This window comes from Allomuricauda sp. M10 (assembly GCF_020782875.1).
Lineage (GTDB): Bacteria > Bacteroidota > Bacteroidia > Flavobacteriales > Flavobacteriaceae > Flagellimonas.
In genome coordinates, this window is record NZ_JAJGBN010000002.1 from 230,687 (window position 1) to 288,357 (window position 57,671).

Below are 57,671 nucleotides of genomic sequence, written 5' to 3' on the forward strand. Positions count from 1 at the left end.
TAGGATAATACCGTGATTTTCACATTGCCGAATTCTTTGGGCAGATATAATTTGGGACAAACTTAAATTATGGACAGAAAGAAATTCATCAAGACTTCGGGGGCTGGCTTGGGTCTGGCCCTAATTCCGGGATTGGTTCAGGGACAAATGAAAACTGCAAAACCAAGCTCGGTGGAACCCATGGAGCCTAAAATCATCAAAGGAGAGGATGGTATCGTCCTGAATGTTTTGGGTGATATTCAAACTCACAAACTCATCGGGGCTGAAACCGGTAGTCAAATCGTTGAATGGGTAAGCAACGTGGAACCCGGTGTTGGTATTCCACCTCATATACACACCAAGGAGGATGAAATTTTTAGGGTGATAGAAGGAGAAGTGGAAATTATGGTCGGGGGAAAAACAACTCTTTTAAAAGCGGGGGATATTGCCTTTGCCCCAAGGGATGTTCCACACGCCTGGACAGTTGTGGGAACGGAAAAGGCCAAAATGATCGCTTCGGCTTTTCCTGCGGGTATTGAGATCATGTTCGAAGAATTGGCCACCTTACCAGCTGGTCCACCGGATTTTGCCAAGGTGGCCGAAATTTGCGCAAAACAGGGTATCAGTTTCGTTTAATATAACAACAAAATATAGTAGAATGGTTCGGGTGAAAGCTCGGACCATTTTTTATTAAAGCAAATCCATATTTTTTGAGTTGGAGAAATTATTTATTATACAATACTATTTTTTTATTGTTTTTCAATAATTTATTTATCTTTGAAGCATCAAAATAATAATGATAATGAAAAAGATGTCCATTGTATTTCTTCAGGGAATAGTTGTGCTCATTGGAGTTTTGGCCCTATTCCTTTTGGTCCGATTTCCGATGTTGGAAGGAAGGGCCCAGAATCTGGATTTGCTTAGCATTTACACCGACCCTTTCATTTTGTACGGATATGCCTCCTCCATCGCTTTTTTTATAGCTCTATACAAAGCATTCAAACTGCTTGGGTATATCGCCCAGGAAAAACTGTTCTCCACCAACTCCATCAAAACGTTGAGAAGCATTCGCTATTGCGCCATTGCTTCAGGCATCCTAATTGTATTGGCTGGAATTTACATCATGATTTTTCATCATAAAGATGACGACCCTGCTGGTTTTTTGGGCATGTGCATCCTCACCACTTTTATCTGTATCGCAGTAGCAACGGCCATAGTCGTATTGGAAAGAATTTTGCAAAATGCCGTGGACATGAAATCTGAAAACGACCTAACCATTTAAGCTATGCCGATTGTTGTTAACGTGGATGTGATGATGGCAAAGCGAAAAATGTCATTGAACGAACTTTCAGAAATTGTGGGCCTCACCTTATCTAACCTTTCCATTTTAAAAACAGGAAAGGCCAAGGCCATACGCTTTAGTACCTTGGAAGCCATTTGCAAGGCCCTGGACTGCCAGCCTGGGGATATTTTGGAATATGTTAGTGACATTGAACAATAATGGATCACCTTAAATTAATGCTTTCCTCTAACGTCAAATGACGCAATTGATCTTTAGGCAAATACTTTATTGTCAACCCATTTTGGGTATTAGGGAATTGTCTGTGAAATTGTAATCTGAAATAGACTATCTTCAAGTATCGGTCTATATCAGAGAAACGAATCATATCTTTAATTATGACAAAACTTTATCTAGCACTTTTCATTGCAATGATTTTTTGTTCTTGCAAGCAAAAACCCCCTAGCAAAGAATACGTAAATCCAGTAGGAATTCAAAAAGATTCCATTTTGGAATTTTGTCTGTTTAATGCAACGGATTTTGATTTAAACAACATCACAATCGGATTACCCGATACCGTTTTGACATATAAGAAGGTGGAAAAATATTCTCGAACGGAATGGATAAAAGTCGGCACGGCTTATAATTATGGATTTGTAAGGTTCTTTGATATAAAAAACCGAAAGTATTACCACCAACCCATAGATTATGTTGGAGAAACTTTGTGGAAAAAAGGAAAAATGAAATTCATAGTCAAATCTGTGGACTCCATAAATGGATATTTTGATATGGTATCCATATATGATTCAATCAATTATAACTAAAGCTCACACTGGATATAGTCTATTATTAGTTCAATGTTAAGCCACTAAAAGCAATCCCAAAAATCTTCCTGCAGAATTACTTAATATTCTTCAAATTGATTACCTCTTGCTCGGTCAAATGGCGCCAGTGTCCCCTTGGTAGATCCTTTTTGGTAAGTCCAGCAAAGATCACACGGTCCAGTTTGGTCACTTCGTAACCCAAATGTTCAAAGATGCGACGTACAATACGGTTACGACCACTATGGATTTCAATACCCAATTCCCTTTTGGGAGCCCCTTGTACAAAACTGATGCTGTCCACCTCGATTGGACCATCTTCCAACTCCAGACCGGCTTCAATTTTATGAAGATCGGCAACGCTCAAGCTTTTGTCCAAATGCACATGGTAGATCTTGCGCACGCCATGTTTGGGATGGGTAAGCTTTTTGGTCAAGTCGCCATCATTGGTGAAGAGCAACAAGCCCATAGTATTCCGGTCTAAACGTCCAACGGGCAACAAACGGGCGTTACTGGCACTGGAAATCAATTCCATTACAGTGCGTCTACCCTTTTCATCGCTGGTGGTGGTGATAAAGTTTTTGGGTTTGTTCAGCAGGATGTATTCCTTCTTCTCCAAACTGAGCCTTTTGCCATCAAAACGCACATCATCGGAACGTTTTACTTTGTAACCCATTTCGGTGACAGGCTTTCCATTTACTGTCACATTTCCGGCAGCAATATAGGTATCCGCTTCCCTACGCGAACAAATACCTGCATTGGCAATGTATCGGTTCAAACGGACTTCATCTGGATTGGATTTTTTTGGCGGAGCAGCCTTTTTGGGTTGTGGGGCAAATTTTTTGCCCTGTGGCTTTTGGGAATTACCTCCTTCACGGCTGTTTCTGGCCGGTTTACCTTTTCGGTTATTGTCTGATTTCATCATCAGTCATCAATTTTTTGCAAATGTAGTCTTTTTCAGGTCCAAAAAACCTCGGGGACAAATAATTAGAGAATCCGGTTCAGCACCACATCCACATTGATCAATAGAATACTGACCACCCCTGCCACAATGATGAATTTTAGAATATTGTGAAGCCAAACGTAGTGCTTTTTGCCTTCGGCCTTCCAGAGCAAAACCAGAAAAATGATCAGCAAGATAATGCTGGCCGCAAAGTAGAGATACATGTACCCAACATCAAAAGTCTTGATCAACAGGAATGCGGGCACAAGGGTCAAAAGTATCAATAGAGTAATGAACATTTTTGATGTCCTCGGGCCATAAATAATGGGAATGGTCCGGTAGTTCTGGGCCATATCGCCGGCCATACTCTCCATATCCTTGATCATTTCCCGGGCCAATATCAAAAGGAAAAGAAAAAGGGCATGCACAAAAATGACCGTTTTAAAATTGTGGTAATACACGAACACCACAAAAAAGGGTGCAATGGCCAAAGTGGCCGAAACGAGGTTGCCCAAAAAGGGTATCCGTTTAAGTCGATGCGAATAATACCAAATTCCAAAAATATAGGCCGAAAAGAACAGCACGGCCCTAAACGAAATGTAACTGGCCGCGAATACCGCCAAAAAATTCAGTATAAAATAGGTGGTCAATTTAAAGTTCTGGCTCACCAAGCGGTCCAACATACTTTTGGTGGGTTTGTTGATCAGATCTTTCTCGGCATCGTAAAAATTGTTGATGATATAGCCACTTGCAATAACGAGGGCCGAAGCGGTAACGATCAAAAAAAGATTGAGGTCGAAAATTACCTTCCGTAAGGGTATTTCCGGCGCCAAAATGTAGATGGATGCCAAATATTGGGCCAGGGTGATGACCAAAATGTTGTACCCGCGAACCACGGAAAACAGACTCAATAGCTTAAAAAGCAGGAGTTTGTTTTTTCTACTAAGCATGGGATTGCTTTTAGAAGTTGTACACCACCTCTAGGTTATAATCTTTCAGTGCTTTTTTGGCCTTGTCCAAATCCTCGGTGAAGCCCAAAATATAACCTCCGCCTCCTGAACCGCAAAGTTTTAGGTAGTAATCATTGGTTTCGATTCCCTGTTGCCAAAGTTGATGGAACTTGGCAGGAATCATCGGTTTGAAGTGATCCAAGACCACGTGGGAAAGTTGTTTCAGGTTCCCGAAAAGGGATTTGATGTTCCCGTTCAAGAAATCCTCCACGCAGGCATCGGTATGTTTGATGAACTGGTTCTTGACCATGTTACGGAAACCTTCCTGCTTCATTTTTTCCATGAAAATCTGAACCATGGGGGCTGTTTCACCGGTGATTCCGCTATCCAACAAAAACACGGCACCCTTGCCATTGGTATTTTGGGAAGGAATACTGGTAGATTCGATATTATCTTGGGAATTGATCAGAATGGGCAAGCTCAAATAGCTGTTCAAAGGATCCAATCCGGAAGATTTTCCGTGGAAAAACGATTCCATTTTACCGAAAATCCTTTTTAGCTGCAGCAATTTGTCGCGGGTCAAATTTTCAAGAACGGTGATTTTGTCCTTGGCGTAACGGTCGTAGATTGCAGCCACCAAAGCACCGCTACTCCCAATTCCGTATCCTTGTGGAATGGAACTGTCAAAGTACATGCCATTGGCGATGTCGGCTTCCATAGCTTCCATATCAAAGGAAACCAATGCCTCATCATCCTTTTCCAAATTTTTCAAATATCCGGCGAAAGCTTTCAAGCTTGCATTGGATTTTTGGGCCATTTCCGAGGGATTGTTATCCCATTTCAAGGCTCCTTTGAAAAAATTATAGGGAATGGAAAGTCCTTTGGAATCTTTGATGATACCGTACTCCCCGAAAAGCAAAATTTTAGAATAGAACAGTGGACCTTTCATACGCTTACACTAAGATACAAACTATTTTGTTTAATTTTTTAAAAAATACGATAAACAAAACAATTTGCTCTTTCAAATGGAACTCTTTGACAAAAAGCAACGCAAAGAACGTAAAAAAAGTGCTTACCGTCTCAGTTTTAGCTATTTATTTTTTGGGCACCAAGGCCTACACGGTCGTGGATGTAATGGCCATTTTCACAGTGCTTGGCCAATTGGTCATCAATAAATTGATGGACCCTTTCCTTCACATGATCGGGGTAAAGCAAATGCACATTGGCACCTGCATCCAAAGTGAAACAAACAGGCACCTTTGTAGCCTCCCTATATTTCCAAATTTTATGGATAATTTCTAGGGTTGCTGGTTTCATCAACATAAAATAGGGCATGCTGGTCATCATCATGGCGTGTAAAATCAGTGCCTCGCTCTCCACTAATTTGATGAACCCTTCCAAATCCCCATGGGCAAAAATGGGTTTCAGGGCATCCATATTTTGCAATGCCTGTTCAAATCGGTTCCTGGCATAAGGGTGTCCATGCATCAATTGGTGGCCCACGGTACTGCTTACCTGTTTTTCCCCTTTGTGCACCAACAATATGGTGTCTTGGAAGGTTGTGAATACCTCATCCACTACAAATGGATAGGGAACCCCGAACAGATCGGAACTTCCAGGGATATGGTCATGTACCCCAAACTCGATCAACGGACCTTCAACACTCCTACAAGCACTTCCTGATCCCAATCGGGCTAAAAATGAGGCTTTTGTATTAAAAAATGTCTGATCCATTTCGGGCACCATCATTTTTTCGATGTCCATCAAACACAGGGAAAGGGCCGCCATACCACTGGCAGAACTGGCAATACCGCTACTGTGGGGAAACGAATTTGAGGTTTCTATGGTAAAATGATAGTCCTTCAGAAAGGGCAAATAGGCCTCCACCCGCTCAAAAAAAGTAACAATCTTCGGTTTAAAATCTTCTTTGGGTTTCCCTTCAAAAAGCAGCTCAAAAGAAAAATCCCCTGTGTTTTTCTTCTTATCAAAAGTGATGGTTGTGGTGGTAGCACAGGTATCCAACGTAAAGCTGATGGAGGGATTGGCAGGGATCTGTATCGGTCTTTTACCCCAATATTTCACCAAGGCGATGTTACTAGGTGCTTTCCAGGTGGATGTGCCCTTTTGGGGCAAATTCTCATAGTTTTTGGGCAGAAAATCTTTTTCCGTCATGAAACCAAGTTTGGGCAAATATAAGGTGTGACGTCCGTACTGGATATCGGATTCAAATAAATTCTTATTTTAGATGCACATGTACCAACCATGAAAAAAAGAATCGTTTACATAACCATAAGCGTTGCCGTTTGTCTTTTGATCGGTTTTTTGTCGAGCATTGCTACACAGAGTTCGGTGAACGATTGGTACTTGACCTTGAACAAACCTGGATTTACGCCACCCAATTCCCTATTTGCTCCCGTTTGGACCATACTTTACATTTTGATGGGGGTTTCCGCCGGAATTGTTTGGTCCAAGGGGTATCATCACATTTGGGTTAAAACGGCGCTGTACCATTTTGTGTTCCAATTGTTGTTCAATGCGTTGTGGAGCATTGTGTTTTTTGGCCTTAAAAACCCTTTGTTGGGATTGATTGTCATTTTGATATTACTGTCCCTTATCATGCTCACCATCAAATGGTTCCGTATCATTAGCAAACCAGCTGCCCTGCTTTTGGTGCCCTACTTGCTTTGGGTTGCCTTTGCCTCGGCGCTCAACTACAAAATTTGGGAGCTCAATCCTTAGCGGTCATTTCCAAAAGCTTTTGCATCGTTTTTAAATTCCGGGTGGTTGCCTCTACTTTGAGCTTACGTTCTATCAAGTTATTGTTGAGTTTGGCATTTCCATATCCCTTTTTGCAGACCAGATAAACGCATTGATCCGTGATGTGAAAATCCTCGTTGTCGAACTTCTGCTCCTTGAACTGGTCCACTAAACTTTTTTCAGGAGGATTTTTCAAGAGCACAAAATACAGTCTGTTCTCTTCCTCATCCGCAAACGGATTGTTTTTTAAAATGGATTCAACCGCTTCCCGAGTAATTGCCAAGGTCGGCACATCAAATCCGAAATCCTTCAAAATAACGGCGTGCACAACATCCTGAATTTTCTCCTTTCCATTAATATCAGTATCGAAAATGACATTCCCGCTTTGGATGTAAGTCTGTACATTTTGCAACCCAACATGCTCCAAAGAAGCTCGGAGTTCGGTCATTTTTATCTTATGGTGACTTCCCAAATTGATGCCCCTTAACAATGCGATATAGGTATTCATGTTATTTTGGATTCGTTTCTAGAAGTAATTTTAGTAAATTCAAGCGCACTTAAATTAACAAAATGAGCAAATATATCCTTGCTTTGGACCAAGGTACCACAAGTTCCCGTGCCGTGGTCTTCGACCAAAAGGGTACCATCATATCCGTAGCACAAAAAGAATTCACCCAAATATTCCCAAAACCCGGTTGGGTTGAGCACGATCCCAATGAAATTTGGGCCACTCAAGCCGGTATGGCAGCAGAAGCGGTCAGCAAAAAAGGGTTAAAGGCCGAACAAATGGCCGCCATCGGCATCACCAACCAACGGGAAACCGTTGTAGTTTGGGACAGAAAGACCAGTGAGCCTATTTACAACGCCATCGTTTGGCAAGATAAGCGGACTGCTTCCTATTGTGATGAGTTGAAACGACAGGGGAAATCGGATATGATCCGGGAAAAAACAGGCTTGGTCATCGATTCCTATTTTTCAGGGACCAAGGTGAAATGGATTTTGGACAATGTGGAAGGTGCCAGAGAAAAAGCGGATGCAGGAGAACTTGCCATGGGGACCATCGACTCATGGCTTATTTGGAAAATGACAGATGGTAATCTTCATATTACCGATGTGACCAATGCATCCCGAACTTTGTTGTTCAATATCAATACGATGGATTGGGACGAAACGCTTTTGGAACTGTTGACTGTTCCGAGGAACATGCTCCCTGAAGTGAAACAATCCAGTGAGGTCTACGGACATACCTGCCCCAATTTCTTTGCCTCCAAAATTCCCATTGCGGGAATTGCAGGGGACCAGCAGGCAGCCCTTTTCGGTCAAATGTGCACCAAAAAAGGGATGGTCAAGAATACGTATGGCACCGGTTGTTTTATGTTGATGAACATTGGCGAACAGCCCATCGTTTCCAAAAATAATTTATTGACCACCGTGGCCTGGAAAATCAATGGGAAGACCCACTATGCATTGGAGGGAAGTATTTTCATTGCAGGAGCTGTTGTGCAATGGCTGCGCGATAGTTTAAAAATCATCAAAAACTCTTCTGAAGTAGAAAAATTGGCGAGTTCGGTGGACAGTTCCGAAGGTGTGTATTTTGTTCCCGCCTTTGCCGGGCTCGGTGCCCCCCACTGGAACCAACATGCACAAGGCACCCTATTTGGACTTACCCGCGGCAGTACGGATGCCCATATTGCAAGGGCCGCCTTGGAATCCATCGCCTACCAGACCATGGACATTCTAAAAGCCATGGAGGCAGATTCCGGGATTTCCATAAAAGAATTACGGGTTGATGGAGGCGCCACGGTAAATGATATGCTGATGCAATTTCAAGCCGATGTATTGAATACGGTTACGGTACGACCAAAGATCGTGGAGACCACGGTCATGGGGGCGGCCTATTTGGCAGGATTAGCGGTCGGATTTTGGGAAAGTCCAGAAGAAATTCAGGATATCTGGCAAACCGATGCACATTTTAATCCGTCAGAACAACGTGAAGAGATCGACAAAGGTATCCAAGGATGGTATCGCGCCATCAAAGCTTTGGAATATTGGACCGAACATCCTTAAATCAATTCAAAAACAAACTAACATATGACTCCATTTGTTGCAGAGATCGTGGGCACTTTTTTGCTCATTTTATTGGGATGTGGTGTAAACGCCAACGTCTCCCTACAAAAAACATACGGAAATGGTTCCGGTTGGATGGTGATCACCACTGGATGGGCCTTTGCGGTTTTCACGGGCGTTGTGGTTGCTGGGCCATTTAGTGGTGCCCACCTCAATCCAGCTGTAACTATTGGATTGGCTGTTGCTGGAGAATTTCCCATAGATGCGGTACCTAGCTACATTTTGGCACAGTTCATAGGGGCCATGCTCGGGGCGTTTTCCGTTTGGCTCATGAACAAGGAACATTTTGATGCCACTGAAAACGGTGATGCCAAAAGGGGCGTTTTTTGTAATGCTCCCGCCATTCCGAATACTTTCCTGAATCTGCTGACCGAGATTCTCGGAACCTTTGTACTGGTTTTTGCCGTGCTCTATTTTACGGATGCCATGCTTGCTTCGGACAACACCATTATTGGATTAGGTTCTTTGGGGGCATTACCAGTTGCCCTGATTGTTTGGGGAATCGGTCTTTCATTGGGAGGCACCACGGGTTACGCCATCAATCCAGCTCGGGATATGGGCCCACGGATCATTCATGCTTTAGTGCCCATTAAAAACAAGGGAAGTAATGGTTGGGGCTATTCTTGGATTCCAGTGGTTGGACCTATTTTGGGTGCGATTTTGGCCGCTGGCATAGCTATGGTTTTGCAATAAGATTATTCAGAGGATGCAATGGCCTGGGCCGCCAAATAGGCCCCTGTCCAGGCATTTTGAAAGTTGAAGCCACCTGTTATGGCATCCACATTGATGATTTCCCCTGCAAAATAAAGGGTCGGGTGGATTCTGCTTTCAAAAGTCTTAAAATTGATTTCCTTGAGGTCTACCCCCCCGGCGGTTACAAATTCTTCCTTGAAAGTACTTTTTCCATCCACTTTAAAAGTGCTTGCAGTGAGTTGTTCTGACAATTTTTGAAGTTTTTCCTTGGTTAGGTCCGCCCATCTATCCTCCTGTCCAATATTTGCTGCCTGCACCAACTTGGCCCATAACCGTTTGGGGATATCCACGGCATGTGTTCGGAGTACTGTTTTTTTGGCATCAACGCCCTTTATTTCGCGTAAATAGGCCTCCATGGATTCCGTGGTGTATTCGGGGGTCCAATTCACTCTTATTCTAAAAGAATAGTGGTAGTCGTTCAGGATGTTTGCCCCCCATGCACTTAACTTCAAAATGGCTGGGCCACTCAGGCCCCAATGGGTAACGAGTACCGGGCCTTCGGACAAAAGAACCGGCTCTTCTTTGGACAAGCTTTTCAACCCGAGCTCTTCCCTGTCAGAAGTGAACATTCTTTTCGGCATTACTTCCAGAGCCGCATGGGTACTCACCCCTTGTATGCCGTTCAATCTTTCATCATTGATGTTAAAAGTGAACAAGGAAGGAGTTGGAGGTACAATCTGATGCCCCATAGCCTGCAATTGTTCCCAAATTTTCGGATTGCTGCCCGTAGTCAACAATAGCCTTTTGGCATAATAGTGCTTGTTCATGGTGGTCACTTGCCAACCTTCATCCACCTTTTGAAACGCCTTTACCGAACTATTTTTCAGCACTTGCACCCCTAATTTACTCGATTCTCCCATCAAGCAATCGATTATGGTCTGGGAGGAGTCGCTTACCGGAAATACACGGCCATCCTCTTCAATTTTTAAGGAAACCCCTCGTTCCTCAAAAAAGGCCATGACATCAATTGGGGCATATTTATGGAATGGACCCAGAAGTTCCTTTTCCCCGCGAGGATAATTTAGGGTCAGTTCCTTGGGGGAAAATTCACCATGGGTGACATTGCAGCGCCCTCCGCCAGAAACCTTTACCTTGGCTAGTACGCTTTTTCCGCGTTCAAATATGGCAATTTTGAGATGTGGAGCCTTTTCAGCAATGTGAATAGCCGCATAAAATCCTGCTGCACCGCCCCCAACGATTATGACATCGAACATTACTTCACGCGTTCAGGATAGTTGGTGATAATACCATCCACCCCGAAAGATTCCACGAGCTGGATGTCTTCGGGTTCGTTGACCGTCCAGGTGTACACCTTAAGGCCTTCATCTTGTATCTTGGCCGTATTCTCCTTCGTCAATGACTTAAAATGGGGGTTTATGGCCACAGCTTTCAATTCTTTGGCTATATCCAGTGCCCGCAAAGGATCTTGGTCGGTAAGAATGGCAATTTGAATATCCTTGTTATATTCTCGCATGACCTTGAGTTCATCCCACTTAAAACTGGAAATCAGAATATTCTCCGGCAACCATCCCTTATCCTCTATGTAATGAGTAACAATTTTGTTAACCCTATCCGCTGTTCCCGCACCCTTCAATTCAATGTTCAAGGCCACTTTATTGTCTATAGTTTTCAGAACATCCTTCAGCTCTGGAATCTTATGATTACCCTCCAAGGTGAGCTGTCTCACCTCTACAATATTGTAGTCCTCAATTTTTCCGCCCCCATTGCTTAGTCTTGATACGTCCTCATCATGGAACACCACAATTTCTCCACTTTTAATTTTGAAGACATCTATTTCAATCATGTCAACACCAAAATCCATTGCTTTTTGAATGGACGCCAAAGTGTTTTCGGTCTCGTGTCCCATGGCTCCCCTGTGTCCAATGACCAATGGTTTTGAATTTTTCATTTGACAACTGCTGAAAATTAAAATGGCAAAAAAAGCCACAATTACATTTCTGTTCATTGTTTGGTTCGTTTTGTTTTTAAAAATACAACTTGAAACCGAATTGAAAGTTGGTTTTAACTTTATAAAATCGCAAAAAAAATAGAGCAAAATGATTATTGCTCAATTATTTGGACCATATTTTAACGATACGTGAATTTTAATTTGATACATTTAACACATCAATAACCAATTAAAACAACTATTATGTTTTCAAAATCCAATTTACTGGCCACTTTGGTGGGAACTATTGTCATGTTTTTCTTGGGGTACCTGATTTGGGGTATCGCCACTGTAGACTTTTTTGGAGAGCATACGCTTGTAAATGTCATGAAAGAGGTTCCCGATCTGGGAATAATAGCGCTTGCCAACCTCATTGCCGTTTTTGCCCTAAGTACTCTCTATGGAAAATGGGCCCGTGGGCACCACTCCATGGGTGAAGGTTTTCAATTTGGTGCTTGGATCGGAGTTTTCGTAGGGATAGGTATGGGCCTTTTGAACTATGGAACAACCGAATGGATGGATTTGACCGGATACATGGCAGAGGCCATACTTGATATTGTCTTTTATGGTATCCTCGGAGCGGTAATTGGGTTTGTCTATCAAAAAACCGCTGCAAAGGCATAAAAATTAATAACCATCTTTATTAAGGGCGGATTAATCGTAATCCGCCTTTTTTATTCAGCCAACCTAAAAATATAAGACTGCAACGGCGCCAATTGAACGGTTATACTGCCTTGTCCATTTTCAATTTTAAGCTTGGGTTCCACTACATGATACAAGACTTCCTGCAATGGATATTCCCTATTCTCCAATTGCCATTTGGCTATTACATCTCCTGGAACCTTTAGGTCAAGAGTGTAGCTTTTTGTCGTATCAAAATTGGATATAATGATGAGCTTTTCGCTATCGGACCAACGCACATAGGAAAGCACCCGATGGTCATAAGTTGCTGTGTGTTCCTTATTATAAAAATGGATTTCCTGGTATTCCCCCATTAAAGCATCACTTTGAATGGTGAAGTTCAACAGCCGTTTATAAAAATCGCGGAGGCCCTTTTCTTCCGAAGAGAGTTGACCGCCATCAAACTTTTTATCGTTCACCCATCTTTGGTGATGTGGCACCCCAATATAATCGAATATGGAAGTTCTAGAAGGTTTCCCAAACCCTGCATCTTCCGCACCGGGCTCTCCCACTTCCTGCCCGAAATAGATCATGGTAGGGGAAGTACTGATCGTGGCTGAAACAACCATGGCGGGTTTGGCAATCTCCGCTTTACCTACAAACTCTGGACTGGCAATCCTTTGTTCATCATGGTTTTCCAAAAAATGGAGCATGTGGTGTTCAATATCGCCCATGCCTTTTTGAACGACGGGAATGTGGTCCGTCCAACCATATCCTTTCATGATATGCTTGATGCTGTCATAAAGCTCTACCTTGTCGTACAGGTAGTCCATCTTGCCTTTAAAAATATAATCTCGGTATAAACTTGGATTGTAAACTTCGGCTAACAAAAAAGCATCGGGATTCTTCATTTTGATATTGGAATTGAGGTAGCTCCAAAATTCCACAGGGACCATTTCGGCCATATCAAAACGGAACCCATCCACTCCAAAATCGAGCCAATACAAGGCTATATCCTTGAACTTGTGCCATGAATCGGGCAGGGTCTTGTCTTTCCAAAATTCATAATGGGCCTGGTAATCCTTACCGCCGAAATCACTTGGCAGTTCCACAAAATCTTTTGTGCCATCTGGCCTGACCCCATAATTGACCTTTACCGTTTCATACCAATCATAAAAATCGGGTTGGGCCAATCGAGATCCATTGCCGGTCCATTTTGCAGGATTTTCTTCAAACTTGGAATCGGCCATTTTATTAGCCTCACCGCCTAAAGGCAAATACCCCTCTTTCCACTCGGGAACTTTGAAAGCTTGACCTGGGATATAATAAAAGTTATTGTTGACGTCGTATTCTTTATTGGCGTCATCTGCCGCACCAAAATCTTCTACGCCATCAGGATTGGTCTTTCCTTCGTAATTGCGAGCCACATGATTGGGAACAATATCGATGATGACCTTCATTCCCGCCTTGTGCGTCCGATCAATGAGCTCCTTGAATTCTTCCAATCGATTTGCAGGGTCCGTGGCCAAATCTGGGTTTACATTGTAGTAATCCTTTACCGCATAGGGAGATCCAGCACGACCCTTCACCACATCCGGGTCATCATTGGAAATGCCAACAGAAGTGTAATCATTGATCAAAGCATGATGGGGCACACCGGTATACCAAATATGGGTAATCCCAAGATCTTTAATTTCCTTAAGGGCTTTCTCGTCGAAATCGGCAAATTTACCCACTCCATTTTCTTCAATGGTTCCCCAAGGTTTGTTGTTGGTATTGGTATTACCGAACAAACGGGTGAACACTTGATAGACAACAGCTTTCTTTTTCATCGGCATCTCAACTTGTTTCTGGTCGGTTTCCTGTTTGCATGAAGATGCGACCCCAAGCACTACCAGAAAAGTGATGAAGCGATTGATTTTCATGCGGTAATTCTTTTTCCCGGAACCAATTCCACAAACTTTCCATTGACCAATATGGCCAACTTTTGGTCACCTGTCACTTCAAAGAAGGTGCCTTTTTTAGAGGCTATAATGGTAACGATCTGGTTCCTGAAATTGACCTTGAACGAAAAGGATTCCCATTGCTCCGGAATCTGGGGCTCAAATGATAAGGTGTCATCCACAATTCTCATGCCTCCAAATCCTTCCACGATGCTCATCCAAGTTCCGGCCATGGAAGTTATATGAAGTCCTTCTTCCACTTCCTTATTGTAATCGTCAAGATCCAAACGAGATGTTCTTAAATAGAAGGTATACGCCTGCTCCATCCTGCCCAATTTGGCCGCTTGAATGCTATGCACGCAAGGAGACAAAGAGGATTCATGGACCGTAAATGGCTCGTAAAAATCGAAATGTCGCTCAAGATTTTCCTTGCTGAAATGATCTTCAAAAAAGTAAAATCCTTGAAGCACATCGGCTTGTTTGATATAAGGTGATCGCAAGATGCGGTCCCAGCTCCATTTTTGGTTGATGGGGCGTTGGGCCTTGCTCAAATCCTGCACTTTGATCATTTCCTTATCCAAAAACCCATCTTGTTGCAAGAACACCTGATGTTTTTCAGAATAGGGAAAATACATATTGGCAGCAACCTTGGCCCAATCCTTGATCTCGGTCTCGGTCAACTTGGTCTTGGCCATGATCCGTTCATGATCATCAGCGTAATCCTCGGCCACTACCCCAATTTGTTCAATGGCATACTCCATACACCATTTGGCCAAGTAATTGGTATACCAGTTATTATTGACGTTGTTCTCATATTCATTGGGACCAGTGACGCCCAACATAACGTATTTCTGTTTCTCTTCCGAAAAATTGACGCGTTGGTGCCAGAATCTAGCAATCCCGATCAACACTTCCAATCCCATTTTAGGGATATAACTGTAATCGCCTGTGAATCGATAGTAATTATAAACGGCAAAAGCAATGGCTCCGTTCCTATGGATTTCCTCGAAAGTGATCTCCCATTCGTTGTGACATTCTTCCCCATTCATGGTTACCATGGGGTATAGGGCGGCCCCGTTGGAAAATCCTAATTTTTCAGCATTCTCAATGGCCTTGGGTAAATGGTTGTACCTGTATTGAAGCAGGTTCCAAGCCACTTGCTGGTTTTTGGTTGCCATGTAGAACGGCAGACAATAAGCTTCGGTATCCCAATAGGTGCTTCCTCCGTATTTTTCACCGGTAAAGCCTTTGGGACCTATGTTCAAACGGGAATCCTTGCCCAAATAGGTTTGGTTCAGTTGAAAGATATTGAAACGGATGCCCTGCTGGGCCTTTACATCTCCTTCAATAGTAATGTCGCTCATCTCCCAAATTTGGCCCCAATCTTCTTTTTGTTTTTGAAGAAGGGCATCAAAACCCAATTCAGTAGCTTTGTTCAAAACCGTGTTGGCAGCATCTGTCAGTTTATCCTTGGGATGGTTTCTATCCACTGCATACCCTCCAAATTTTATTAGGGTGATGGTTTCATTCTTCCCAGCTTGAACCGTATAGGTGTGTCCTACCAAGGTTTCGGATTGTTCAACCTTTGGAGCTTCTTCAATTTTCTCCCCATCTACAAACACTTCGGCCTGCATAAAAGTGCATACCGAAAAATTGGTCTTCATGGTATGGGAATTCACAAAGGCCCTATTTCCTTCGGAAGTAATGTTGGTAATGTTCCAAAATTTATCGGCCCAGTTACTGTCCATGTTTTTGATGCCTCCATCCACATAGGGTGTCAAGGACACTTCCGCATCGCCATTCAACACTTGAAGATTGTACTGAATGGCCCCGGTTTCATCCAAAGAAAGGCTAAGGAAGCGGATCACCTCCACAGCCACTTCGAGTCCATTGGGCATGGTAGCCACAAAGCTGCGTTTGTACCAACCTTCCTTCATATTGAGCTCGCGACGGAAATTTTCCACCTTTTTACAAGTGTTCAGATCCAAAGGCTCTTGGTTGATAGCGATGTTGATCCCGATCCAATTGGGCGCATTGAGCACTTTGGCAAAATATTCGGGGTAGCCATTTTTCCACCATCCCACTCTGGTCTTGTCCGGATAATAGACCCCTGCAATATAACTTCCTTGGAAAGTTTCCCCGGTATAGTATTCTTCAAAATTGGCACGTTGTCCCATGGCCCCATTGCCTATACTGAATAGGCTTTCAGAGGATTTGACCCTTTCATGGTCAAAACCCTCTTCAATAATGGACCAAGAATCGGCTTTTATATAATCCTGATTCATTGATGTTTAAAATCTTGATGAGCTAATGTAAGCATCCTAAAACATATAGGATGGGGCAAACTTAATGAAATATGGAATCCCTAATGACAAGGGTAGGCTCTAAAATTTTGGTCTGGTAGGTTTCTTCCTCTTCTTCGCTTTCCACTTTGTCAATTAGCAACATGGCGGAAACCTCCCCCATTTTTTCGCCATGTTGGGAAACTACGGTAAGGCTAGGATTGGCATATTTGGATAGCAGCCCATCAGTAAAACCAATGAATGCAATATCCTCTGGAATTTTAAGCCCCTTTTGCTGGGCAAGCCTCATACTGTACACGGCGAAGATCTCGTTGACACAAAGTACGGCATCCACCTTGTGGGTGTCAAAAAAGTCCTTTATTCCTTTTTCATCCATTTCCATGGACGGCATTCTTAGAATTTTGGATTCGTCCACTCCCAGTTTACTCTCTTTTAATGCTTTTAGGTATCCCTGGGTACGGGCCTTACTAACACTCAAGTAATCATCGGTGGTAATGAGGGCTATATTCTTTTTACCCTGTTCAATGAATTTTTTGGTTGCCATGTAAGCACCTAGTTCATCATCGATGATGACCTTGTCACAATCTATTTCATTGGTGATCCTATCAAAAAGCACAACCGGAATACCTTGATCGGTCACTTCCTTCAAGTGATTAAAATCCCCTTTTTGTTGTGTTTCGGAGGACAGGGACATGATGAAACCGTCAATACTTCCGTTGGCCAACATTTCCATATTGATGACCTCTTTATCAAAAGATTCTTCGGAAAGACAGACGATCACGTTATACCCTTTGGCATTGGCATATTTTTCTATACCACGTATCACTGTGGTAAAAAAGTGGTGCACAATGTCCGGAATAACCACACCAATGTTCTTGGTACGTTTGTTCTTTAGGCTAATGGCAATGTTATTCGGCTTATAGTTATAGAGCTTGGCAAATGCCTGCACTTTTTCCTTGGTATCCCTACTGATTTCCTCACTGTTCTTAAGTGCTTTGGATACGGTTGAAATAGACACCTCTAACTCCCTGGCAATATCCTTTAAGGTAATCTTTGGTTTCAATGTGGTATAAATTTAGTCCAGATAGAATCAGTGCAGAAAATTACTCAATATTGGAACAAGGGAGTGGAAGAATTTGTCTTTTTAACAAAAATGATGAACTGAACCAAATAAACTTCGCCCCAAATGTTAACACAATCAAAAAATAAAAATCATATATTAGTGCCTATATTAAGGATTTCTCTAAATCGATTCGTTTATTTTGAGATATAGACAAACTAGCTTGAAAAGATTTAGTAACCCTTCATAAATCCAAAGTTATTAACACGAAACCGTTTTCGTAATACATTGCAATATGCTTAAATTTTGATTAACATTATTTTTATATATGTTTAACACTTGAATTAAAATTAACTAAACTTAAAATTAATTATTTATGAAGATTACGCTACTAAAAAGCTTTTTGGTGCTTGGGGCATTTTTATGCTTTGGCATGATAAAGGCTCAGACAGTATCAGGTACCGTTTCTGACTCAAACGGACCTTTGCCAGGGGCAAGCGTATTGGTAAAAGGCACTACCAATGGTACGCAGACCGATTTTGACGGTAATTACACCCTAAACGGCATAGATGGTACAGCTACTTTAGTTTTTAGTTACATCGGTTACAAGACGCAAGAAGTTGCGGCAAACGGCCGATCAACTATTAATGTAACCTTGGAAGAAGACGCACAAGCTTTGGACGAGGTGGTAATCATTGGTTACGGCCAAACAACGATTAAGGATGCGACCGGTGCAGTTGCCGCGGTAACCTCCGAGGAATTTAACGGTGGTGTTATCGCTTCCCCTGAACAATTGATCCAAGGTAAGACCGCGGGTGTTCAGATCACTCAAACAAGTGGTGAGCCCGGTGCAGGAATGAACTTGAGGATTAGGGGTTCCAATTCCATCCGATCTAACAACAACCCTTTGTTCGTTGTGGATGGTATTCCATTGTCCGGTGAATCCACTACTCCTTCCGGCGGGGACGTAATCAATGGTGGTAACGCTACAAGAAACCCATTGAACTTTATCAACCCGAACGACATCGAAAGCATGTCGATCCTTAAAGATGCCTCCGCTACGGCCATCTATGGATCCAGGGGTGCCAATGGTGTTGTGATCATTACCACTAAAAGTGGTAAAGCGGGCAAGAGCGGTGTTTGGGAGTTCAACTCAAACCTAAGCATCTCATCCCCAGCCAACAAGTATGATTTGTTCAACGCAGATGAATTCTTGTCCAACACAGCATCCATTAGAAGTCAAGCCATTGCCGATGGTAGTGATTATGGATATGATACTGATTGGCAAGATTACATAACAAGAACAGTTGCCTCTCAAAATCAAAACCTTTCTTACTCCAGAAATTATGGAAGTGGCAATATTAGGGCAACGTTCTCTTATGGAAAGCAATTTGGTATCATTGAAAAATCAGAACAAGAGCGTATTACAGGAAGGATCAACGCAGGACATAGGTTTTTTGATGATAAATTGAGGTTGAACCTTCAGGCCTCCATCTCAAGGGTTAATGACGCTGCTCCTCCAATTAGTGGTAACTCAGGTGCCAGTGGTAACCTTATTGGTGCGGCCTATTCTGCCAATCCAACATGGCCTGCCAGTCCAGATTTCTTCTTGGAAGGGAACCAATTGAACCCAGCCAACTATTTGGCCAATTATCAAGCAGAGACCCATACCAACCGTGCACTGGTTAATTTTTCTGCGGAATACGATTTCATTCCTGAACTAACTGGTAAAATCAATGTGGGTTATGATGATTCTGAAGCTACAGCATTGACCGCCGTTTCTTCAAACATCAACAACTTTAACCGGGTAACCGGAAATGGGCAGGCGGCATACAACCAATTGAATGCCACCAGTAAACTTTTGGAAGCCACTCTTAACTATAAAAAGGATTTTGACAATTCTTCTTTAGATGTTATTGTGGGTTACTCTTTCCAAGATTTCCAAAGAAAAGGGTTTAACTCCCAAGGATGGCAAGCTTCTTCCACGGAACTAAATCAAATGATGGATGATCTTGTGGAAAATGTGGATAACGTTAGAAACAGTATTAGTGGCGCATACCAACAAGCTGGTTATGCACCCAATGGAAGCTTTATCAACCGTATCATTCCTTTTAGTGATACCGAAAGTCTTCCTGCTGCAGGAGGTGCATATACATCGGTTTGGGTTGATACTTATGACAACACCGATGAATTGCAATCTTTCTTTGCAAGAGCAAACTTTTCCTTGAACGATAAATTCTTGTTCACTGCAACGGTAAGAGCTGACGGTTCTTCAAGATTTGGGGGTGACAACCAATACGGTTACTTCCCTTCTGGAGCCTTTGCCTGGAAACTTAGCGAAGAAGATTTCGTAGGAGATAACATATCAACCTTAAAATTAAGGATTGGTGCCGGTATCACTGGTAACCAAGAAGGTTTGGGTTACGCCAACTATTTAAGAAGGGTACGTTTCTCAGGTCCTGGGATAACTGATGATGGAAACATCAACAGACCAGGTACAGAGACCGTTGCCGTGCAAAACCCTGCCCTTAAATGGGAGTCTACTTTGGACTTGAACATGGGTCTTGATTTTGGTTTCAACAATGACCGTTTCAATGGATCTATCGATGTGTATCGCAAAGAGACCAAAGACCTTTTGTTCAGACAATCTGCTGCAGCACCTGCATTTGACCCATTCGTTTTCAAAAACCTTGAAAATGGAACTGTGATCAACCAAGGTGTGGAATTGGCATTGAACTACGACTTTATCCAATCAACCGATGTTAACTTCTCCTCTTCCTTCAACGTTTCTTACAACAAGAACACCGTGGAAGGTCTTAATGGAACAACCGCCAACTTTGGTGAGTTGAACGGACCAGGTCTATCAGGTGCCTTTGCACAAAGATTGGGCGAAGGAATGTCATTGTTCTCCTTCTACATGGCAGAATATTCTACCGACGCAAACGGAACACCAAACTTTAACCCAGACGAGAAAGTATTCGTAGATAAAGACGGTCTTCCTGATGTGAACGCTGGTCTTTCCTTGAACCTAAGGGTGAAAAATTGGGATGTTTCCACTTATTTCACAGGTCAATTCGGTTTCTATGTGTATAACAACACTGCAAACGCATTCTTGAACAGACCTACTTTTGAAACAACTAGGAACGTTACTCAGGAAAGTTTGGACAAGAACATTAGCCAAGAAGTATCTACCCTTTATTTGGAGAAAGGTGATTTTATCAGGTTCCAGAACGCAACCATTGGGTACAATGTGCCTCTTAGTGGAAACGGAGGGCTAAAATCACTTAGATTGTCCCTAACAGGTCAGAACCTATTATTGTTCACCGATTATAGCGGTCTTGATCCTGAAGTTTCTTCAAGCACTGGTGATTTCGGAACTGGTATTCCTAGTGCCAGTATTGATTACACGGCTTTCCCAAGACCAAGGACTTTCACTTTGGGTATCAACGCCAAATTTTAATAAAAAAAGCAATGAAAAAAGTAATGAAACAATCGAACAAATTTGCAACAATCTCGTTGTTCGTAACTATACTGCTTGCTTCCTGTACCAACTTGGAAGTAGAGCAAACCGATTCCTTACTAGCGGAAGGCTTTACTGGTATACCAACAGCTGATGAGGCTGCCAGTCAGGTTACCGCTATGTACAACAACGTAAATGGATATGTTGGAGACCAAGCTAACCTTTTTGCTTTGAGCGAGGTTACTACTGACGCACTTTTGGTTCCCACCAGAGGTTCTGACTGGGGTGATAATGGTATCTGGAGACAATTGCACCAGCACAGCTGGACCCCAGAACACTCTTACATCCTTAACGTTTGGAACCAATGGAACGAGCTTCAACTTGGAGCTAGTGAGGTTTTGGATTCAAGATCCGCTTCCTCAACTGAATCTATTGGTCATGCAGCTTTCTTGAGAGCATTGGGTGTATTTGTGATTCTTGACAACTTTGGTCAAGTTCCGTTCAGGGACACTCAAAGTGATCCATTGGCCGATCCAGTGGTTTTGACCGGTGAGGATGCAGTTGCCCAAATTTTGGGTGATTTGGATACTGCAGAGAGCAATCTTCCGGCTGCTGCTGCAGGAAGTGACAATAGAAGGGCCACTAAAGCTGCTGCACGCTTTTTAAGGGCTAAAGTGCTTTTGAACAGACATATTTACAATGGATCTGGTAGCGCTGCCGCTTCAGATATGACCGAGGTAATTTCCTTGGTTGATGAAATTGCCGCTGAAGGATATGAGCTTACAGCCGGATATTTTGACCTGTTTACTCCAGATGCCAATAATGAGATGATTTGGTACATTCCAACATCCGTAGGTAACAGAATTTTCAACACCCTTCACTACAACTCTACCGAATTAGGTGGTGGTGGTTGGAATGGATTCAGCACTTTGGCTGAGTTCTACGACCTATTTGAAGGAGATGCGAACAACAACCGTGGACTAAACAATGGAACCTTAAGCGATGGTCAAGAAGAACGTAGAGGTTTTGTACCTCCTGGTGGCGTTGCTTATGATGGTAGTTTTGGTACAGATGACAACAATGATGGTTTTGTAGATGGTTCTAACGTTGGTTATGGTTTCTTGATCGGTCAACAATATGCTGGTAACGGTGCTGCCCTAACTGATAGGGGAAGTAACCCACTTTCTTTCACAAGGGAATTTGTAAGTGCAGTTGATAATCAACCAAGCCTTGTGGACAACAACGAAATCACCGGCATCCGTGTGATCAAATACAATCCAAGAAACGGTGCATTTGCTGAGCACAGTGTTTTCTTCCGTTATTCAGATGCCCACCTGATGAAGGCTGAAGCATTGATGAGAAGCGGTGGAGACCCAACTTCTTTGGTGAACGAGCTAAGGACTATCAGGGGAGCCACTCCTCTAGGTTCTGTTTCTGCTCAAGATCTTATTGATGAAAGAGGAAGGGAATTGTACATCGAAGGATGGAGACGTAACGATATGATTCGTTTTGGACAATATACCAAAGATTGGGAATTTAAGGATGATGCAGCTGTTGGTGATACCAACCGTCATTTGTTCCCTATCCCTTCTACCCAAATTATTCTTAACCCTAATTTGGTTCAGAACCCAGGATATTAATATTATCAAAGTTTAAGTTGTTTTTATAACATGGAAAGGCCACCGATCGGTGGCCTTTCTTTATTATGATAATGCTTATTAAGCGTTTATTAATCCTTTTTTTGATAAACATTAATAGTAAGCCTGTTCCCATTCCCTCTAGAAATAAGTATCTTGAACCGCGCTATTGAAAGATAAAATGAGAGGACTCTATCGCTTGGTTTTTGGGATGATCCTAACCCTTATCGGTTGTCAAAAAGCTGGACCAAAAACATTGTTTGATCTGAAAGATTCCCGTGAAACCGGAATCCAGTTCAAAAATGAACTGGTGCAGACCCCAGAACTCAACATTCTCAACTATCTCTATTTTTACAACGGGGCAGGTGTTGCCGCGGGCGACTTTAATGGCGATGGCTTGGTGGACCTCTATTTTACCTCCAACCAAGGTGCTGACAAATTATACCTCAACAAGGGCCATTTCAAGTTTGAAGACATTACTTCCAAAGCACAAATCCAAAACGATTTTGGCTGGACCACCGGCGTTACCCACGTAGATATCAACAACGATGGTCTACTGGACATCTACATCTCCAAAGTGGGCGACCATGGGAAAATCCAAGGTCAAAACCTATTGTACATCAATCAAGGTAATAACAAAGATGGAATCCCGACCTTCAAAGAGGAAGCTGCAAAATACGGCCTTGATTTTATCGGATATTCCACTCAGGCCGCCTTTTTTGATTATGACCTAGATGGTGATCTCGACATGTATCTCATGAACCATTCCGTAAATCCAAATAGATCTTATGGTAAAGGTGCCAAAAGAAAAATGGTGGATTCCATGTCCGGGGACATCCTTTTTAGGAACGATGAAGGATATTACAACAATGTCTCCAAGGAGGCCGGTATCTTTCAAGGAACCATTGGCTATGGTTTGGGACTGGCCATCAGCGACATCAACAACGATGGGTACCCAGACATTTACATTGGCAATGATTTCTTTGAAAACGACTACCTCTACATCAACCAAAAAGATGGCACGTTTAAGGAGACCATCTCCGAAGACGATAAAAAATTAGGCCATACCACTCACTTTTCCATGGGAAATGATATAGCGGACATTAACAATGATGGGCTTTCCGACATCCTTTCCCTTGATATGCTCCCTGAAGACTTGGAAACCTATAAAACTTCCGGGCTTGAATATGCCTATCCGGTGTACCAGCAGTATTTAAAAAATGGTTTTGCCCCGCAGTTCATGCAAAATGCATTGCATTTGAATCTTGACGGGGAAAATTTCGGGGAAATTGCCAACCTTAGCGGCATCGATGCCACAGAATGGTCTTGGGGTGCCCTCTTCGCCGATTTTGATAATGATGGCTTCAAGGATCTATTCATTTCCAACGGTATACAAGGGGTGACCAATGATATGGACTACATCAATTACATATCCAACGAAGAGATACAAAAAACCATTGAAAAAGGACTCACCGACAAGGATATGGAGGTAATCGACCACCTACCTGCTAAAAAAGTCCAGAACTATTTTTATAAGAACAATGGAGAAGCAACTTTTACCAATGTGACCGAAACCTGGGCACCACAAATGACTTCTTTCAGCAACGGTTGCGTCTACGCTGACTTGGACAATGATGGGGATTTGGATGTGGTAGTCAACAATGTGAACCAGGAAGCTTTTTTAATGGAGAACACACTGCCCAAGAGCAACTTTGTCAAAATCAAATTTAAGGGCAGTCCAAAAAACAGATTGGGACTTGGAGCAAAAGCCATTGTCTATTACAAAAACAATAAATCGGTCCAAGAAAATATTGCCACAAGAGGTTTCCTCTCTGCTAAGGATTATACCCTAAATTTTGGAGTCGGGCAAGATTCCATCATCGATTCCATACAGATCATTTGGCCCAGAGGAACATTTGAAACATTACGGAACATCACTTCAAACCAAACCCTTGAAGTTACTCCCACCAATGCTTCAGGAAATTTTTACGCGAACACATCAGAATCATCAACATCGGAATATGTTTTGCTCGAAAATCCGATTGATTTTGTCCACAAAGAATATCCTTCACTGGACTTCGACAGAAATCCGTTGGTGCCTTTTGCCTATTCCAATGAAGGGCCATCCATTGCGGTGATTGATTTCAACAAAGATGGTCACGATGATCTTTTTATTTGTGGCGGCAAGAATCAACCCTCGGCACTTTTTCTTCAAGATGAACAGGGAAATTTTAATTCATTTCAACCTGAATTGTTCGAAAAGGAAGCTATCAGCGAGGATGTTGATCAAGTCTTTTTCGATGCTGATAACGATGGAGATCTTGATCTCATCATTGTTAGCGGTGGTAACGAATTCACCAGAGGCAAACCGCTTCAACCCCGCTTCTATAAAAATGAAAACGGTCAACTTCTATTAGAAGAAAACACATTTGATGGACTGGTTGTGAACGCATCCAAAATAGCTGCTGTTGATATAGATGCCGACGGAGATTTGGATATTTGCATCGCCTCGAACACACCATCCACAGAATTCGGTAAAAAATCTGAACAATTCCTCTTTGAAAATGATGGAAAAGGAAATTTCAAGGAAATAACGGCTTCGTTTGCTCCAGATTTTCAGCACATAGGCAATGTAAAAGACCTTGTTTGGGCCGATTTGGACCACAATGGTTATCCAGACCTGATCGTTGCAGGCCACTGGACCCCTATCACCATCTTTTTGAACGATGGTAAAAAACTAATAGAGCAGAAAAACAACGACCTTCAAAACACGAACGGTTGGTGGAATTGCATTGAACTTGCCGACCTGGACAATGATGGAGACCTGGATATTTTGGCAGGAAACTGGGGATTGAACACCAAATTTCAAGCTTCCGAAGAAAAACCAATCACCTTGTATATCAATGATTTTGATGGTAATGGGTCCATTGAAACAGTGGTGACCCATTTTCACGGGGATAAGGAAACGGCCTTTGCATCAAAAGATGAACTGGCGAAACAAATGCCTTTCCTGAACAAAAAATTCCTGTTCTACAAAGACTTTGCAAAAGCCTCGCTTGAAGAACTTTTTGGCAAAGACAAACTGGACGCATCTGTCAAGCGACAAGTATACGTTTTGGCTACGACATACTTTGTAAATGATGGTCAAGGGAACTTTACTTCCAAAGAACTGCCGTGGTTGGTTCAATCGTCCTCTGTAAACGATATTTACTTGGAAAGAAATGACAAAGAAACGATTAATGAAATATTAATGGTGGGCAATAATTTTGAGATAAGCACCCAACTTGGTAGATTAGACGCTTCGCACGGGTTTTTATTGCAAAATGATGAAAGTGGCAACATAAGCTATACGCAAAGCTTGGGGATTTCTGGTGCTGCCCGAACGATCAAAAAAATAAACGTAAATGGGAAAGAAGGGTTCATCATTGCATTGAACAACGAAGCTCCCATTTTTTTAGTGAAAAAACTGCACAATAAATGAAACTGAAATATGCTGTTACATGCCTTTTGATTCTTGTTGCGTTGGCATGTAAAAACAAGGAGGCCGATAACAAAACCGAAGAGGAGCAAAAAGAAACGCTTTTTACTTTGATGACCCCTGAAGAAACTGGTGTGACTTTCGTTAACAAAGTTGAAAACCAAAAGAATTTCAATATTTTCAAATACCGGAATTTTTATAACGGCGGCGGTGTGGCCATTGGTGACATCAACAATGATGGTTTGCAGGATATCTATTTGACCGGTAACATGGTCGCCAACCGACTTTACCTGAACAAGGGTAATTTTCAGTTTGAAGACATTTCAGAAAGTGCCGGGATCATGGGAAACAAACCTTGGTCTACAGGAGTGGTGATGGTGGACATTAACCAAGACGGTCTGTTGGACATTTATGTTTGCAATGCCGGCAATATGGAAGGTAACAATCACGATAACGATCTGTACATCAATAACGGTGACCTTACCTTTACCGAAAGAGCGGAGGAATACAACCTGGCCAAAACTGGTTTTACCACCCATGCCTCATTCTTTGATTATGACAAGGATGGCGACCTGGATGCCTATATCCTAAACAACAGCAATATTCCCGTAAGTAGCCTTGGTTATGCCGAACAGCGCGACGTACGTGCACAAGATTGGGAAGGTGTGCCGGATATTTTCAAAGGTGTGGGCGATATGCTTTTGCGAAACGATAACGGCAAATTTGTAGACGTTAGCGAAGAAGCCGGGATTTATGGAAGTCTTATTGGGTTCGGCTTGGGCATTTTGGTAACCGATTTCAACGGAGATTTATACCCTGACATTTATGTGTCCAACGATTTTTATGAGCGGGATTACCTCTATATCAATCAAAAAGATGGCACGTTTAAGGAAGAAATCAAGGATTGGACCTCACACCTTAGTCTATCCGCCATGGGTATCGATGTGGCCGACATCAACAACGATGGCCATAACGACATATTTATCACTGATATGCTCCCTGAGAAGGAAAATAGGGTAAAATCTGTCATGGAATTTGAAGGATACAATGTTTTTAACCTTAAACAAGGTAAAGATTTTGGTCAACAATACATCCAGAATACCCTTCAGCTTAACAATGGCAACGGTACTTTTTCAGAAGTGGCCTATTACAGCGGCATTGATGCTACGGACTGGAGTTGGGCAGGATTGATTTTTGACATGGACAACGATGGCCTGAAGGATATTTTTATTACCAACGGTATCAATCACGACCTGACAGACTTGGACTTTGTGGACTTTTTCGCGAACGAGATTGTTCAAAAAATGGCATTGACAGGTAAAAAGGAATCCATTGATTCCATCATCAGTAAAATGCCCATCAAACCGCAACCCAATTTCGCCTACAAGAACAATGGTGATATCTCCTTCAAAAATGCGAACAAGGAATGGGGCTTTGAGCTCCCCTCTCGTTCCAACGGGGCCGCTTACGCCGATTTGGACAATGATGGTGATCTTGATTTGGTGATCAATAACGTGAACACACCTGCCTTTATCTATAAAAACAATTCGGAAACCCAACTGAACAATAACTACATTCAGTTGAAGTTCAAAGGTCCTAAATCCAATATTTTTGCTGTAGGTGCCTTGGCCAAATTTTATTTTGGTGGAAATATCGTGAACCAAGAACTGATCCCTTCGCGAGGATTCCAATCTTCTATGGGTTACGAAATGAACATAGGATTGGGGAAAACCGAAAAATTGGATTCCATTAGGGTAGTCTGGCCCGATGATCTTACCGAGAAATTGGAAAATGTACCCGCCAACCAGGTCATTACCTTTGATCATACCAATGCCAAGGAAACGTACAAACTTCCAAAGGAAAATGCTGTAAAATCGTATTTGAAAGCTTTGGAATCCAGTTCTTTTGTAACACATCAAGAAGACAATTATAATGACTTTGACTACGAAGGACTTATTCATAAAAAACTCTCCCAAGAAGGACCTTCATTGGCCGTTGCCGATATCAATGGTGATGGGAATGAGGATTTCTACATTGGAGGGGCCAAGGGGCAACCGGGAACGCTTTATGTGCATTCCGGAAATGGCAAAGTGGCTTTGAAAAAATTGGCTGCATTTGAATCCGACAAAGATTTTGAGGATGTTGCCGCTGCCTTTTTTGATGCGGATGGCGATGGAGACCAAGACTTGATGGTAGGTTCAGGAGGCAACAATGTTCAGGAGCAACGAACTTACAGGGCTCGTTTATATTTGAACGATGGCAAAGGAAATTTCACAAAATCCCCGAACGAGTTACCGTCCACTTTTAAGAACATATCTACCATTGCCCCCTATGATTTTGATAATGATGGGGATATGGATGTATTTATTGGATCACGCAGTGTTGTAGGTGTTTATGGCCTTTCTCCCGATCATCTTCTTTTGGAAAATATGGGAGATGGTACTTTTACCGATGTTACGGAACGTTTGGGTTACGACCTTAAAAATGCTGGAATGGTCACCGATTCCAAATGGGTGGATGTTGATGGTGACAACAAAAAAGATTTGGTGATCACCGCCGAATGGGACACCCCGAAAATCTACAAAAACACGGGGCGAAGACTGACCAAAATGAACACCTCTTTGGATAGTTTGTATGGATGGTGGAATACAGTGGAAGCAGCGGATCTTGACGGTGATGGTGACCTAGACCTTATTTTGGGCAACCAAGGATTGAACCTACATTACAAGCCCACCGAGTATGCGCCGATGAAAATGTGGATCAACGATTACGACAACAACGGAACCATTGAGCAAATCGTAACCCTTCAAGAAAATGGAGGTGATTATCCCATTCATCAAAAAAGGGAATTGACCGAACAATTGCCCACGCTCAAAAAACAGAACTTGAAGGCTTCGGACTACGCGAACAGGACCATTCATCAATTGTTTCCTGAAGAAGTGATTTCCAAATCCATTGTGAAAAAAGTGGAGACTTCAGCCTCGGTGATCGCCATTAATGAAGGTGGTGGAAAGTTCCGAATCCAAAACTTGCCCCCGAGGGTTCAACTATCCTGTATTTGTGACATCACCTGTACCGATGTGAACAACGATGGAAACTTGGATTTGATCATGGCCGGGAATAATTTCGAGTTCAAACCACAATTTTCAAGATTGGATGCCGGCCAAGGCAACCTTTTGTTAGGGGATGGCAAATTGGGCTTCACTTGGCAAGAATACAACACCAGTGGATTCAAATTGAGGGACGAAGTAAAATATATGGAACAGTTTAAGGACAAAAACGGTAAAACCTTTGTCATAACGGCCATCAACAACAGCAAACCCAAGATTTTTGCCATCAATGAATAGGTTTTGGTCCATATCATTTGCGCTACTCCTTGTGGTTTCGTGCAAAAAGGAAGGTAGCCTTTTTGAAACTCCCGAACCCAAGAACACAGGTATCGAGTTCACCAACACTTTGACCTCAACGGATGATCTCAGCATTCTGGACTATCTCTACTTTTATAACGGTGGTGGTGTTTCCATTGGGGATATCAACAATGATGGGCTGCCAGATATTTTTTTTACCGGAAATCAGGTCAAGAATAAACTATATCTAAACAAGGGCAATTTAAAGTTCGAGGATATTTCTACAACTGCGGGTATCGAGGGCAACAGTACTTGGAATACCGGCACTACCATGGCCGATGTAAACGGGGATGGCCTTTTGGACATTTATGTTTGCGCTGTTGTCGGCATTAACGGGTTCAATGGGTTCAATGAACTGTATATGAACAATGGCGACAACACGTTTACCGAAAGTGCTGCCAAATATGGTCTCGATTTTGATTCCTACAGCTCCAACGCCACTTTTTTTGATTATGATTTGGATGGTGATCTGGACCTTTATTTGCTCAACCATGCCGTGCATACCCAAAATTCCTTTGGACGATTTGATCTTAGGTACGAACGCCGCTATGAAACTGGAGATAAACTATTACGAAATGATGATGGCAAGTTTGTAGATGTAAGCGAAGAGGCCGGAATCTATGGTGGTATCAACGGATACGGTTTGGGATTGGCCATTGCCGATTTTAATCAAGATGGGTACCCCGATATTTATGTGGGCAATGACTTTCATGAGGATGATTACTATTATTTGAATAATGGGGACGGCACGTTTACGGAAAGTCTCAGAAAATATTTTGGGCATACCAGTAGGTTTTCCATGGGTAATGATGTGGCCGATATCAATAATGATGGCCGACCCGATTTTATGTCGTTGGACATGCTGCCCGAAGACGAAGTGGCCTTGAAATCATCCGAAGGCGATGATAACATCCAAACCCAAAAGATGCGGATAGACCGTTTTGGATATCATTATCAATTTACCCGTAACATGCTTTTTGTGAACCAACCGGATGGCAATTTTATGGAAACCGCCTTGATGAGCGGCATAGCCGCCACCGATTGGAGTTGGAGCGCGCTTTTTGCCGATTATGACCTGGATGGCCATCAAGATGTGTTCATTTCCAACGGTATCCCAAAAAGGCCCAATGATCTGGACTTTATCAATTTTGCCTCGAACGATCAAATCCAACAAAAACTGGACAATTCCAAACTTGTTGATGAGAAGGCTTTGGACCTTATGCCTTCAGGAAGTGTACACAATTATGTGTTCCAAGGAAACGAAAACCTCAACTTCAAGGACATGTCCGGCAATTGGATTACCAAGGATACTTTGATTTCCGGTGCAACGGCCATGGCAGATCTGGATGGCGATGGGGATATGGACCTGGTGACCAATAACATCAATCAACCAGCATCTTTGTACATCAACAAGGCCAATAAAAAAGGAACCTATCTTGAACTAAAGTTCAAGTTTGGCGGCAAGAACACTTTTGGAATAGGCACCAAGGTTTTTTCGTATCAAAATGGGGGGCTTCAGTTCAAGGAATTGTTCCCAACTCGGGGATTTCAGGCGTCATCGGAACCCATGATCCATTTTGGGTACGGAAACGTTCAAAAGATAGATTCCATCAAAATTATTTGGCCAGATAGGACTTATCAGGTGATGAAAGATGTTGAGGTGAACCAAACTCTTACCGTGTCACCCGAAAACACCAAACCATTTGATTACAACACGTTACATCAACCTAAAAAACAACTCTTTACTCCTATTGTCAACAATTTGGGATTGGACTTTACCCATGTAGAGGACAACTATACCGACTTTAACCGTGAGAAACTGATTCCGTATCAAGTTTCGGACAGAGGTCCGGCTGTGGCCATTGGTGACCTAAATAATGACGGAAAAGAAGATGTGTATTTTGGAGGTTCCAAATTTGTACCGTCACACATTTACGTGCAACAAGATTCCATTTTTGTTGAGAAGAACTACCCAGTTATCCAAAAAGATTCGGTTAAGGAAATTATTTCAGCAGCCATTGCCGATTTCAACAACGATGGTAAAAATGACCTGTTCGTAACTTCTGGAGGCGGCGACTTTTTTGGTAAATCGGAAGCCCTTTTGGACAATTTTTTCGTTCAGCAGGATTCCACTTTTGTCTCGTTGGATCTACCGCAATTCTTCCAGAATTCTTCTGTAGTGCGTCCGTTCGATTTTGATCAGGATGGCGACTTGGACATTTTTGTAGGAGGTCATACCATTACTGGTCAGTTCGGAGCTGCGGCAACGTCATATATTCTGGAAAACGTCAAGGGATCCTTCCAAATTTTCAAAGGATTTGAAAAGCATTCCAAAGGAATGGTGACAGATGCCCTTTGGAGTGATTTTGACCAAGACGGTCAAACGGATCTGATCTTGGTTGGGGAATGGATGTCGCCCAAATTCCTTAAAAATGATAAGGGCCAATTCAGTTTGGTGAATGAAATAGATTTAAAGGGACTTTGGCAAACCATAGAAGCATTTGATATGGACCATGATGGAGATGTGGATTACCTGCTTGGCAATTGGGGCACCAATACCAAGTTCAAGGCATCTAAGGAATATCCCATGAAGCTATACTTCAATGATTTTGATGAGAATGGACAGACCGAGACGGTCACTGCCATGGAAAAAAATGGGAAGTACTATCCATTGGAGACCTTGGACGGGTTGGCCTCGCAATTGGTTTTCCTTAAAAAGAAATACAACAGCTACAAAGCCTTTGCCGGAAAGACCATGGAGGAACTTTTTGGCAACGATGCCCTAAAAAATTCCACCTTATTGGAGGTCAACACACTTCAGTCTGGATTTTTGAGAAATGACAACGGAAAATTTGTTTTTGTTCCGTTTTCAAATGACCTTCAGGTTGCACCGATCATGGCGTTCCTAGTGGACGATTTTGATGGGGATGGCCAACAAGAAGCCTTAGTTGGCGGCAATTATTTCGGTGTAAAACCGTATCACGGGCGTTTGGACTCCTTTCCAGGTGCCCTGATCAAAAATGAAAAAGAAGTGGTCCTAGGCAATGTTTTGGGTCTGGATTTCACGAAGAAATCCATCCGACACCTAAAAACCATCACCCTGAACGGACAAAAATATCTATTATCAGTATTCAACAACGACAAAGCACAAGTCTATAAAATTAATTAATCAAGAGGCCATGAAAGTAAAAGTTAGTTTAATCGCATTCGTACTATTGGTACTGACCTCCTGTCAAAAGAAGGAAGAACCCATTGTAATCACTGCAGAGGAATTCCACCAATCTGTGGACAAGGTCATTGAAGTAATGATCCACGACATCTTCTCCCCTCCGGTTGCCAGTAGGATATTTGCCTATCCCAACATTGCCGCATACGAGATCATTGCCAAAAAAGATGGCCCATACAAATCTTTGGCCGGGCAAGTAACGGGATTGACCAGTATACCAGACCCAAAAAACAAGGAAAATGTAAATTATGATCTTGCAGCCCTTGTGGCCCATATAGATCTGAGCAAAAGGTTGATTTTCTCTGAAGAAAAAATCGAGAGTTACCGTGACAGCCTATACAATGTTTGGATGAACCAAAACGAGGCCGAATTCAATGCCTCAAAAGAATACGGATTGGAAGTTGCCGATTTCATTGCTGGTTGGATGAGCAAGGACAATTACAAGGAAACCCGTACAATGCCCAAGTTTACCGTAGATTCGGACGACCCCACCCGTTGGCAACCTACTCCACCAGCCTATATGAATGGAATTGAACCCCATTGGAGCAAGATCAGGCCATTTGCAATTGATTCATCGGCTCAGTTTAAGCCCATTCCACCTCCCGCTTTTTCAATGGACAAGGATTCCCAGTTTTACAAGGAGGTTATGGAAGTGTACGAAGTTAAAAAATCCATGGTCGGTAAAGGGGACAAATCCGATGAGATTGCCATAGCCCAATTTTGGGATTGTAACCCATATGTTTCCGTGACCAGGGGCCACTTGATGTTCGCCACCAAAAAAATCACCCCTGGGGCACACTGGATCGGCATCGCCAAGATTGCGTGCCGAAAAACGGAATCCGATTTTAGCAAAACCGTTTATGCCTATACCAAAACATCCATCGCCATTGCCGATGGTTTCATCAGTTGTTGGGATGAAAAATACCGTAGCAACCTCATTCGCCCAGAAACGGTGATCAATGAGTATATTGATGATAGCTGGGAACCAGTTCTTCAAACGCCTCCGTTTCCAGAATATACCAGTGGTCACAGTGTGGTATCCGGTGCGGCTTCAACAGCGTTGACAAGTGTTTTTGGCGACGGCTTTGCCTTCGATGACGACACCGAGGTACCTTACGGCCTTCCAATCCGTTCCTTTACCTCCTTCAACCAAGCGGCGGATGAAGCTGCCATAAGCAGAATGTATGGTGGTATCCACTATCGCGCAGCTATTGAAGTTGGGATCCAACAAGGAAGAAACCTTGGAAAATTTATTGTGGACAAATTGGACATGACAAAGAGCTAATAGTTATTTTTGGCCTCTGGTATGAGGAAGATTTTATCAATTATCATTGCGCTTTTTTTGGTATCCATGGTCTGGTACCTGTTTTTAAAACCACAGGATTATCAGGTGAGTTTTACAGCAAAAACCAACCCGGGCACTGTCTATGAGACTGTTAAGGCATGGAACCAAGGTTTGGACAGTGTCGTCCCTATTGATTTTGAAAGTACGGAGCATTTTTACCAAACGCTTGTCGTGAACGACTCTGTTCATAAATATGAATGGAAAGTTACTCCGGTAAATGATACGTTGAGTCAGGTCGATGTGAACATCACCGATCCGGATCATTCCATGGACAACAAATGGAAGATTATTTTTTCAGATACTGATTTTGCCATTGGAGCTCGTAAGACTCTCCTCGATTTCAATGATTTCTTAAGCTATCATTTGAAGTCATTCAAGGTTTCCATTGAAGGCAATTCGGAATTATTTTCCTCCTACTGTGCCTGTGTTACCTTGAATACTACCCCAGAGAACAAGGCCAAGGGTATGATGGCGGAATACAATTTCCTGAATACCGTATTACTGGAAAATAGCGTTCAATTGAACGGTCCCCCATTTGTTGAAATTCTGGATTGGGACCAAAAGAAAAATTCGCTCCAATTTAATTTTTGCAACCCTATTATTCGATCGGAAAAACTGCCGAACCATCCAGATCTGACCTACAAACGCATTTTTCCAAAGAAGGCATTGAAGGCTATCTACAATGGTAACTACATCACTTCGGATCGTGCTTGGTATTTTTTGTTGGATTACGCCAAAAAGAACAACATTCCCGTTGAAGAAAAACCAATCGAGGTATTCTACAACAACCCCAATATGGGTGGCAATGAATTGGAATGGAAGACCGAGGTGTTCATGCCGTTAAAGGAATCCGATGAATAAGATTGCCCTTATTTTCCTAGTGATCATGACACAGGCTTGTGCCCAAAAGGAGCCACAGGGCAGTTTACAGCCTCTGGGGAAATTTTCCAAAAAACTAAAGGAAGTCTCAGGAATGGAAACCACCTCAAACGGAAATCTTTGGGTAATTGAGGATAGCGGGAACGCAGACAACATTTACGAGGTAAACCAAAAAGGAGAGACCATTCGATCCAAAAAAATAGCCCACGCCAAAAATGTGGATTGGGAAGACTTGACCACTGACATAGATGGCAATCTTTACATTGGGGATTTTGGCAACAACAGTAATCTACGAAAGGATCTTACCATTTATAAGATTACCCAAAAGCAGCTGGACAAAAAAGAACCCAAGGCCGAAAAAATAGCATTTCGATATCCGCAACAAAACGGATTTCCACCGGAAAAGGATAGTCTATATTTTGATACCGAAGGGTTCATCCATTGGCAAGGCTATTTGTACATTTTCACTAAAAATAGAACACGTCCTTATGATGGAAAGACCTTGGTCTATCGGGTTCCCGATCAGGAAGGTTCTTATGAGGCAGAATTGCTGGATGCCCTTTTTCTTTGTGACGACCAAAATCGGTGTTCCGTTACCAGTGCGGATATCTCACCTGATGGAAAAACCATTGCCCTGTTAAGCTATGGACAAGTATTTTTGGTGACAGGATATGATCTTCCAACCTTCACCAAAGCAGTGATCACGACCATTGACCTATTCTGTTCCACTCAAATTGAATCTGTTTGTTTTTTGGACAACAAAACTTTATTAGTGGCAGATGAGCAGAATGTATTTGGTGGTAGAGGATTGTATTCTTATACTTTGGATTAGAATCCAAAACCTACCTGAAAGGCAAACCGCATTCCATCCGAACTATTGAAAAGTCCGAAATTGGCAGTTAGGATATCGGCGCCGTTCAAGAAAAATCCGCCTCCATAAGAATTATGCCATTTATCCGATGTATCCCCAGGAAACCAAACCCTACCATAATCAAATCCACCATACATTCCAGGTGTTACAGGTAGCACCCCAGTGTGTCTTCCCCTAAAACTATAACGCAAGTCCGTATTTTGATAAAAAGCGGTTTTTCCTGTAAAGCGTTGGTATCTATAGCCTCTCAATCCATTATTCCCGCCGATGGATGCTGCCTGATAAAATTCATAATCGTCACCTAACATAAAATGGGCCTTTGCTTTGGAAGCCAGTACCAATCTGCCATTTGCCACCAATTTATGGTCCATGGAAAAACTGGGAATGACATATCCGAAGGACCTTCCCGATTGTTCCACATTGGTTTTGAAACCACCGTTAAGCGCAAAGCCCATTCCCAAGGTCGGAAATGCCTCATTATCCGAATTGGAATAACTGTATTCGCCATCCACACCCAAAAAACTCTGATGGTTTTCCTCACCATTTTCCAGATAAAACAGATTGATGAAACGATCTTGGGTTTCCTCCACTTCAATACTTTCATAAGAAACACCGAGCCGTATTTTAGATTCCAAATACCCTCTCCAAATTAAAGATGGCGCAATGCTGATGGTTCTCATGCGAACCCTGTTAAAATCCAGACCAAGGGGCTGCTCATCGTCATCATTGATGGTTTCATTACCAAAACCAAAAAAGTTAAGGGTGAAATTAGGACTAGTAAATCTCGCCTTCAATTCTAAATTCACATTATTAAAAACATGGGCAAACTCGCCTTTGTAGCCCAAATCAAAACCATTGGTGGCAAAATAATAGGCGGCATTGAACACATGTTGTTGGGTAAATGGATTTTGACGGAAACCATTAAAAGTATAGGTATCGGTCAGGCCAATTCTAAAACCATCATCAGGGTTGGCCCCTATTGTGGGCAACAATTGATTGCTACTGGCCTTGATCTTTAAAAATTGATAGGTATTGGTATCGTAGTCGTTGACCAAGTTAATGTTTCCACCATAGGCTTCATCCAAGGTATTCTTTTTGGATTTGAAATCGTAGGCGTAGGCGTTCCGAGACCTTTCCGAAATCTTGTACACATCATTGTTTTGACCTCCCACCAATCGCAGGATTATCCTTGAAGATTCCGTGTTTACATCAAAAACATCATCATCATCCAATCCATAGATCCATACTTCCTTGGTAAAATTTGGATCATACTCCTTATTGAAGAACAGGTCTTCCTTCTCTCCCCCTTTAATTCGATACCCGCTTACCTCAACGCCACCATTGGGAAGGGAAACAATTTGAAAATAGTCGTCTTTATCCGTACCCGTGACCACGCTGAACTTGTTCAAAACGGCAAAATAGTCTTCCGCCGTTTCCACCAAATGGTCCTTTCTGACCAACAAAACTTTCTTGATATTCGCAACGGTCTCATCTCTGACTTCCTCTGGGAAATTCAGAAACGCCTCATCAATGACCTTTTCAGTTAAATGTTGCTGGATGAATTTTGCCTCTTCGACCCACATGTCCAAATCTGATTCGGACAACAAGGCCATATCCAAGGCAAAGGTTCTTGGAGAGGATGTAAACCCCTTTACGCTTCTGATTTTTTCATGGAATCCTTCAAAAATACGGAGTGCCGGAACCGCTTTAGATCCGAAGGTCATGATCAATCCATCGCCCCATTGTGAAAACACCTGATCCCTGTCCCTAGGTATCGGTTTAAAAACTCTTTTTCCATCCTCGGTCTTGAATTCCGCCCATCGCCACTGATCTACATGGCGGTCCCAATCTCCCAATAAAATATCAAAAAGGCGGGCTTTCACGTATTCCTTTTGATCGATACTGTATTCCTCGTCCTCCCTCAATTTATTGATCAGGTCATACGTGCTTTCAATTTTTTTGGACTTGCCAAAACTTGCCAAATCATCATGGTCGTCGGAAACGTGCTCCTCTATCATGTAGAGTCCATTGCCAAAATCGGCATTGTATTCGCCCAAAACCGATTGCTTGGGAACATAATACAATTTCGGATTGGTGTGATAGATCCCGACAGCGTCCGAAAGTGTACCCACTGTAAAAGGGGCATACGGATGGGCACCTGTATACAAATCGAGTAACAGCTTTTCAGTATAGGTTCCCTCAAATTGCCCGATAATGTACTGATCTTGGAACGCAATGGCCTGAAGGTAGCGTTCGGCACTTTTTCGAAGGTCCCGCATCACGTATTCCCTACCCTTGTTATCAGCCAATCGAAGGGAATTGGACTGGTTCCCTCCACCTTTCCGTATCACTTTCAAACCTCCGAACAAGGTATCCAAAAGCACTGTAGGGGCCTTAACTTCGGTTCCATAATATTTTCGGTACCGTTCCCCCCAAAGCCATTTATGAAAACTACTTTTTGCAATTTCTTCCTGAGTATAAATGGAAGCCGTTTTATAGGCAGGAAAATCTTTGGATATGGAAACTTGAGCCGTTGAACGATCCGGGGGTAATACTTGGGTTTGGAACAACAAAGTATTGGCGGTAGCATCGGCTCCATAGAAAGATACTTCAGAAGAACCATCTTTGTACACGTTTAAAATGGCATAACCGCCTCTTCCCGTTGAAAATTTACTGCCGTTCAATAGTCGGGTTGAGCCTGTTTTGGAACCAGCTCCGCTCACAATCTGGGGTTTTCCCGATTCTTCAATATATTGAAGGGTATGCTCATGACCAGACACAAAAACCACCTTGTCCGAATATTGGGAAAGCGTAAGCACACGCTTTTTCAGTTCATTGTATTTTTTGTTGGATAGATCTTCAATAGAGGCCCCTGAGGTTTTCCTCAACAGGTTTGCCGCAGAACCTAGGATTGGCAAAGGTATTTTCCCTCCTGTTGGATAAAGCCCCTGTTCAAACGAAAATTGACCACCGTGCTCCCCATAGGTAAACATGGGATGATGCATGGCAATCACTATGGTTTTATCCAGATTCTTTTTGATCAAGCTTTCCAATTCCTCAAAAAATCGTCCCCGATCTTTGATCTCACAGTTATCGTTCATGGTCGGGTGCTTGTCCCAATCGGTCAGGTACCATTCCGTATCAATGGCAATGACCAAAATATCCTCATTGATCTCAATATCCTCAATCGGACAACCATTTTCTGGTTTAAAGACATTTTTGTCGTCCAATACTTTTTGAATATACTTTTCTTCCCTTTCCAATCCTTCTAGACCGTTGCTATACCAATCGTGGTTGCCAGGTATGAACATGACATTGCCTTTGAAAGATTTCAAAGTTGCCAATTGGGCATCCAAGTAGTGTTTGGATCGTTTATAGCCTTCGGGATCATCATCCTTGTCCACAAAACCAGCTGGGTAAATATTGTCGCCTAAAAAAAGGACCGTACTTTTTTCATCGGCCTTATCCAGAACGGACTTGAATTGTTTTAGGGTCGGATTTAAATCGCCTTCGGGAGATAATCCGGCATCCCCTATCAAGTAAAAGGTATGGTCGATTTCCTTGCTTGTAGAAGAAGAAATTTGGACAGAATTGGGCTCGGCATACTTGGCCTCATAGGTGGCGCAACCATATCCCAAAACCAGTAAGAGTATCAAAAAGTAATGTTTCTTCATATCCTATGAGGTTGACTCCAAAATTTTGTACTTTGGATATTCAAATAAGAGATATGTCGGAAATCGTTGAAAAAACTGAACGTTTTGTAACTGAACTACTATCCGAAAAACTTGATCCAAGGTTTTTGTACCACAACCTACGACATACCCAACGCGTTGTTAAAAGTACTAAAGAATTGCTCAACTTTTATGATTTGGGCGGTGGGGAAAGCGAGCAAATACTGCTCGCGGCTTGGCTACATGACATTGGTTATGTTGAAGGAACTGAAGATCACGAAGAAGCCAGTGCAAAAATGGCGGCAACTTTCTTAAAGGAAAATGGTTATGACAAATCCAATACCGAACAGGTCTGTAAGTTGATCTTGGCCACCAAAATGAGTCATGAACCTCAGGATCTTCAGGAGCAGATCATGAAGGATGCCGACATTTCCCATTTTGCACAAAAGAGTTATTGGGAAACGACCGATTACCTGCGGGATGAGCTCAAGGAATTGGGTATCGCCGATTATTCTTCCAAGGAATGGCGGGAAAAGAACATACAAATGTTCCGGACCAAGCATAAATTCTATACTGATTATGCCAAGGAAAATTGGGAAAAGGGGAAGGAAAAAAACCTGAATCAACTGCTCAAGGAAAAGAAAACCGAAAAAACCATTGCCAAAAAAGAAGCGCTAAAAGCCAAATATAAGAGTGATAGCCCTGATCGTAGTATTCAGACCCTCTATCGCGTCACTCAGAACAATCATTTAAAACTTAGCGATATAGCAGACACCAAAGCGAACATTCTGTTGTCCGTGAATGCGATTATCATATCATTGGTTTTGGCAAATTTGCTCACCAAATTGGACAACCCCTCCAACACTTATTTGATTTACCCCACATTGATCCTGATTCTTTTCAGTATTACTTCCATGATTCTGTCCGTATTGGCCACCAGACCCAACATTACCAGTGGAAAATTCACCAAGGAAGATGTGGAACAGAAACGAGTGAACCTGTTATTCTTTGGTAATTTTCATAAAATGAAATTGGAAGAGTATGAATGGGCTATGTCCGAACTTACCAAAGACAAGGATTATGTGTACTCATCCCTTACCAAAGACCTTTACTTCCTTGGGTTAGTTTTGAATAGAAAATACAAAATACTGCGGATTACCTACAACATTTTCATGTTGGGCATGATCATTTCCGTACTTGCATTCGGTATTGCCTTTCGATTTTTTGGACCCGACAGAGCACCTTTTTAAATCAAGAGCGTAGCTCCTGCATCAAATCATCGTAGGTATAGGTCTGTTCCGATTTTTTGTCCTTTTTGTAAAGGATTTCCGCTCTGATCGCCTTTAGTCCGGTTACCCCTTGGAGCCCTTCCAACTCTACGATTTCAATGTTATCCGTAAAATATCCTTTGGCCTTTAAGAATCGGATATACCGAAGATATTCCCGTTCATCCTTGCGTTGGCTATACACAATGGAAAGCTTACCCTTTTGGGTCAAACGTTCATTGGTTCCCTTGATGAATGCTTTGTCAATTCGTTTTTTAATAACCTCATATCTAGCATTATAGGTGCCATCCACGTCAAAACGTTTTTCATCCATTCGGAAACGGATGGCCAAGGCACTGCTATGAACAAGGATCAGCGAGGCCACATCCAATTTTACGGGCAATTTCGATTTCAGTGCGTAGTATTTGTTCTCCATCTCGCACATGACCTGCAATTGCCACAATCTTAAATTTCTTAGGTACAACGCATCGAATGTACGATCCTTAACAATAGAGGCCCCAATGTACATGTTGTGTTCCACACCATCGGTTTTGTACCTTTCAAAATAGTGTGGGAACATTTCTTGCGCCTTTTCCTGCTTCTTGTCCAAAAGAGCGGCCAACTGCATATTGGCTTCCATTACGCTTTCATCATAATTTTTGCGATGATCGTAATAGGACTCAGTTGATGGGTCTATCTTCTCCTCGTATTTTTCGAGCAGGGCAGCAATTTCGCCATCTTCTTTTTTCAGATGTTGGAAAACGGGGTTCACCTGTTCTTTCACAAAATCGAAGACGGCTTGCTCGGTGTGGGTATACAAAGCTTCCTTGACTTCATCCAAATAGGTTTCCACGCGGAACATCAATTCCTCATAAACCAGCAAACCATATTTGTTGATGGCCACTTCCAGGATTTCATTGATTTCTGAAAGTTGAATCATCAAATCCTTTTGAATGGAAAAATTCCTTTCCCTAGATGAATCCTTAATATCGATTTGTCCATAAAGGGGATACACATCTTTGAAAACAATTTCATGGAATACAGGCTGGTTGCCCGCCAATTCATCCGCCATAAAACGTTTGGCTTCCTCTTGGAATTTCCAATATACCGAAGGGTGCACCGAGGTACACTCGTGTTGGATCACGGCATCGATCAAATTTTCCTCTTCCTCAATGGTACGGAGTACTGCGGAAATCAAGTATGGCATCACATCATCCAACTTGTTGGCGTTCACGCTATTCAGCTCATTGACTTTTCCGGACACCAACTCCAACACACCCAGCAAGTTACCGTTGACGGCAATCGGAGCCAAAATGGCACTTTTAATGCCTTGTTCCATTAAATTCTTATAAGGTTGAACATTACCTTCAACCTTGTTAAAATATTTTTCAACGTTGGAGATGGCAAAATACTTCCCTTCATTGAACAGTTTACAGTGGGAATGTTCACAAAGCATCGCATCACAGGATTCCAATTCCTTACCATTGAGGATATAGCTCTCCATCCCCTTCCCGTAAATCCTAAAAAAGTTGTTGGCACCGGCATCATATCCTGCAAAACCGACCCTAATATCACTCAATTTGAACAAGGACCTGAAGGTATCCTCAAAACTGTCCATAAAATTGTCCTTGCCCCTTTGGGCCCTTCCGATCAAAGTAGACTTGATTTCGGAAATGGAATGTTCGGCAGTAACATCGAACATGTTGGAAATCACAAAACCTTTCAGGATAAAACTATTCGGTGGAATTTTTTCCTTCCAGATATCGGGATTTTCAAAATTATCCAGCAGTTCGTCCACATCATCCTGGGTCAGTTCCCTAGCCTTTTCGGTCGGAATAACTTCCATGAAATCCGCATTGTACAGAATACGGTAACGGTGCATCACCCCGTTGGCATCTGGAATATCGTAAAAGAATGGTCGCTTAAAATCGAGGTTGAACCCGTAGTGAAACTTCAGCACCACGGTACAACGCATGATATAATTGAACTCCGAAGGAATATTACTGATCTCCAGATTAAAATCCTGACCAGCTTCCTTCAAAATATTTTGAAAACGCTCCGACGAATTGAAAACCAAGTTTTCAAAAGGTGTCGAGGCCGCCTTGATTTCGTTTTGGGTCAGCACAGGAGCGAAAGTATCCTCCAAAATGATCTTGATCACCTCCTTATGTTTTTCAAGAAGCGATAAATCGGAAAAACCCTCCCTCAATTCAGGGAACGGGGCCTGTGCCTCCAAAACATACTTCGCCCGTTCCGCCAAGTATTTATTGGGGCTATCCACAAGGCCATCGTAGTATTTCAACAAACTGTTGAAACTGACCAATTGGATCATAGGGGATTCACCATCGTAGTTGTGCTTCATACACGGATTAGTCGAGATTGAATAGGTAAAGTTACAAAAAGTAGAAATGCATACTATGTAATAGATATCTTTATGGATAAATTGCCATTATTACGGATATTTAGCAAATAAAACTCATGTCCTCTGCCACCCGATTTGACCGTGCCTATGCCAATGCCGAGACCATCCCTTTTGATGACAGCTCCAAGCTTATCTTTTTTAGTGATTGCCATAGGGGGGACAATAGTTTTGCCGATGATTTTGCGAATAACCGGAACATTTACTTCCATGCCCTGAACCATTACTACCGGGAAGGTTTTCATTATTTTGAGCTGGGCGATGGTGATGAGCTCTGGGAAAACATCAGTTTTGATTCCATTTTTGAAGCCCATAAAAACGTATATCAATTGCTCCGGCAATTTCACCTGGAAAAGCGATTGTACATGCTTTGGGGCAACCATGACATGGTGTACAAGGACGAGGATTATGTAAAAAAACACCTTTCACACTATTTTGAACCCATTGATAGATCGGACAAGACCCTTTTTAAAGGGATAACCTATCATGAAGCCTTAATCTTGAGGCACAGTGAAACGGGTCAACAAATTTTTTGCACCCACGGCCACCAAGCCGATTGGTGGAATTATGTTTGTTGGCGTATGGGACGTTTTTTGGTTCGAATCCTTTGGAAACCATTACAGGTTGTTGGGATTGCGGATCCAACCAGTCCGGCCAAAAACTACAAAGAACTTATACGGATAGAAAAACGGACCAAGCGTTGGATCTTGAGTAAAAACTTGCTGCCCACCATTGTCGGCCATACCCACAGACCCCGATTTCCAGAACCGGGTGAGATTCCCCTCTTTAATGACGGAAGTTGTGTACATCCACGAAGCATAACAGGAATCGAAATCGAAAACGGGGAAATCTCCCTGATTAAATGGCATATTGCCACGAAACCGGATGGCACACTACAAATCGTTAGGGTTTTATTGGAAGGCCCTGAAAAATTAGTGGACTATATCAATCCTTAAGCCCGCTTTGCCATGGTTTTGATGGCGGTCACAAATTGATCCAGTTCGTCTGTAGTGGTAAAAACATTTGGGGTAATCCTACAACCATGAACATTTTCAAAATCGATGGCCACGGTCCAGACCTTGAATTCATCCAAAAGGGTTTTGGCCATTTCCCTTGGTTTCATGTTTTGTAGTCCCACATTGGCTATCCCACAACTTCTGTGTGGTTCGATTGGGGTATTGATGACCACATTTTCCACCTCCCGTAATTGATCGCTCCAGTATCGTTGCAGGTAACGCATCCGTTCTTCCTTGCGTTCCAATCCTATCATTTTCAAGTAATCCGCGGAATCGTTGATGGTCAAATCGGTGTGTACGGGAATGGTACCGGTATGGTTCAACCTTCTGATTTTGGTTAGATCGTTTTCGTGCTCCGCCAAAAGCGGCCAAATTTTTGGGATGTGTTTTTCAGCCACATACAGCATTCCAGCGCCCAACGGAACGCAAAGCCATTTATGTAGACTGGAACCGTAATAATCACAATCCAATTCGACCAGATCTACTTTAATATGCCCCACACAATGTGCACCATCCACCATCACCTCAACACCATGAGAGTGGGCCATGTCGCATATTTTTCTGATGGGAAGGATATGTCCGGTGACATTTACCATGTGGCAAACCATCAACAATTTGGTCTTTGGGGTTATCTGCGATTCGTATAGGGAAACAATTTCCTCATCGGACTTTGGATGATTGGGAAGGGAGACTTTTTTGCAAACAATGCCGTAACGCTTTTCCATCTGCTCAAAATGGACCTGCATGGCACCATAATCCTGAACGGCATAAATGGCCTCATCCCCTTTTTCCCAAGGATAACCACCAATGATCAAATCCAATGACTCTGTAGTATTTCGGGTGATGACCAATTCTTTTTCAGAACAGTTCACCAACTGTGCCACCCGTGCCGCAGCCTTCATTTTATTCTCCCCTTGAACGGTTCTCATGTAGTAAGATCCTTGGTAGTTCACCTCTTTCATGTGCTCCACATATTTTTCAAGAATGGGCGTGGGCATAATATTGTAATAACCACTTTCCAGGTTGATGTAATCCGGTTTCAACCTAAAATCCGCACGGATCCGTTCCCAAAATTCATCGCTATCCTTATCTAATGGATATGGCATATCAACCTTTGGTTGACCAGGTTCCATTGGCAAAGTAAAAAAGGGAGCGGCCATGGCAGCGGTTCTCATATATTGCAAGAATTGTCGCTTTTTCATTTGGGTAAACGGTTGATTAAAAAAAGATTGGTAATTTCATTTTCACTTAGCCTCCAAGATACAACTTAAGCCCTTTGTATGGATGATGTAAAGGTTATTATTGATCAAATTCCCATTCGCTATGATTGGGCATCACACATTATGTTGCTTGGGATCGTTCAAGGATTGTTTTTGACCTTGGTCATTTTTTTAAGGGCCAAACGAACCTCCGCTATACACCTTTTCGGTTGGGTCATTTTAATCCAATGTATTGTTTTTGCGGATGTTTATCTCTGCTATACCGGATTGATGAAATACGTCATCCATTTAAATGATTCCACCGAATTTTTGGTGCTTTTGATTGCCCCAAGCCTTTATTTCTTTCTGTTCACCTTGTTGGAAAGGCAAGCATTTACCCTCAAAAAACACTGGCCCCATTTGTTGTTACCATTGTTATACCTCTTTTCCCAGATCAATTATTACACAAGTCCAGAAGCGGTAAAACTCAACGCCTATTTAGGTGCCTACCACCACAATTTGGGCTTTGTGGACGTGCACGAAGACTTGAACTATTCCTATCATTTTATTAAGGATAGATTTCGATGGTTGGTACTGGTCAGCTTTACCTTCTATTTTATTCTGACCACCCGATTGGTGTACCACGCCAGTAAAAAGGGGTTGGTTTCCCCGAAAAATATTAAAGTAGATCGATATAAATTTTCACGCCATACGATTATCGTTTTTTTGATATTAGGGTTGGCCCTGTTCATAGTCTTTTCCAATTTTGACGATGATGGAGGCGATCACTATTTGGGCGTTTTGGAGACGCTTACCACTTTTATTACCTCCTTTTTTATACTTTCTGAATCCCGTTTCTTTGAAAAATCTTGGATTTCGGACAAATATGAGACCATGGCCACCGATTCTCTCCAATTTGAATCCATTGAAGATTTTATGGACTCCTCCCAGTATTACGCTGATCAAGAAGTTTCTTTAAAAAATGTAGCCGAAAAATTGGATGCGAATGCAAATACGGTTTCCAAATTGATCAATTCCAACACCGGAATGAATTTTAACGACTACATCAACCAAAAAAGGATCCTGCTTTCAAAAGAACGGTTATTGGATGATGATTTTTCTCATCTTACCGTGGAGGCTATCGGACAAACCGTTGGATTTAATTCAAAATCAGCATTTTACAATGCCTTTAAAAAACATGTCGGGCAATCTCCATCCGCCTATGTAAAAGAAAGAAAGGCCCCGAAAAGGTCCTAATTTCTCCAAAATTGTAATTCAGGACGTATCCTTCTCCAAAAAATATCGGTTTATCGATGGCTCTTTACAACTTTGGCAAAAACTTTTCAATGATGGAAAAACCAATTCGCCGATATGACCTAGACTGGCTTCGTGTAATCGTCTTTGCCCTGCTCATTTTTTACCATGTGGGTATGTTTTTTGTTCCATGGGGATGGCATGTTAAGAACAATGTGATCTACGACTGGCTCCGTTGGCCGATGCTGTTCTTGAACCAATGGCGTCTTCCTATTCTATTTGTAATTTCAGGAATGGGCACGTACTATGCCCTCGGGAAAAGATCCTGGGGAAAATTCGTTTTGGAACGATTTCTCAGGTTGGGCATTCCATTGATTGTGGGAATGATATTGATCGTTCCCCCACAGATCTATTTTGAACGGTTGGCCGATGGTGAGTTCAGTGGATCCTACTATCAATACTTTACCACCATTGCTTTCAAAGGCGTCTATCCCGAAGGGAACATCAGCTGGCACCATTTATGGTTCCTGCCCTATTTGCTTGTTTTTTCATGGATCTTGTCACCTATTTTCTTCTACTTAAGAAAACACAATACCCGTTTCATCGATTGGGTCAAAAGAATGATCCGAAAGAGCTGGGGCATTTACATGTTTGTAATTCCCTTGTATTTTGTGGAATCCTTGGTGGAACCTTTTTTTCCTATTACCCATGCCTTGGTAGATGATTGGTTCAACTTCATTTTTAGTATTATCCTATTTTTCTATGGTTTTGTGTTGATTGCCACCGGAGATGTTTTTTGGGAAACATTGGCTAGAATAAAAAACAAGGCCTTGGCCTTGGGTATCATTGGCTTTACGGGACAATTGATCATCTGGTTATTTTTTGAGGATGGCTATGTGATCCATTTTACCGAAGCCATGCTCAAAGTGGTGAATATTTGGTCGTGGATCTTGGTCCTTTTCGCCTATGCCTCCCAATACCTGAACAGACCCAGTAAAGGCATTGCCTATGCAAACCGCGCAGTGTATCCTTTCTATATTCTGCATCAGACCATTACAGTGGGAATAGGCTATTACCTGATGAACCTGGAATGGGGATTTTTGCCAAAAGCCTTCATTATGGTTGTGGGCACATTTGGTCTCAGCTGGTTGATCTACGACCTGATCATCTTAAGGATTCCATTTTTACATCCTTTATTTGGATTAAAAGGAAGTAAGAAACCCACTGCAGGTTAACGATTTAACTACAATTTATCATCTTCATGGCAAGGTATTTGCTACTTTTATCTTTATAAATAGCTCAATCTTGCCATGAAAAAGTATGTTTTTGTCTTAATAGGATGTATTTTGGGACTCGCCACTGTGAAGGCCCAATCGGATATTCCCACGACAAAGCCACTGGAAATCGGCAAGAGCAATAATCTGGACATCAAGGCGAGTAATCAAGGTACTTCCCTTCGGATGCCATCTTTAATCGATGAGAACTTTGCAGCCAAGAACAACCAACCGGGCGTTAAAATGTTACCGGATAAAGAGCTATTGCAAGCCGGTTACGACATGGACATCGACCCTAAAGTGGGTGAAAAAGAAAAAAAGGGTTCCAAGGAACATTTTGGCGATCAATATTTAGGGGATTTTAAAACGGATGCCAAATTTGTGGGCATTGTTTGCCGCGACCACGAATATGTGGATGGCGACCGCATCAAAATCTATTTGAATGGTGAAGTGGTGGAATACAACCTCCTTTTGACCGGATCTTTCAAAGGTATCAACATTGATTTGACGCAAGGTTTCAACCGCATTGAGTTTGAAGCCTTGAACCAAGGTTCATCTGGTCCTAATACGGCCCAAGTAGTGGTGACCAATGACAAAGGTGAGGTTATACACAACAACCGATGGAATCTTTCTACCGGCTCTAAAGCCAGTCTCATTATCATTAAAGAGGGAGAATAATTACTCCCAAATATTTGATTACTGTACTTTTCCTAAAGTAGTCGGACTTTCTGCCGTGCCTTCCCAATCGGGGTCCGCAGCTCCTATCCATTTGCCTGTGAGCGTATCCATCATCACTGCATGAACCCTACCAAATCTGCCTGGTTGGTCCACTTCTTCTACCATGAAACCATCTTCCTTAAATTGTTTGATATCATCCAACGTCCACGTACCGGGATGGGTTTCGGCCAAAATCAAGGTATCTCCTGTATGTACGCGGGCTGCGGCCAAGGCCTTGTTCAAGGGCATCTTTTGATCTAAAACCCTACTGGTTACCTGAGCAACTGCAGTAACGATCCTACTTCCGCCAGCAGCTCCCAGCACTAAAAAGGGTTTCCCTTTTTTGGTAATGATGAACGGACTGATATGCGAACTTGCCCTTTCCCCAGCTTTCATATCACCGAGATAACCTCCCAATGTGGCAGCGTATACAAACCCAAGTCCTTCCGTAGCAACTTTTGACCCCATGATGGGACCGAGGGACTGCGTCAAAGCAATCACATTTCCATTGGCATCCGCCACGGATAAATGGGTGGTATGGCCGTTTTCGGTCCAAGAAGCTGGTCGATCCCAGTTCATGGCAGCCTGTTGGGTTGGGAAGGGCACCATGGCATCTGCCAAGGTTTTTGCATATTCCTTTGATGTTAATTTCTTCCCTGCCTCCAAATCTTCTTGACTGTACCGATCTTCATAAGCTTTCACATTAGCTTGGTACACCAACTCGGCCCAAGTGGTTTCGGGCACATCTGCCAAATCGAAATTTTCAAGAATCTGCAACATCTCAATGGTAATGGCCCCATAAGACGGAATGAACAATCCATGAAGACCAAATCCCCTGTACGAGCCTTCTACCATATCGGCATCCCTAGCCTGATACTCTGCCATTGCGGCCATGCTCAAGGTGCCTCCATGCTTTTGCACATCGTCCACTATTTTTTTCGCGATTGCACCTTCATAAAATACCTTTTCCCCTTCCTTGGCAATCAATTTAAGGGTATTAGCCAAATCCTTTTGAACCAAACGGCTACCTTCCACATAGGTAGTATCGCCATTTATAAAGTATTTGGAAGTCCCTGTGAATTCTTTGATCTTCTTTATTTCCATGGATTGTCTCAACGCTTCTCCAGGCAATACCACAAATCCTTCCTCTGCATGCTTTATGGCAGGCTGCATAACGGTTTCCAAATCCAAGGTTCCGTAATCCGACAACAATTTTGTCAGACCTTTTACCACACCGGGCACCCCAATGGCCGGGTATCCATATTGACCTTTGGGAGCGGTTTCGGGATTATAATCGATGCCCGCTTGGGTAGTGGCATCCACCCCTGAAATTTTTCCTTCGGAAGTCATCACAATGGCTTGTAACCTTCCTCCCAAGCCTGACATGCTCGGCTCCACCACTGCTAGCACAAAGGCTGCAGCTACGGCAGCATCAATGGCATTGCCTCCTTTTTCCAACATCTCCACACCAGCTTCTGTAGCCAACGGATGGGCAGCCGCCACGGCCCCATTTTCTGAAATGGAAATTTGAGGATCGTTTTCATCCACTATCGTCAAGTTGGGATTGTTTGGTTGCTCTTCGGCTTTCTTTTTACACGAAATGGTTAAAGTGATTAGTGCAGAAAGTAGGAATATCGATTTTTTATACATGGTAGGTAATTTGGTTTTTATTGTTTTTCACCTGGGTGATAGGTGGCTTCGGCCCGTTTGAGCACATCTTCCTTATAATAGGCGGCATCCTTCCATTGAATATCCACATAACGCTGGGCCTGATCATCAAAATGGGGCGAATCGGGATCACCACTCTGACCGCCTGCCAACATGGTCTTGGCCTTTACCTTATCCCCAAACTCTACCACGGCCACAAAACTGTTGCCCCGTGTACCGTAGATTTTTTTGGTGTTGTTGTCGTATCTGGCACCGTATGCAGCCAAAGCTCCCCAGGTACCGCTGGCAAAACCAACAGGTATGCTTGGTTTGGCATCGTCAAAAGCTTGACGGATATCTCCGTTCAACCTTTGGTAGCGATTCACTTCACCCCAAGGCATTTTCCAAGTTCCGAAATCGGAATTCAATTTGTCCACCGCTTCCTTGAACAAGCTCAACTTTTGGTCATCGGGCCAATCACTTCCCCAATATTCTACCCATTGCATGGAATACATGCCTTCAGGCCTTTCGGCTTTTGAAAAGCAGAGTGTACCGTAGTAATGGGCCAAGGTCATCGCCACCGATTCCTTAGAGGTTGTAAAATCCCACTGTCTCAGAGCTTCAATGGGCTCCTTCAATTCTGGTGTGGGATGGGCATCGTAGGCTTTCACCAAACCAGGCAGCAACATATTGAAGGCAGGCAAATACGGGTCATGTGCCAATTGTATCAAACTGTCCAAGGTATAACCACTTCGCCCTGTCAGCAATTCAATGGCGTGTATCCCTCTGAAATTTTCTTGATCTCTGGACATGTAATTGGGATAATCTTCCTTTTTCGGGCTGTATTCCAATGCCGATGTATAAGGTGTCGAGTTGCAATTCTGGATCCACCCGTTTTTGGGATTCAACACTAAAATATTTTCATCTACGGTATGCAATCCTTGCCAATCGGTTTTGGGATTACTGCCATTCACGGGTTGGTCATAATCAAAAATGGTATCCCGCTTCGGAATAAAATTTCCATGGAAATAAGCAATGTTCCCTTCGGCATCGGCATACACGGTATTGTTGGAGGAATTGGTGCGGATATCCATCATTTTTCTAAACCCGGCATACCCATCCTGTTTGGTTCGGATGTAGGATTGTTCCAAGGCTTTTACGGGTTCCCACATCATGGCAGAGGCCGTCCATTGGCCATCCACTACATGCGTGATGGGCCCGTGATGGGTGCGGTACATGGGGAAGGTTTTCTCTTTGAGTTCCTCGTCGACCTTGTATTTCAAGGTAACGCTTGTGGAATCCACGGGGCGCAACTCTTCTCCATACTGATAGAACAGTTTTCCATCATTTTTGACCAAAGTTTCCTTGAATTCATCCATCACATCGGTATAGGTCGACGTATGCATCCAACCTGTTTTTTCGTTGAATCCCTGATACACAAAAAACTGTCCCCAGGTGACAGCGCCATAGGCGTTCAATCCTTCCTCGCTGACCACATGCACTTCCCCCCGAAAATAAAATGATGTATGTGGGTTGATGAGCAACATGGCATTACCGGATTGGGTCAAATCCCCAGAAATGGCGATCCCATTTGACCCTTTAGGCTCAGCCATTTCCTCCTTTTTCTTCTGTTGGAGCAATTCCATTTCAGGAATTTCCATGCCACTTTCGTAAAACGTCTGGATTTTTTGGGTGGAAATGCGCTCGATATCGCCACCAATGGACCCTTCACTGAAATACATGGGCATCCAAGGTTCAAAGCGGGTGAGTAATTTCGGTTTCACCTCGGGATGGGTATAGAGGTAGTAATTGATTCCATCTGCAAAGGCATCACAAAGTTGCTTCAACCATTCAGGACTTTTTTCATAATTGGCCTTGGCTTCGTCCTCCGTCATGAACAACTTGGCCCGAAGATCACTATAAAGAGCTTCCTCTCCTTCTACTTCCGCCAATCGGCCCGTGGCCCAGATGTAATTTTGCTCCACCCGGTTAAAATCATCCTCACACTGCGCATACAAGAGTCCAAAAACTGCGTCCGCATCCGTTTTTCCATAAATGTGGGGCACTCCGAAATCATCCCTGATGATGGTAATGCCCTTGGCCTTAGCCTCCCATTCCTCAATTTCCGTCTGAGGTTTTTGGGTACACGAAAAGCTTAAAAAAAGAACTGCGAGAAGCGTAACTGATTTCATCTTGGGGGTTGGTATTGTTTTCTCCTGTGAAAATAAGGGTTTTCCGTTTCATTTACCAACTACCGCTAGAGCCACCTCCGCCAGAACTTCCACCACCACCAGAAAAACTGCTAGAACTTCCGCCGGAACTGGAACCAAAGGAATGGGTCCCGGATGACGAAAAGGTCTTGCTCATATAGGTTTTATCGGACTTGAACCAAGATAGCTTGAAGTCTTCCTTGCCCTTGATCCGTATCTTCAAAATGGCCAACAGAATGATGAGAAGGAAAAATCCGATTATTCCATAAATGAGCCATCCCATGTGGTCAAACAACATTTCCTCGCTAAAGTTGACACCTAAGATAGTTGCCAAAAAGAACAAGGGCACTACGATAAAAATCAACCCAAAAACAACTTGCATGAGTCCGGCAAAAATCATGAAGACACCAGGAAAAAGTCCGAGTTTTCCAATTAGGATTCCTCTGAACATTTCAATTAATCCAGAATAGCCCTTGTAAAAAATAAAACCACCCGGAACCATAAAAAAGGAAAGGAATACAAAGATCAAGGCATATCCCCACCAAGGGAGTTGGTTCTCCGCCTCCATTTCCTTGTTGAACTCGGCCAATGCCTCAGGATTTTTCAAGAGTTCGATAATTTGATCAGAAGCGTCATCAAGGCCCCCGAAGTAATCTTCCTCCTTGAATTTAGGAATCATGGTATTGCGGATGATACGAGACGCCACCGCATCCGTAATGTAAGGTTCCAAACCATAACCCACTTCAATTCGGACCTCTCGGTCAATTTTGGAAAAGAGGATGAGAATACCATTATCCTTGCCTGCTTGTCCCAACCTGTTTTGATTGAAGGTCCCGTTGGCGTATTCCTCAATAGTTTCTCCTCCCAACTCCGTAATGGTCAAAATCACCAACTGATTGGTGGTTTCTGTTTCAAAATCGGTGAGCTTGGTCCGTAGGCTTTCTATTTCTTCCGAAGTGAAAATCCCAGCGTTGTCGGTAACAATTTGGGTGAATTGCGGATATTTTTCTTGGGAAAGCCCCAAAAAGGATTGTAGTACCAAATAGCAGAAAACCAACGCCTTTCCCATGATCCTAAGATAGGGGAAAGTTTAATCGTCTGCTATTGAAAATGTATGAAAGGGTATTTTGATCTAATCTTCGGCTGGGGCCAATTCCACTTCCAGACCGTCCAAATCGTCGGTCATGTGGATCTGGCATCCTAAACGGCTATTGTTCTTCACAAAAAAGGCTTCGGACAACATGGCTTCCTCATCATCGGATTTTTCGGGAAGTTGATGATTGGAAAGCACGTAACATTGACAGGAAGCACACATGGCCATTCCACCACAAATACCGATGGTTCCTTCTGGGGCCAACTCGTAGGAGCGCACCACTTCCATAAGGTTCATGTTCATATCTGTTGGGGCATCCACCTCGTGTAGCACACCTTCCCTGTCAATAATCTTTAGTTTAATATCGCTCATACCTAATTATAAAGAGTAGTTAGGAGTTTGGAATTGGTTTTATCGATTTAATGAGTCCATAAAGCAATTTTGAGACTTCATTGGTCAATTCAATAATTTGCTCAGCATTGATCTTGGACAGCAAATCTAATTTGATGGAAAGATAAACCATTGATCTGACTTCACTATTCGAACCCAAGGAATAAAACAAAAATTTGGAAAATTCTGCATTTGAGCTTCTTTCGAACCCTTCTGCAATATTGTTGAAACTGAAACTGAAGCTCTTCTTATCTGGTCCCCAAATCCAAAATCATTACAATTACCAAACGATTGGTAAACCGTGATGGCCAATTCTTGAGCTTTTTGCCATACAATCAAATCCTCAAATCTTTGAACCGCCATATCTATTTACCAACTACTAATCCCTAATTACTAGTCGATAGATTTGACAACGGCTTTCGGAGCTTCCTTTTTACTGCCATCAAAACCTGTTACCCCACCAACCGTGGTATACTTCATCACATATTTTTTATCTGGATAAATACGTTGATAGGCACTTTGACACATCAGGGTTGCTTCATGGAATCCACACAAAATCAATTTGAGTTTACCTCGGTACGTGTTCACATCACCGATAGCATAAATACCGGGGATGTTCGTCTGATAATCATAGGAATTATCCACTTTGATGGCGTTTTTCTCGATTTCCAATCCCCAATCAGCAATAGGTCCCAATTTTGGGGAAAGTCCGAACAAGGGAATAAAATGATCCACAGCAACCTCGGTTTCTTCCAAAGTATCCACATTTTGCACCGTGACCTTTTCAAGTGTTTTTTCTCCATGAAGACCCACTACTTCAGAAGGTGTCATCAGGTTGATCTTACCTTGATTTTTTAGGTGCTGTACCTTCTCAACAGAATCCAACGCACCCCTAAATTCATTTCTACGGTGTACCAAGGTCACCTCATCTGCTATATCGGCCAAGAAGATGGACCAATCGAGGGCAGAATCTCCTCCACCCGCAATCAAGACTTTTTTCCCACGATACATTTCCGGTTCCTTGATCATATAGGCCACACCATTGTCCTCATACTTGGCCAGATTGTCCAAAATAGGTTTTCGGGGCTCAAAACTCCCGAGTCCACCTGCTATGGCCACTACTGGGGCATGGTGTTTGGTTCCTTTGTTGGTAGTAACCACAAAAGTGCCATCATCCAGTTTATCAATGGTCTCTGCACGTTCTCCCAAGGTAAACCCTGGTTGGAACGGTTTGATCTGTTCCATCAGGTTATCCACCAACTCACCGGCCAATACTTCGGGATAACCGGGAATATCGTAAATGGGTTTTTTTGGATAGATTTCGGAACATTGCCCTCCGGGTTGTGGCAAGGCATCTATCAAATGGCATTTCAATTGTAAAAGGCCTGCTTCAAAAACAGCAAAGAGACCCGTAGGTCCCGCTCCAATTATCAGAATATCGGTTTTGATCATGTACAAACAAATTTTTGGCGCGCAACTTACGGCTTACCCAAAGAAGTAATAATGATATTTGTCAGCTAGCTAACGTTGATGACCTCCTCAATTTGGGGAGCGTACTTTTTAATGGTCATTTCCACTCCGCTCTTCAAGGTCATTTGGTTGACACTACATGCGATGCAGTTTCCTTCCAGTTTCACTTTTACGGAACTATCATTGTCGATGGATATCAAAGTAATATCCCCACCATCGCTTTGAAGGAAGGGTCTAATCTCTTCCAAAGCTTTTTCAACGTTGCTCTTTATTTCTTCTGATGTCATGCTCATTTCTTTTTAACGGCGGCACAACCTGCCATTGTTGTAATCTTTATTGCTTCCGTGGGCGGAAGGTCGGTATTTCTTCTGACCACTTCACTCACTACGCTTTTTGTAAGTTCTTCAAAGGCTTCCTCTGTTGGGGTAGCCGTTTGCAAGGCTGCGGGTCTGCCCACATCCCCTGCTTCCCGAATGCTTTGCACCAATGGAATCTCTCCCAAAAAGGGAACATCCAGATCGGCGGCCAAATTTTTGGCACCGTTTTCCCCAAAGATATGATATTTGTTATTGGGCAGCTCTTCCGGAGTAAAGTAGGCCATATTTTCCACAATACCCAAAACCGGTACATTGATGGCCTCCTGTTGGAACATGGCCACTCCCTTTCTGGCATCGGCCAAGGCAATTTCCTGTGGGGTGCTCACCACTACTGCTCCCGTTACGGGCAAGGATTGCATAATGCTCAAATGAATGTCACCGGTACCTGGAGGCAAATCCAACAACAGAAAGTCCAATTCTCCCCAATGGGCATCAAAAATCATTTGGTTCAAGGCTTTTGCCGCCATGGGCCCTCTCCAGATTACCGCTTGGTTGGGTTGGGTAAAAAATCCGATGGACAATAATTTGACCCCATAGTTTTCAATGGGTTTCATTTTGGCCTTACCATTCACATTGATGGAAAGCGGCTTTTCTGTGGCCACATCGAACATAATGGGCATGGATGGACCATAAATATCCGTATCCAACAAGCCTACCTTAAAGCCCATTTTGGCCAAGGTTACCGCCAAATTGGCGGTAACCGTAGATTTTCCTACACCTCCCTTACCTGAGGCCACCGCTACAATGTTCTGAATTCCCGGTATAGGATTACCCTTGATTTGGTTCACCTTTGGTTTTGCCGGGGCATCAACCTTTAGGTTGACCTTTATCTTGGCCTTTTCATACACTTCACTGTGGATGATCTTCAATATTTCCACTTCGGTCTTTTTTTTGGCCTGAAGACTTGGATTTTTTATGGTCACATCTACCTCAACTTCATCACCAAAAACCTGCACGTTGGTCACGGCACCGCTTTCAACAAGGTTCTGCCCTTCACCCGGAGCAGAAATTTTCTCCAAAGCCTTTAAGATGTCTACTTTTTTCAACTTCATGTATCCTGTTTTTTCCATCAGTCGTCTGAACTGATTCTAAACTACAAAGATACGGCGTTGCAATTAGATTTTATAACGAGCAAGTTGAATTTCGAAAAAGGACAAATTAGAGCTTTTTTGGCTAGGGAGAACCCACAATTAACACAATGCTTTGGTCGACTTTTTTCTGAAAAAACCGTAGTTTAGGAATTTATTTAACCAACCACCAACATGTTGCGCAATACCAAACTCCCCCATCTCTTTTTACTCTTTGTTTCCCTGTTTTGGCTATCCTGTTCATCAAGCAAGCATAGTTTTACCAAAAAAGATGTAAAAAGTTCCGAAAAATTGATCGGCATCGATTTCTCCAAAAAGGATATCGACACCATATACACCTATTTGGAAAGGAACCGTTCTGGATTTGATTCCCTTAGAAAATACCCATTGGAAAATGATGTGTTCCCTGCGGTTAGGTTCGATCCCATTCCCTATGGTTTTACCATGCCTGAGCAGTTGGATGGCACCGATTGGAACATTCCGGATCATGTGGAGATGCCAGAAAATTTTGACGATTTGGCCTTTTTTACCATCCCGCAATTGGCCTCTTTGATCAGGAATCAAAAGATAACCTCAACTGCGTTGACCCAATTTTTTCTTGATCGGTTGAAGAAACATCAACCTACCCTTTTGTGTAGCATCAGCATTACCGATAGCCTTGCTTTGGCACAGGCCAAACGTGCCGATGAAGAAATCTCACAAGGAAAATACAGGGGCATTTTGCACGGCATTCCCTATGGCACCAAGGATTTGATGGCCGTACCCGGTTACACAACCACTTGGGGCGCCGCACC

Annotated in this window: 42 protein-coding genes and 1 pseudogene (1 of these 43 cut by a window edge); 22 read left to right on the plus strand and 21 right to left on the minus strand. The window is 42.8% G+C overall.

From position 1 onward, the window contains the following. Positions 1-69: 69 nt before the first annotated feature. The 4 genes from LKX84_RS06170 to LKX84_RS06185 all read left to right on the plus strand — a co-directional run bounded on the left by LKX84_RS06170 (position 70) and on the right by LKX84_RS06185 (position 2,082). On the plus strand, positions 70-615 hold the full coding sequence (locus LKX84_RS06170) for a cupin domain-containing protein (RefSeq protein WP_228236262.1): 546 nt from the start codon (positions 70-72) through the stop codon (positions 613-615). Positions 616-781: 166 nt separating this feature from the next. Continuing rightward, on the plus strand, positions 782-1,261 hold the full coding sequence (locus tag LKX84_RS06175; protein WP_228236263.1) for a DUF2975 domain-containing protein: 480 nt from the start codon (positions 782-784) through the stop codon (positions 1,259-1,261). Between the two features lie 3 nt (positions 1,262-1,264). Beyond that, on the plus strand, positions 1,265-1,480 hold the full coding sequence (locus LKX84_RS06180) for a helix-turn-helix domain-containing protein (protein ID WP_228236264.1): 216 nt from the start codon (positions 1,265-1,267) through the stop codon (positions 1,478-1,480). Between the two features lie 176 nt (positions 1,481-1,656). Next, on the plus strand, positions 1,657-2,082 hold the full coding sequence (locus LKX84_RS06185; RefSeq protein WP_228236265.1) for a hypothetical protein: 426 nt from the start codon (positions 1,657-1,659) through the stop codon (positions 2,080-2,082). Between the two features lie 76 nt (positions 2,083-2,158). Here LKX84_RS06185 and LKX84_RS06190 read toward each other — a convergent pair whose 3' ends face one another. The 4 genes from LKX84_RS06190 to LKX84_RS06205 all read right to left on the minus strand — a co-directional run bounded on the left by LKX84_RS06190 (position 2,159) and on the right by LKX84_RS06205 (position 6,144). After that, complete coding sequence (locus tag LKX84_RS06190; RefSeq protein WP_228236266.1) at positions 2,159-3,004, minus strand: pseudouridine synthase; 846 nt, start codon at positions 3,002-3,004, stop codon at positions 2,159-2,161. Between the two features lie 62 nt (positions 3,005-3,066). Continuing rightward, positions 3,067-3,972, minus strand: coding sequence for a geranylgeranylglycerol-phosphate geranylgeranyltransferase (locus tag LKX84_RS06195; RefSeq protein ID WP_228236267.1), 906 nt, complete (start codon positions 3,970-3,972; stop codon positions 3,067-3,069). Positions 3,973-3,982: 10 nt separating this feature from the next. Beyond that, on the minus strand, positions 3,983-4,921 hold the full coding sequence (locus LKX84_RS06200; RefSeq protein ID WP_228236268.1) for a mevalonate kinase: 939 nt from the start codon (positions 4,919-4,921) through the stop codon (positions 3,983-3,985). 137 nt (positions 4,922-5,058) lie between these two features. Beyond that, positions 5,059-6,144, minus strand: coding sequence for a diphosphomevalonate/mevalonate 3,5-bisphosphate decarboxylase family protein (locus tag LKX84_RS06205; protein ID WP_228236269.1), 1,086 nt, complete (start codon positions 6,142-6,144; stop codon positions 5,059-5,061). A gap of 90 nt (positions 6,145-6,234) precedes the next feature. Here LKX84_RS06205 and LKX84_RS06210 point away from each other — a divergent pair, with 90 nt between their 5' ends. After that, positions 6,235-6,711 (plus strand): TspO/MBR family protein, encoded by a 477-nt coding sequence (locus tag LKX84_RS06210; protein ID WP_228236270.1) that lies wholly within the window; start codon positions 6,235-6,237, stop codon positions 6,709-6,711. On the opposite strand, the gene LKX84_RS06215 is transcribed toward LKX84_RS06210, so the two are convergent. Then, entirely contained in the window at positions 6,701-7,237 is a 537-nt protein-coding gene (locus LKX84_RS06215) for a DUF1697 domain-containing protein (RefSeq protein WP_228236271.1), read from the minus strand. The two genes, LKX84_RS06210 and LKX84_RS06215, sit on opposite strands and share 11 nt — an antisense overlap. Before the next feature lie 62 nt (positions 7,238-7,299). Between LKX84_RS06215 and glpK the strand changes: the two genes are divergently transcribed. Together glpK and LKX84_RS06225 are read left to right on the plus strand one after the other, a co-directional pair. Beyond that, positions 7,300-8,796, plus strand: coding sequence for a glycerol kinase GlpK (gene glpK / locus LKX84_RS06220; RefSeq protein WP_228236272.1), 1,497 nt, complete (start codon positions 7,300-7,302; stop codon positions 8,794-8,796). A 24-nt stretch (positions 8,797-8,820) separates the two neighbouring features. Next, entirely contained in the window at positions 8,821-9,549 is a 729-nt protein-coding gene (locus LKX84_RS06225) for an MIP/aquaporin family protein (protein ID WP_228236273.1), read from the plus strand. Positions 9,550-9,551: 2 nt separating this feature from the next. Here LKX84_RS06225 and LKX84_RS06230 read toward each other — a convergent pair whose 3' ends face one another. Continuing rightward, a complete protein-coding gene (locus tag LKX84_RS06230) occupies positions 9,552-10,823 on the minus strand; it encodes an NAD(P)/FAD-dependent oxidoreductase (protein WP_228236274.1) in 1,272 nt (423 codons plus the stop codon). Beyond that, the gene (locus LKX84_RS06235; RefSeq protein ID WP_228236275.1) at positions 10,823-11,575 is read right to left on the minus strand and encodes a glycerophosphodiester phosphodiesterase; all 753 of its coding nucleotides are present in this window, start codon (positions 11,573-11,575) and stop codon (positions 10,823-10,825) included. The genes LKX84_RS06230 and LKX84_RS06235 overlap by 1 nt, the downstream gene beginning before the upstream one ends. A 186-nt stretch (positions 11,576-11,761) precedes the next feature. On the opposite strand from LKX84_RS06235, the gene LKX84_RS06240 reads away from it, so the two are divergent. After that, positions 11,762-12,181, plus strand: coding sequence for a hypothetical protein (locus LKX84_RS06240; RefSeq protein WP_228236276.1), 420 nt, complete (start codon positions 11,762-11,764; stop codon positions 12,179-12,181). A gap of 50 nt (positions 12,182-12,231) precedes the next feature. Here the strand turns inward: LKX84_RS06240 and LKX84_RS06245 are convergent, their stop codons facing one another. The 3 genes from LKX84_RS06245 to LKX84_RS06255 form a co-directional block, all read right to left on the minus strand. Then, complete coding sequence (locus tag LKX84_RS06245; protein WP_228236277.1) at positions 12,232-14,103, minus strand: alpha-amylase family glycosyl hydrolase; 1,872 nt, start codon at positions 14,101-14,103, stop codon at positions 12,232-12,234. After that, the gene (locus LKX84_RS06250) at positions 14,100-16,406 is read right to left on the minus strand and encodes a glycoside hydrolase family 65 protein (RefSeq protein ID WP_228236278.1); all 2,307 of its coding nucleotides are present in this window, start codon (positions 16,404-16,406) and stop codon (positions 14,100-14,102) included. The genes LKX84_RS06245 and LKX84_RS06250 overlap by 4 nt, the downstream gene beginning before the upstream one ends. A gap of 61 nt (positions 16,407-16,467) precedes the next feature. Then, positions 16,468-17,487, minus strand: a complete 1,020-nt coding sequence (locus LKX84_RS06255; protein WP_228236279.1) for a LacI family DNA-binding transcriptional regulator — start codon at positions 17,485-17,487, stop codon at positions 16,468-16,470. A gap of 373 nt (positions 17,488-17,860) precedes the next feature. Here LKX84_RS06255 and LKX84_RS06260 point away from each other — a divergent pair, with 373 nt between their 5' ends. The 8 genes from LKX84_RS06260 to LKX84_RS06295 all read left to right on the plus strand — a co-directional run bounded on the left by LKX84_RS06260 (position 17,861) and on the right by LKX84_RS06295 (position 35,748). Beyond that, positions 17,861-20,944, plus strand: coding sequence for a SusC/RagA family TonB-linked outer membrane protein (locus tag LKX84_RS06260; RefSeq protein WP_228236280.1), 3,084 nt, complete (start codon positions 17,861-17,863; stop codon positions 20,942-20,944). Positions 20,945-20,955: 11 nt separating this feature from the next. After that, on the plus strand, positions 20,956-22,584 hold the full coding sequence (locus tag LKX84_RS06265) for a RagB/SusD family nutrient uptake outer membrane protein (RefSeq protein ID WP_228236281.1): 1,629 nt from the start codon (positions 20,956-20,958) through the stop codon (positions 22,582-22,584). 166 nt (positions 22,585-22,750) lie between these two features. Continuing rightward, positions 22,751-26,062: a VCBS repeat-containing protein gene (locus LKX84_RS06270; protein ID WP_228236282.1), complete on the plus strand. Its 3,312-nt coding sequence runs from the start codon at positions 22,751-22,753 to the stop codon at positions 26,060-26,062. Continuing rightward, complete coding sequence (locus LKX84_RS06275; protein WP_228236283.1) at positions 26,059-29,406, plus strand: VCBS repeat-containing protein; 3,348 nt, start codon at positions 26,059-26,061, stop codon at positions 29,404-29,406. The genes LKX84_RS06270 and LKX84_RS06275 overlap by 4 nt, the downstream gene beginning before the upstream one ends. Continuing rightward, positions 29,399-32,635 carry a VCBS repeat-containing protein gene (locus tag LKX84_RS06280; RefSeq protein ID WP_228236284.1) on the plus strand — a complete coding sequence of 1,079 codons (3,237 nt, stop codon included), beginning with the start codon at positions 29,399-29,401 and terminating at the stop codon, positions 32,633-32,635. The genes LKX84_RS06275 and LKX84_RS06280 overlap by 8 nt, the downstream gene beginning before the upstream one ends. A 10-nt stretch (positions 32,636-32,645) precedes the next feature. Beyond that, a complete protein-coding gene (locus tag LKX84_RS06285; protein WP_228236285.1) occupies positions 32,646-33,977 on the plus strand; it encodes a vanadium-dependent haloperoxidase in 1,332 nt (443 codons plus the stop codon). A 21-nt stretch (positions 33,978-33,998) separates the two neighbouring features. Then, positions 33,999-34,898, plus strand: coding sequence for a GyrI-like domain-containing protein (locus tag LKX84_RS06290; protein ID WP_228236286.1), 900 nt, complete (start codon positions 33,999-34,001; stop codon positions 34,896-34,898). Next, the gene (locus LKX84_RS06295; RefSeq protein WP_228236287.1) at positions 34,891-35,748 is read left to right on the plus strand and encodes a hypothetical protein; all 858 of its coding nucleotides are present in this window, start codon (positions 34,891-34,893) and stop codon (positions 35,746-35,748) included. The genes LKX84_RS06290 and LKX84_RS06295 overlap by 8 nt, the downstream gene beginning before the upstream one ends. Here LKX84_RS06295 and LKX84_RS06300 read toward each other — a convergent pair. Next, positions 35,745-39,461: a metallophosphoesterase gene (locus tag LKX84_RS06300; RefSeq protein WP_228236288.1), complete on the minus strand. Its 3,717-nt coding sequence runs from the start codon at positions 39,459-39,461 to the stop codon at positions 35,745-35,747. The genes LKX84_RS06295 and LKX84_RS06300 overlap by 4 nt on opposite strands. 53 nt (positions 39,462-39,514) lie before the next feature. On the opposite strand from LKX84_RS06300, the gene LKX84_RS06305 reads away from it, so the two are divergent. Continuing rightward, positions 39,515-40,708: a Pycsar system effector family protein gene (locus tag LKX84_RS06305; protein WP_228236289.1), complete on the plus strand. Its 1,194-nt coding sequence runs from the start codon at positions 39,515-39,517 to the stop codon at positions 40,706-40,708. A 1-nt stretch (position 40,709) separates the two neighbouring features. On the opposite strand, the gene LKX84_RS06310 is transcribed toward LKX84_RS06305, so the two are convergent. Further along, on the minus strand, positions 40,710-43,085 hold the full coding sequence (locus LKX84_RS06310; protein ID WP_228236290.1) for a GAF domain-containing protein: 2,376 nt from the start codon (positions 43,083-43,085) through the stop codon (positions 40,710-40,712). 116 nt (positions 43,086-43,201) lie between these two features. Here LKX84_RS06310 and LKX84_RS06315 point away from each other — a divergent pair, with 116 nt between their 5' ends. Further along, positions 43,202-44,098 (plus strand): metallophosphoesterase, encoded by an 897-nt coding sequence (locus tag LKX84_RS06315; RefSeq protein WP_228236291.1) that lies wholly within the window; start codon positions 43,202-43,204, stop codon positions 44,096-44,098. Here the strand turns inward: LKX84_RS06315 and LKX84_RS06320 are convergent. Continuing rightward, positions 44,095-45,360 (minus strand): aminotransferase class V-fold PLP-dependent enzyme, encoded by a 1,266-nt coding sequence (locus tag LKX84_RS06320; RefSeq protein WP_228236292.1) that lies wholly within the window; start codon positions 45,358-45,360, stop codon positions 44,095-44,097. The genes LKX84_RS06315 and LKX84_RS06320 overlap by 4 nt on opposite strands. Positions 45,361-45,438: 78 nt before the next feature. On the opposite strand from LKX84_RS06320, the gene LKX84_RS06325 reads away from it, so the two are divergent. The 3 genes from LKX84_RS06325 (at position 45,439) to LKX84_RS06335 (ending at position 48,563) form a co-directional block, all read left to right on the plus strand. Next, positions 45,439-46,614 (plus strand): helix-turn-helix domain-containing protein, encoded by a 1,176-nt coding sequence (locus LKX84_RS06325; RefSeq protein ID WP_228236293.1) that lies wholly within the window; start codon positions 45,439-45,441, stop codon positions 46,612-46,614. An 89-nt stretch (positions 46,615-46,703) separates the two neighbouring features. Beyond that, entirely contained in the window at positions 46,704-47,846 is a 1,143-nt protein-coding gene (locus tag LKX84_RS06330) for an acyltransferase family protein (RefSeq protein WP_228236294.1), read from the plus strand. Between the two features lie 75 nt (positions 47,847-47,921). Continuing rightward, a complete protein-coding gene (locus tag LKX84_RS06335) occupies positions 47,922-48,563 on the plus strand; it encodes a hypothetical protein (protein WP_228236295.1) in 642 nt (213 codons plus the stop codon). 18 nt (positions 48,564-48,581) lie between these two features. Here LKX84_RS06335 and LKX84_RS06340 read toward each other — a convergent pair whose 3' ends face one another. From LKX84_RS06340 to LKX84_RS06370, 8 genes and pseudogenes are all read right to left on the minus strand, one after another. Continuing rightward, entirely contained in the window at positions 48,582-50,252 is a 1,671-nt protein-coding gene (locus tag LKX84_RS06340; RefSeq protein ID WP_228236296.1) for a gamma-glutamyltransferase family protein, read from the minus strand. Between the two features lie 17 nt (positions 50,253-50,269). Next, positions 50,270-52,441: an acylase gene (locus tag LKX84_RS06345; protein ID WP_228236297.1), complete on the minus strand. Its 2,172-nt coding sequence runs from the start codon at positions 52,439-52,441 to the stop codon at positions 50,270-50,272. Between the two features lie 52 nt (positions 52,442-52,493). Next, the gene (locus tag LKX84_RS06350) at positions 52,494-53,528 is read right to left on the minus strand and encodes a TPM domain-containing protein (RefSeq protein ID WP_228236298.1); all 1,035 of its coding nucleotides are present in this window, start codon (positions 53,526-53,528) and stop codon (positions 52,494-52,496) included. A gap of 63 nt (positions 53,529-53,591) precedes the next feature. After that, the gene (locus LKX84_RS06355; RefSeq protein ID WP_228236299.1) at positions 53,592-53,924 is read right to left on the minus strand and encodes a 2Fe-2S iron-sulfur cluster-binding protein; all 333 of its coding nucleotides are present in this window, start codon (positions 53,922-53,924) and stop codon (positions 53,592-53,594) included. A 19-nt stretch (positions 53,925-53,943) separates the two neighbouring features. Further along, positions 53,944-54,305, minus strand: a pseudogene (locus LKX84_RS18020) (four helix bundle protein). A gap of 30 nt (positions 54,306-54,335) precedes the next feature. Further along, a complete protein-coding gene (locus LKX84_RS06360; protein WP_228236300.1) occupies positions 54,336-55,394 on the minus strand; it encodes an NAD(P)/FAD-dependent oxidoreductase in 1,059 nt (352 codons plus the stop codon). A 65-nt stretch (positions 55,395-55,459) separates the two neighbouring features. Beyond that, complete coding sequence (locus tag LKX84_RS06365; RefSeq protein WP_228236301.1) at positions 55,460-55,699, minus strand: NifU family protein; 240 nt, start codon at positions 55,697-55,699, stop codon at positions 55,460-55,462. Between the two features lie 2 nt (positions 55,700-55,701). Continuing rightward, a complete protein-coding gene (locus LKX84_RS06370; RefSeq protein WP_228236302.1) occupies positions 55,702-56,841 on the minus strand; it encodes an Mrp/NBP35 family ATP-binding protein in 1,140 nt (379 codons plus the stop codon). Between the two features lie 210 nt (positions 56,842-57,051). Between LKX84_RS06370 and LKX84_RS06375 the strand changes: the two genes are divergently transcribed. Continuing rightward, positions 57,052-57,671 carry the beginning of an amidase gene (locus LKX84_RS06375; protein WP_228236303.1) on the plus strand. Its footprint extends 1,042 nt past the window's final position, so 620 of the gene's 1,662 nt are visible here — the first part of the coding sequence; it begins with the start codon at positions 57,052-57,054; its stop codon lies off the right edge, out of view.

What these genes read in the sequence shown, in the direction of transcription:
- LKX84_RS06170 (WP_228236262.1), top strand. Translation starts at nt 70, where the DNA reads ATGGACAGAAAGAAATTCATCAAGACTTCGGGGGCTGGCTTGGGTCTG.
- LKX84_RS06175 (WP_228236263.1), top strand. Translation starts at nt 782, where the DNA reads ATGAAAAAGATGTCCATTGTATTTCTTCAGGGAATAGTTGTGCTCATT.
- LKX84_RS06180 (WP_228236264.1), top strand. Translation starts at nt 1,265, where the DNA reads ATGCCGATTGTTGTTAACGTGGATGTGATGATGGCAAAGCGAAAAATG.
- LKX84_RS06185 (WP_228236265.1), top strand. Translation starts at nt 1,657, where the DNA reads ATGACAAAACTTTATCTAGCACTTTTCATTGCAATGATTTTTTGTTCT.
- LKX84_RS06190 (WP_228236266.1), bottom strand. Translation starts at nt 3,004, where the DNA reads ATGATGAAATCAGACAATAACCGAAAAGGTAAACCGGCCAGAAACAGC.
- LKX84_RS06195 (WP_228236267.1), bottom strand. Translation starts at nt 3,972, where the DNA reads ATGCTTAGTAGAAAAAACAAACTCCTGCTTTTTAAGCTATTGAGTCTG.
- LKX84_RS06200 (WP_228236268.1), bottom strand. Translation starts at nt 4,921, where the DNA reads ATGAAAGGTCCACTGTTCTATTCTAAAATTTTGCTTTTCGGGGAGTAC.
- LKX84_RS06205 (WP_228236269.1), bottom strand. Translation starts at nt 6,144, where the DNA reads ATGACGGAAAAAGATTTTCTGCCCAAAAACTATGAGAATTTGCCCCAA.
- LKX84_RS06210 (WP_228236270.1), top strand. Translation starts at nt 6,235, where the DNA reads ATGAAAAAAAGAATCGTTTACATAACCATAAGCGTTGCCGTTTGTCTT.
- LKX84_RS06215 (WP_228236271.1), bottom strand. Translation starts at nt 7,237, where the DNA reads ATGAATACCTATATCGCATTGTTAAGGGGCATCAATTTGGGAAGTCAC.
- glpK (WP_228236272.1), top strand. Translation starts at nt 7,300, where the DNA reads ATGAGCAAATATATCCTTGCTTTGGACCAAGGTACCACAAGTTCCCGT.
- LKX84_RS06225 (WP_228236273.1), top strand. Translation starts at nt 8,821, where the DNA reads ATGACTCCATTTGTTGCAGAGATCGTGGGCACTTTTTTGCTCATTTTA.
- LKX84_RS06230 (WP_228236274.1), bottom strand. Translation starts at nt 10,823, where the DNA reads ATGTTCGATGTCATAATCGTTGGGGGCGGTGCAGCAGGATTTTATGCG.
- LKX84_RS06235 (WP_228236275.1), bottom strand. Translation starts at nt 11,575, where the DNA reads ATGAACAGAAATGTAATTGTGGCTTTTTTTGCCATTTTAATTTTCAGC.
- LKX84_RS06240 (WP_228236276.1), top strand. Translation starts at nt 11,762, where the DNA reads ATGTTTTCAAAATCCAATTTACTGGCCACTTTGGTGGGAACTATTGTC.
- LKX84_RS06245 (WP_228236277.1), bottom strand. Translation starts at nt 14,103, where the DNA reads ATGAAAATCAATCGCTTCATCACTTTTCTGGTAGTGCTTGGGGTCGCA.
- LKX84_RS06250 (WP_228236278.1), bottom strand. Translation starts at nt 16,406, where the DNA reads ATGAATCAGGATTATATAAAAGCCGATTCTTGGTCCATTATTGAAGAG.
- LKX84_RS06260 (WP_228236280.1), top strand. Translation starts at nt 17,861, where the DNA reads ATGAAGATTACGCTACTAAAAAGCTTTTTGGTGCTTGGGGCATTTTTA.
- LKX84_RS06265 (WP_228236281.1), top strand. Translation starts at nt 20,956, where the DNA reads ATGAAAAAAGTAATGAAACAATCGAACAAATTTGCAACAATCTCGTTG.
- LKX84_RS06275 (WP_228236283.1), top strand. Translation starts at nt 26,059, where the DNA reads ATGAAACTGAAATATGCTGTTACATGCCTTTTGATTCTTGTTGCGTTG.
- LKX84_RS06280 (WP_228236284.1), top strand. Translation starts at nt 29,399, where the DNA reads ATGAATAGGTTTTGGTCCATATCATTTGCGCTACTCCTTGTGGTTTCG.
- LKX84_RS06285 (WP_228236285.1), top strand. Translation starts at nt 32,646, where the DNA reads ATGAAAGTAAAAGTTAGTTTAATCGCATTCGTACTATTGGTACTGACC.
- LKX84_RS06290 (WP_228236286.1), top strand. Translation starts at nt 33,999, where the DNA reads ATGAGGAAGATTTTATCAATTATCATTGCGCTTTTTTTGGTATCCATG.
- LKX84_RS06295 (WP_228236287.1), top strand. Translation starts at nt 34,891, where the DNA reads ATGAATAAGATTGCCCTTATTTTCCTAGTGATCATGACACAGGCTTGT.
- LKX84_RS06300 (WP_228236288.1), bottom strand. Translation starts at nt 39,461, where the DNA reads ATGAAGAAACATTACTTTTTGATACTCTTACTGGTTTTGGGATATGGT.
- LKX84_RS06305 (WP_228236289.1), top strand. Translation starts at nt 39,515, where the DNA reads ATGTCGGAAATCGTTGAAAAAACTGAACGTTTTGTAACTGAACTACTA.
- LKX84_RS06310 (WP_228236290.1), bottom strand. Translation starts at nt 43,085, where the DNA reads ATGAAGCACAACTACGATGGTGAATCCCCTATGATCCAATTGGTCAGT.
- LKX84_RS06315 (WP_228236291.1), top strand. Translation starts at nt 43,202, where the DNA reads ATGTCCTCTGCCACCCGATTTGACCGTGCCTATGCCAATGCCGAGACC.
- LKX84_RS06320 (WP_228236292.1), bottom strand. Translation starts at nt 45,360, where the DNA reads ATGAAAAAGCGACAATTCTTGCAATATATGAGAACCGCTGCCATGGCC.
- LKX84_RS06325 (WP_228236293.1), top strand. Translation starts at nt 45,439, where the DNA reads ATGGATGATGTAAAGGTTATTATTGATCAAATTCCCATTCGCTATGAT.
- LKX84_RS06330 (WP_228236294.1), top strand. Translation starts at nt 46,704, where the DNA reads ATGATGGAAAAACCAATTCGCCGATATGACCTAGACTGGCTTCGTGTA.
- LKX84_RS06335 (WP_228236295.1), top strand. Translation starts at nt 47,922, where the DNA reads ATGAAAAAGTATGTTTTTGTCTTAATAGGATGTATTTTGGGACTCGCC.
- LKX84_RS06340 (WP_228236296.1), bottom strand. Translation starts at nt 50,252, where the DNA reads ATGTATAAAAAATCGATATTCCTACTTTCTGCACTAATCACTTTAACC.
- LKX84_RS06345 (WP_228236297.1), bottom strand. Translation starts at nt 52,441, where the DNA reads ATGAAATCAGTTACGCTTCTCGCAGTTCTTTTTTTAAGCTTTTCGTGT.
- LKX84_RS06350 (WP_228236298.1), bottom strand. Translation starts at nt 53,528, where the DNA reads ATGGGAAAGGCGTTGGTTTTCTGCTATTTGGTACTACAATCCTTTTTG.
- LKX84_RS06355 (WP_228236299.1), bottom strand. Translation starts at nt 53,924, where the DNA reads ATGAGCGATATTAAACTAAAGATTATTGACAGGGAAGGTGTGCTACAC.
- LKX84_RS06360 (WP_228236300.1), bottom strand. Translation starts at nt 55,394, where the DNA reads ATGATCAAAACCGATATTCTGATAATTGGAGCGGGACCTACGGGTCTC.
- LKX84_RS06365 (WP_228236301.1), bottom strand. Translation starts at nt 55,699, where the DNA reads ATGACATCAGAAGAAATAAAGAGCAACGTTGAAAAAGCTTTGGAAGAG.
- LKX84_RS06370 (WP_228236302.1), bottom strand. Translation starts at nt 56,841, where the DNA reads ATGAAGTTGAAAAAAGTAGACATCTTAAAGGCTTTGGAGAAAATTTCT.